This is a genomic window from Arthrobacter sp. 18067, assembly GCF_902706295.1.
Taxonomy (GTDB): Bacteria; Actinomycetota; Actinomycetes; order Actinomycetales; family Micrococcaceae; genus Arthrobacter.
Map to the genome: position 1 here is coordinate 1 of NZ_CACSJJ010000030.1, position 47,071 is coordinate 47,071.

A 47,071-nucleotide genomic window follows, 5' to 3' on the forward strand; every position below is an offset into this window, starting at 1 on the left:
ACAAGCACGCTGTTTCCTTCACCAGCAGTGCCGCCCGCCACTCGTTCAACTGGCCCGTGTTCAGCGCGGCCAAGGTTCGTGGCATCTCCATGACCAGGGCTTTGGCCATCCCCAACAGCCGGGAGCCACGATTCGGGGACTCCCGCCGAGCCAACGCCACCTGGGCACCCACACCCTTACCCCGCTCGGACACGGGCACACCGGCCACGGCCTGCTCTTGCCGTTGCGCCAGATCCAACGCCACAGCGATCCGCGCCTGCAACCCGGTGACGGCGGACTTCAGATTCTCCAACCCGCGGATCTGATCGATCAGCCCTCCGCTGTCGGTGTCGAGGCGGACTGCGCCCAGGAGTGTGATGAGATCAGAAACCCGGGGTCCGGCTCCCCTGGACGGCGGCCTTTGGGTGCGAGCGAGAGCCGTGCCTGACGGCGCCTGAGTGGCTCGAATCTGCTCCATGCCTCAACTCTTCCAGCCGGCACGCAGCACCATCATGCCCCAACTTCCCTATGTGGAAACCCCCCCCCAAGACACGAGGGAGCCCAGCTCGATGAGCGTTGGTTCCGTCGGCAAAGAGCCGAGATGTCGCCCCTCGGCGGCCGAACCCACCCAGTATGCGGGGCGCGGGATTGGTTGAGATGTCGCCCCTCGCAGGCCGTACCCTCGAGCCGGGAGCAGCTCCAGCCACCGCCCACCCCAGACCAGTAATAAATGAATGGCATTCTGCACGCTCCTTGCGCTGAAGCGTGACTCCGGTCATACTAAATGAACGCTATTCATTTAGTGACTGTCGTCTCACGGAGTACTTGCCCCCATGATTGAACTTGCCAGCCTGGAAGCCCCGACTTTCCTGGCCCATACCAAACGGGGAGCCCACACCCCAACGCATCGCGCGGCACCGCACAAGCACAGACCCCCAACCAATGGAGTCTCCGCGTGAGCACTTGGCGCATGCCGTCCGAGACGGCGGCGTCATCGCCTGCAGTTTCAACGACCCCATGGACGAGAAAGCGCTCCGCATTCTCGCCGATGCCTACCCCGGACGCCGCGTGGTCGGTGTTGACGCGCGGGAGCTCTTTGCCCGGGGCGGTGGCATCCACTGCATCACGCAGCAACAGCCTTCGGCCATCTAGAAAGGGCCTCACATGAGCCAGACAATCCGCCGCAGCGGCAGTGACGCTGCAAAGTCGCACGACATCAGCGGCAAGGGACTGAAGACGGGGCAGTTGGGGCTCCTCGCCGTCGTCGTTCTTGGCATTTCAACCATCGCCCCGGCGTACACGCTGACGGGCGCGCTTGGCCCAACGGTCAACGAAGTCGGGCTGCAACTGCCCGTCATCTTCCTGATCGGGTTCATTCCGATGATCCTGGTCTCGCTCGCGTATCGGGAGCTCAATGCAGACTCGCCGGACAGCGGCACCACGTTCACCTGGGTCACCAAAGCATTCGGCCCATGGGTGGGCTGGATGGGTGGCTGGGGCCTGCTCGCGGCCAACATCATTGTGCTGTCCAACCTTGCGGGCGTCGCCGTGGACTTCTTCTACCTGTTCCTGGCGCAGGCCACGGGCTCACCCGAGCTCGCCGACCTCGCTTCGGACAAGCTCCTGAACGTCGCCACCTGCTTCGTCTTCGTGGCACTGGCGGTGTGGATCAGCTATCGCGGACTGCACACCACCAAGATCGTCCAGTACGGCCTGGTGGGCTTCCAGCTGCTGGTCCTGGGACTGTTCGTGGCCATGGCGTTCGCCAACTGGTCCACCTCCGAGACCGCTGTTCCGTTCAGCTGGGACTGGTTCGACGTCACCAAGATCGAAACTTTCGGCCAGATCGCGGCCGGCATCTCCTTGTCGATCTTCGTCTACTGGGGCTGGGACGTGTGCCTGACCGTGAACGAGGAAACCGCCAACGGTAAGAAGACCGCTGGCCTCGCAGGCACGCTGACCGCTGTGATCGTCCTGGGCATCTACCTGCTGGTCACCATCGCCACCATGATGTTCGCCGGCGTGGGAGACACGGGAATCGGCCTGAACAACGCCGACAACCACGCCAACGTCTTCACTGCACTCGCCTCCCCGGTCATGGGTCCCTTCGCGATCCTCATGTCCTTGGCTGTGCTGTCCAGCTCCGCCGCCTCGCTGCAGTCCACGTTCACTTCGCCGTCGCGCAGCCTGCTGGCCATGGCGCACTACGGCGCCCTGCCCGAGCGCTTCAGCCACATGAGCAAGAAGTTCTCGACGCCGGGCTTCGCCACCGTTGCGGCCGGCGTCCTGTCGGCGGGCTTCTACGCAGTGATGCACGTGATCAGTGAGAACGTCCTCAACGACACCATCCTGGCCCTCGGCTTGATGATCTGCTTCTACTACGGGCTGACGGCCATTGCCTGCGTATGGTATTTCCGCAACAGCGTGTTCTCCAGCGCACGGAACTTCTTCCTCCGGCTCGTGTGCCCGTTGCTGGGTGGGGTGGGCTTGTTTGTGGTGTTCCTGCAGACCGCCGTGGACAGCTGGGCTCCGGAGTTCGGCAGCGGCTCGGAGATCTTCGGAGTGGGGCTCGTGTTCGTGCTCGGCATCGGGATCCTGGCGTTGGGTGCCGTGGTCATGCTGATCATGTCCCGCGTCCGGCCCGGGTTCTTCCGTGGCGAGACCATCCGGAAAGACACCCCAGCCTTGGTGGTGCCTGAGTAGGTCCAAGAGCCACGACAACGCTGGAAAGCTGCCAGTTCGCCGGATAGGTCCGGCGAACTGGCAGCTTTCGTATGTTCTGGGCGCTATCCCGCGGCTTCAGTCACCAGCGATGGGCGACGTCCACCACCAGGCGGGACCCGCCGTCGGGCCCGTCCAAGGTGAAGACCCGGAACGGAAGCCGGGCACGTACACCCAAACCGATGCTCGTGGCGCCCTCAAAGCTGCCCGCATAAACCACCTGGCGGAAGGTCTGGTAGCCGGAAACATTGGAGAGCTCCGCTTTGGCTGCGGGCAGGTAGGTGGGCTGGCTGTACTGGTTATACGACGGCGCCGTCACCACCACTTGCAGGTCCGCGTCACCGATCACCGGGATGGGGTAGCCAGTGGCGTCCTGCACCACCACCGGGACATACCGAACCGAATAGCCGGCCACTTTGCCGGTCATGTCAACCACCAAACGGTCGAAACACGGCTGTTGGCCCGTGCGGACGTTGGTGACGTTGGCGGAACTCATGTCGGGATCGGCCTTGGCCAACGAACCCCACGCGATTCCGCAATATGATGCTGCCGAGGCCGGCCCCGGTGCCGCCAGACCGAGCCCGGCAGCTGCCAGGATGGCTGCCAAACCCGCTCCAAGTTTCCTCATTTTTTGTGCCCCCTTCAGGCGAAGTTGATACTTCAACAGTAGGAGCGCGGGAAGGACTTTTGACGGGTTGTGGCCGCTTCGGCGCATAACCGTTAAGGGGGCAAACGGGTGGTAACGGGAGGGTCATCGCCGGCGGTCTTCAGAGGCCTTTTCGGCCGCTTTTGGAGTCTCCGCGCACATGTTCGTGATCGAAGATAACGTGACCCGGGCGTTATTTAGCCCTCGCAGTCCTTGCAGAACTTCAGGCCGTTCTTTTCCAGGGCAATCTGGGACCGGTGGCGGACCAGGAAACAGGAACCACAGGTGAATTCATCGGACTGCTCCGGGACCACAATGACGGTCAGTTCTTCACCGGAAAGATCGGCGCCGGGAAGGTCGATTCCTTCGGCGGTATCGTTTTCCTCGACGTCGATAACTGCGGTCTGCGCACTGATCCCACGGGATGCCTGAAGGGCCTCAAGCGATTCGGCGGGAGACTCTTCTTCTGTCTTGCGCGGGGCGTCGTAATCAGTAGCCATTGAGGGTTCGCTTTCGTTGCTGCACAGTGCCTATACCGGCACCTCAGTGAAGCAGTTTAGGGCATAGTACCCGCGATAAACGAATAGTGTGCCCAACGCGACATTCTGCAGCAATCCAGGCGGCTTCTAAGGCTCTGGATGCACCCTCAAAGCATGCGATTGAATGGCCTGTGCACTGGCTACCGTGACTCCGCTCAGTGCCGGGAGCCAGGTCAAATTGTGGCCTCCCTCGTTCTCCGCTTCATCGCAGTCGAGCACGTAAGCTGCCTCGATCCATGCCGCCAGGGTGGTGCCGATGCGGGTTGCCAGCGAGGCCAGTGATGCGATCATGCCGCAACCGTATCCAGCCCGCATGTGGACGCCGTTTCTGCTGCGTCACAGCCTTGTTAACTTTGGCGCCAGTCAGCCCTGCAGCGCCTGTTCCACGATGTACTCGGCGATGGCCATCGACGACGTAGCCCCCGGCGACGGCGCGTTGCGCACCAAGACCGTGTCCCGGCGTCGTGCGATCACAAAGTCATCCACCAGGGAACCGTCACCGTTCATGGCCTGGGCCCGGACGCCGCGCGTCCCGGGGAGGATGCTGGCGCCCTCCAGCGAGGGAACAAAGCGCATCGCTTCCCGGATGAACTTCTTCTTACTCACGACGGTCCGGAATTCACGGACGGCGGACGGCACATTCTGCCGGGCAAAATTCCAGAACCCCGGGAAAAGCGCGTAATTCAGGACGTCGGGAAAATTCACTTCATTCCAGGCGTAGGACTCACGACCGAACGAGATAAACGCATTCGGTCCGAGCATCATTTCACCGTCGATGCGCTTTGTGAGGTGCACACCCAGGAACGGATGCCTGGGGTCCGGCACAGGGTAGATCAGGCCCTTCACCTGGTGTCGGGCTTCCTGGCCCAAAAGGTAGTACTGCCCGAAGAACGGCACGATCCGCGGAGTGGCCGGCTCGCCGGTGGCCTCGGCGAGACGGTCGGACTGGAGTCCGGCGCAGGCCACAACGAGGTCATAATGTTCCCGTCCGTCCTTGGTATGAACCATGACGCCGCTCGCTTGCTGTTCCAGCTTCGTCACCTCCTGCCCGAGCCGGATGGCTCCGCCCATGGCGCGGACGTCGTCGGCGAGCGCTTCGGTGACGGCCTTATAGTCAACGATCGCGGTTTCCGGAGAGTGCAAAGCAGAAAGTCCGACGGCGTTTGGCTCCACCTCGCGTATTTGGTCACCGCGCAGCATGCGCGCACCCGGCACGCCGTTGGCCGTGGCGCGGGCGAAGATGCTGTCCAACCGCTTTGATTCCTCCGGGGTCTGGGCGATGACCAGCTTGCCGCACGCCTCGTAGGGAAGGTTCTTCATGGCGCAGAATTCCTGCAGCAGCTCCACTCCCCTGCGGCACAACCGTGCCTTCAGCCCCCCGGGCTCGTAGTAGAGGCCGGCGTGGACCACGCCCGAGTTATGGCCGGTCTGGTGAGCCCCGAGTCGGTCTTCCTTCTCATAGACGGTGACCTGGACGCCGTCGAGCTTGGTGGCGAGCTCCCTGGCCACGGCAACGCCGATGATCCCGCCACCCACCACGGCGCAGCGCTTGATGGTCCTCATGTGTGGAGGGTTGGGTCCCATTGGTGAAGGGCTGGACATGGCACTCCTCGTCGTTGGGGGTCGGTCCGCGTCAGTCACAGCATTTCACGTGGCGGTCCGTGGCAGGCACAGGGCACGCAAAAGGGGCGGCACGCAGCGCGCCGCCCCTTCACGTTGGTTCTTGTTTTGCTATGCAGCCTTGGGCTGGTCGAAACGCTGACCGGCCGGGTTGGACGGCAGGAGCGACAGCACGAAAACGACGATCGGAACCACAACGAGCAAGGCCAGCCAGCCGCTGAGGTTGGCATCGTGGAGACGACGAACCAGAAGGGCGATGGAAGGGATGATCGTTGCGAGGCCCCAGATGCCGAGAAGCGCGTAGAAGACGATTGCTCCGCCACCCAGGACTACCGTGCCCGAATCGCTGACGGTTGCACCAGCAGCTCCGACCACTCCGGCGAGGATGTTGAAAACGGAGCTGACGATAACCGAGACAAGAGTCCACCACCAGTACTCGCTGCGGCTCGCGCGGCCAGTGAAGTCGGTGTACTTCTTGAAGAAACGCTTAACGGCGGCGCCGATCGGTGCGCCATAATACGGAGCCCACAGCGGCGGCTCGCCGGCCTCTGCTGCATAGGGCTGGGTCTGTTGCGGTTGTTGCGGATAGCTGGTCATTTGTATTTCCCCCGGGGTAGGTGTGAATCATTGAGATGGGTCGTACTCAGTGATGAGTCGTGCCCATCGTAATGCCCCCGGCGCCAATTAGGCAGTTCGTTGGATGAAATTAACCCCGATTTAGCCCAGTAACGGAATATGTCGCCATAAATTGCGCCGACGCCTTTTCTTTTCCCGACGTTCGTTTCTTCAGGCGACGGCGAAGACGTCGATCTCAACCGAGCCCGGACGGCGACGCCCATTTCCCACCGTGACCACATGGTTTAGCCAGGCCAACTCCGGGGCTGCGGTGGAAAACCGTGGAGTGCAACGGAAGTAGATCAGCGCGGGGTCCACGTCCTCGCCACGGTTGAGCCGGGCGATGTCTTCCGCAGCCCCAAAACGGAGAGCCAGGTTGTGGACATAGACCACGGCTCCTCCATCAAGTTCCACCGCATATCTGGCGTCCAGCTCGGTCAGTTCGGCGCTGCGGAGGACCTGGTAGTCAGCGCCGGCGGGTAACACGCGTCCATTGAATCCCGGGCCGGCTACGGTCCCGCCAATAATCGGAATGATCCGCAGATGCCCCTGAGGCGTTACCCCGGCGTCAATCGGCGGCCCCACCTGGACGTTCAACGTCGCGAGGAACCTCAACGCGGGCGGCTCCGGAAAAGCGGTCACTGCGCGTATTGCTTCCGCAGGTCCATCTTCCGGATTTTCCCGCTGGCCGTCCGCGGCATCTCCTCCACGAACACCACGGACTTGGGAATCTTGTACCTGGCCAGCCGGCTCTCCAGATGCGAGCGAAGCTGCTCCTCCGTGAGAGCGGCCCCCTCGCGCAAAGTGACGATCGCCCGGGGCACTTCACCCCACTTGTCGTCGGCAACTCCGATCACGGCCACGCTCCCCACAGCAGGCAATTCCGCGATGGCTGCCTCCACCTCGGCCGGGTAGATGTTCTCGCCGCCGGAAATGATCATGTCCTTGATGCGGTCCGAGACGAACAGGAAGCCTTCTTCGTCCTGGTGGCCCATGTCCCCTGAACGGAACCAGGAAGAGTCCGCGTAACTGTCGGCGGTGGCCTCCGGCCGGTTCCAGTACTCTTTGATGACGTTGGGGCCGCAGATCTGGATCTCCCCCACCGCGCCGAGAGCAGCAAGACCGCCCGTGGGATCCGCAATCCGAACATCCGTGAAGAAGTGCGGCAAGCCGGCCGAGCCAGCCTTCTCCTTGGACCGGGACTCGGGCAGCATCGTCGCACCGGGCGCCGTTTCGGTCATGCCATAGCAGCTGGTAAATCCAATGCCGCGCGCTTCATAAGCATCCAGAACCCTGCCCGGAACCGCGGAACCGCCGCAGGTGAGCTTATCCAGGGAGCTGAGGTCCGCCGTCGACCAGTCCGGATGATCGCAGAGCATCTGGAAGGTGGTGGGGACTCCGTTGAGTGTGGTGACCCTGTGGTGGCCGACCAGCGCCAGGACACGCCCGGCGTCGAACTTGGGCTCGAGCACCACCGTGGCGCCCTTGAGCAGCATCGGCAGCAGGCCCATGTCCAGGGAGGCCACGTGGAACAACGGTGAAATCATGAGCGCAACATCGTTGCGGTTCAAGTCCATGTCCACCACCGTGTTGAAGCAGTTCCAGGTGATATTGCCATGCGTCAGCAGCGCACCCTTGGGCTTGCCGGTGGTTCCGGAGGTGTAGAGGATCATGGCGCCGTCGTCGAGGGTCACAGCCTCGTCCAGCGGCGTCGCGGCCGCCGCGGTAATCACCTCGCCGTAGTGCTCGACGCCGGATGGCAGCTTAACAGCGGAACCGTCAGTGCCGCCGTCGGTCGCCACCACAAGTCGGTGGGTTACCAGTGTGTCCTTTACGGACGCGAACGCCACACCGTCCAGCGCGTCAGCGTTGATCAGGAGCCGGGCGCCTGAGTCCTCCAGCTGGAACTGCAGCTCCGGGGCGGCGAGCCGCGTGTTGAGCGGAACGAAGATCGCTCCGAGCAGCCCGCAGGCAAAGAAGGTTTCCACGAAGGAGGGGTGGTTTTCGCCGAGGTAGGCCACCCGGTCCCCCTTGGCCACTCCCCGGTCCCTGAGGGCGTTGGCCAAACGATCGGTCCGCTCGGCGAGCTCGGCATAGCTCAGGGCATGGCTGCCGGAAATGAGTGCCGTCTTGGTACCCGACTTGGCGCGGCGGCGGTGCAGCCAGGATCCAACTCCGTTGTTGTCCATGGTGCGGTACTCCTAACTGACCGTGGAAAGGTCATTGTTCTTAGACTCCCGCGTCAGCAGGATGAAGACAATCGACACCAACGACATGACCGACAGGAACACCACCACGGGGACGATGCTCTGGCCGGCGTCCTTGTAGAGGCCAGCGACGATCCCGGGTGTGAAGCCCGCTCCGATCAGGGTGGCCAATTGGTAGCCGACAGCCGCGCCGGTGTAGCGGTTGGTGGTGCCGAACTGCTCGGACACGAACGCGGCGAGGGGTCCGTAAAGGGACGAATGCAGAATGAGCGCCACGGTGAAGGCCAGGAAGATGAGGCCGATGTTGCCGGAGCTGAGCATCCCGAACATCGGGAACAGGTAGAGGATGAAAAGGGCCAAACCGGTGACCATCACCGGACGGCGGCCGAAGCGGTCCGACAGCCTGCCGCCCAGGAGGACGAACAGGATGGAGATGGCCGAGGCACCCGCGAACGCATAGAGCACGCCCTGCTGGGGTGCGCCCTTGGAGACCGCGTAGGTCACGGAGAACGTGGGCAGTACTACCTGCAGGCCAAAGCCGGCGGCGCCGGCGAACATGATCATGATCAGTGCCTTGGGACGCTTCAGCACTTCGAGCAACGGGATCTTGCGCTTGGTACCCTGGGCACTTTCCTTGGCCACGGCCTCGGCGAAGATGGGGCTCTCGGAAACCCTGAGTCGGACGAACATGCCTACGATCAGCAGCACGAAGGACAACAGGAACGGCACGCGCCAACCCCATGCCAGGAACGCGTCCTGTGGCAGGGCTGAGAAGATGCCCATGACTACCGTGCCCAGGACAGCGCCTGTCGGGGCGCCCGCATTCACGAACGACGCCGCGAAACCGCGTCGCTTGGGATCCGAGTGTTCAAGGGCCATCAGTGCGGCCCCTCCCCATTCACCGCCGACGGCGATTCCCTGGCAGACCCGCAGGACCACCAGAATCACTGCACCCCATGGCCCAATAATGTTGGCTCCCGGAATCAGGCCGATCAGGGTGGAGGCGATACCCATCATGGCCATCGAGACAATGAGCATCCCTTTTCGGCCGATGCGGTCACCGAAGTGGCCGAAGATGATGCCGCCCAGAGGCCGGGCAACGTAGCCGGCGGCGAACGTCGCATAGGCGGCGACGACGCCCACCCACTCGTCCGTTCCGGCGAAGAACACTTTCGGGAAGGCGACCGCTGCCGCTGTTGCATAGAGCAGGAAGTCGTAGAACTCGATGGTGCTGCCCAGATAGCTGGACAAGATGACCGTGCGCGCTTCTTTGCGCTTGACGGCCGTGCTCGACGTAGCGAGCGCAGTGTGTCCTGACATGGCTGTTCCTTGGGAGAGGAGGGAGGGTGTGGGGAGGGCTAATTGTTGAAGCGGCCCATTTGCAGAAGCGGCCTACTTGTAGAAGCGGCCTATTTGTAGAAGCGGGCCAGGAATTCGGCGACGACGGCGGGGCGTTCCTGGCCTTCGATTTCGATGGTGGCGTTGACCTTGATCTGGGCGCCGCCCTTGACTTCAGTGACTTCGGCGATGCTGCCGTTCATGCGGACCTTGGAGCCGACCTTGACCGGAGAGGTGAAGCGCACCTTGTCCAGGCCGTAGTTGACCTTGGTGGTGACACCGTCCACGTCGAAGAGTTCGCCCCAGAACGGGATGATCAGTGACAGGGTGAGGAAGCCGTGCGCGATCGGGGCGCCGAAGGGGCCGTCCTTGGCACGTTCGGGGTCGGTGTGGATCCATTGTTGATCGTCTGTGGCATCGGCGAACAGGTTGATCTGCTGCTGGGTGATTTCGCGGTAGTCGGTGGTGCCGAGGTCCTTGCCGGACATGGTGAGCAGGGTGTCGAAATCGACGACGAGATTGGGCATCTTTGCCTCCTGGTGTTGTTGTTTGAAGAGATTTAGCTGGTAAAGGCACTGGCGCCCGTGAGGGCGCGGCCGATGATGAGGGCGTTGATTTCGTGGGTGCCCTCGTAGGAATAGACGGCTTCGGCGTCGGCATGGAAACGCGCGACGTCGGCGGCGAGGGTGATGCCGTTGCCGCCCACCACTTCGCGGGCCAGGGCAACGGTTTCGCGCATCATCAGGGAAGTCTGCATCTTGGCCAAGGCCGAGTCCTGGTCCCGGTAGATCCCCCAGCCTTGCTGCTCGGTCAGCCGGACCACCAGCGACAAACTCGCGGTGATGTTGCCGAGCATGCGGGCCAGCTTCTCCTGGACCAGTTGGAACGATCCCAGGGAGCGGCCGAACTGCTGGCGTTCCTTCACATAGGACAGGGCGGCTTCGAACGCGCCGGCTTGGATGCCGGTGGCGATCCAGGCGACGTCCGAGCGCATCGCCCTCAGCATCGCCGCGACGTCCTTGAAGGAGTTCACGTTGTGCAGGCGCATTCCCTCTGTTACCCGGACATTGTTCAGGGTGATGTGGGCGTTCTGCATCATCCGCAGCGAGGTCTTGCCGTGGATCTTCTCCAAGGACACACCTGCCGCGGTCCGGTCCACGAGGAACGCCTTGACCTGCCCATCGGCGACGTCCCGGGCGAACACACACAGCACGTCCGCCGTCGAGGCGCCCCCGATCCACCGTTTCGCGCCGTCCAGAACCCAGCTGCCGCCGTCGGGGCCGGCACCGCCGTCGGAATCATTCTCAAAGCGGGCGGTGGTGGACAAACCGCCGGCGATGTCCGAACCATGGTCCGGTTCCGTCAGCGAGAAAACGCCCTTGAGGGAGAAATCGATGACCTTGGGCATCCACTCCTTCTGTTGCTCTTCGGAGGCACCCACCCGGATCGCGGTCCGGAACAGACCGGCCTGTGCCGTGTACCAGGTGGCCAGCGACGCGTCCGTGCGGGCGAGTTCGAAGATCCGGAAACCGTGGTAAATCCCGCGGGCCGGGGCCTCGACGGTCAGATCGGCAGGTTCCATCAGGTCAAGATCAATCAACGGCCGGGCAATCTGTTCCGGGAACTCACCCCGTTCCCAGTACTCGGCCAACAACGGCTTGGCCTCGGTGTCAAGGAAGTCGCGCAGCCGGCCAAGGACCCGACGTTCTTCGGTGGTCAGCAGCGCTTCGGCGTCGTACCAGTCCGCAACGGAATACAGTCGGGCACCCAAGCCGGCTTCCGTCGTCGTGGTTGTCAGCATCTCAGCCACCGAGCCCCAACAGCTTGACGGCGTTGTCCTTGAGGATCTTCGGGCGGACCTCGTCCTTCAGCGGAAGGTCCGCGAACGCCCCCAACCACTTCTGCGGCGTGATCAACGGGAAGTCCGTACCGAACAGGACCTTGTCCTGCAACACCGAGTTCGAGGCTTTCACCAAGGATTCCGGGAAGTATTTCGGCGACCACCCGGACAGGTCAATGAAGACGTTGGACTTGTGCGTCGCAATCGAGTTCGCCTCGTCCTGCCACGGCACCGAAGGGTGGGCCATGATGATCTGCAGGCCCGGGAAATCAGCGGCAACCGCATCCAGCAACAACGGATTCGAGAACGCCAGCTTGATCCCATAACCACCCGGAAGTCCGGCGCCCATACCGTTCTGGCCCGTATGGAAAATACACGGCAACCCCAGCTCCTGCAGCGCCTCCCACAGTGGGTAGAACGCCTCATTGGACGGGTCGAAGCCCTGCAGCGACGGGTGGAACTTGAACCCCCGCGCACCAAGCTCAACAGCCTGGTGCTTGGCCCCGGCGATCGCGTCCTCCCCCGTCCGGGGATCCACGCTGCCGAACGGAATCAGCACATCGTTGTTCCGCGCAGCTCCGGCAATCAGCTCAGGGATACTGTTCGGTTCATGCTTGAGCTGGGTGCGCGCATCCACGGTGAAAACGACGGCAGCCATGTTCAGTTCGCGGTACACCTCGGCGATCCTGTCCAGCGACGGTGTCCGGTCCTCGGCCTTGAAGTACTTCGCCGACGCCTCCGTCAGCGCATCCGGGAGAGAACCGTGCCCGCAACTGTCCACTTCGAGGTGGACGTGCATGTCGATCGCATCCAACGCCGAGGCGTCGATGCCCAATTCATAACGGTCGGACATGATCAGCGCGCCTGAACCGACTCAGCCTTAACAGGTTCGGGCTGGAGTTCCTCAGGCAGCGGCAGGAACTCTTCACCGACACTCTGCAACGCATCCGCACCAAACAGCGAGCCTGCGTTTTCCTGCAGAGCCTCGTAGCTCCAGCCGCCCTCGCGGTATTCGGTGCTCGCCGCTTCCGGGTGCGTCCAAACCTGCAGCCGGTCACCACCGGCTCCGATCGCCTGGCCCGTAATCCCCGCAGCCTCATCAGAGGCGAGGAAGGCAATCAGCCCAGCGACGTCGTCGGCCGTTCCAAAGCCAAGATCGTGACGGAAGAAGGACGGCATGGCCTCGCCACGCTCGTCCGCTTCCACCGCCTTCTGGAAGTACGGCACCGTCTTGGTCATCGCCGTCGCCGCCACCGGAATCACCGAGTTCACCGTGACGCCGGCCTTCTTCATCTCCAGCGCCCAGGTCCGTACCATACCCACAATCCCAGCCTTCGCGGCGGCGTAGTTTGTCTGCCCGAAGTTGCCGCGCTGGCCGGTCGGCGAACCAATCGTGATGATCCGGCCCGCGACGTTGTTCTCCTTGAAGTACGCAAACGCCTCCCGGACACAGGTGAATGTGCCTTTCAGATGGACGTTGATGACCAGGTCGAAGTCCTCGTCCGTCATCTTCAACAAGCTCTTATCCCGCAAAATCCCGGCGTTCGTCACCAGAATGTCCAGCCGGCCAAACGTTTCAACAGCACCCGCCACCAAAGCCTTCGCAGCATCAGTGTTGCCCACCGGAACCACCACGGCCGTAGCCCGGCCGCCGTCGGCCTCAATCAGCGCAACAGCCTCCGCAGCAGTCTCAGCGTTCACGTCATTAATCACGACGGCGGCACCCTGGCGGGCGAGCTCCCTCGCATAAGCGAGGCCAAGACCCTGTCCGCTCCCGGTAACGATTGCAACCTTGCCGTTCAAGCTCATGGCGTGCTCCTTCGCATGCAGTAACCGGCTGGCGCCGGTGGGGCCGATCCCACTGCATCGTGAGATCCTTGTCATGATCAATGAGAATACGGATCATTGAAAAAGTCAACGATTGTTTTTCATTACTATTGGAGTTGTCATGGGCCCGCAAAGCACCGAAGTGGAAACCCCGCGCCTGGCCGCAGCAAAAATCGGCAGCGATGTGGGATTGTTGCTGGCCAAACTGCACGCCACGGGTTCGCTGCTGAACAACAAGGCGCTGGCTGATTATGGACTCCGGGAACGGTCATTTTCCGTGCTGACTCTGGCCTGCAGCGGGCTGGAACCCACGCAGCGCGAGCTCGCCGATTTCCTCAGCTTGGACCCAAGCCAGGTGGTCAGCCTCGTGGACGACCTCGAACACCGCGGCCTGGTCAAACGGGCACAGGGGAAGCAGGACCGCCGGGCGAAGATCATTGTCTCTACAGCCGAGGGCCGGCGGATCCACAACAAGGCACGGGCCGCGCTGGAAGTTTGCGAAGAGACCCAGCTCGCAGCACTGACCGACGAAGAAAATGTGCAGCTCAGGGCGCTGCTCAAGAAGGCACTGTGGGGCTAGACTCGCGCCCCCCTCGGTTGATTGTTCGGAAGACGGCTGCGGGGCCGTCAGCCGGGTAGCGGCTCTTGGACGTGCGGGCCAATGCCCGAGCATCGCTCCATCAGGTCCACAAAGACCTGTCTGTTGGTCTCGAACGCCTCAGCGGCGTAATTCAGGATTTCGGATCTTTCCGCAGCGGAGAAGTCGGTAGCGTCCAGTCGTGCGCGATACGCATCCTTGTACGGCTTGATCTTGCCTATTTCCTTGAACGCGTAGAAGTTCAGCCCCTCGGGAGTCAGTCCATAGTGACGCTGCACCAGTGCCGATATGATCTGACCGCCTGAAAGATCGCCCAGGTAGCGCACGTAGTGGTGTGCCATCAGGTAGGTGGCCGACGTCGGTCCCAAAGCGGCCAACTGCGCAGCATATGCCTGGCGCCGGGCGTTACATGCAGCTCCCCGGCATTCAGTTTCCGCTCCCAATCTGCACCAAAGTGGACTGTGGCATCCGCCTCGAGGGAAGGGGCGCGCGCAAGTGCGGGGTCAGCAAAGGCCGCGAGTCTCGCATCACCGTTGGCCTCAAGAGCTGACTCCAAGGCGCCGTAGATCACCAGGTTCTGGATCAGAAGTTGAGCCACTTGGCTTGCGTCGAGCCGTCCGGCCAGCAGTTCGCCGACGAACGCTGCGTCCTCTGCGTGCTGATGGGCGGACGCGGTGTGTGACTTAAGTTCTTCCGAGAACAGCATCATTGAACCTCCAACTTCGTGTTTGATGACACCCTGTCATTCTTGCGGGAGGAGAGTCAATGCCTGAACGCATGTGGACATCTGCACAGTAATTCGGATTGATCGTAGGCAAATGTCCATATCATAGGGTGGGCGGATGTGTCAGGATCAGTGACCATGGACCTTCCGCTCTTCCACGATCCCCTGCAGGGCTCCGTCAGCGTTGACGCCCCAGTGCGTGATCCCAAGATTGGACGCGACGCAGCGTTCCGTCGCGATCCGCAGCTCCGCGCCACTCCCTCCGAAACCAGGCCCGCGGGCCATGGATCAAGGCCCACCCGAAACGCCCGGCAACGCGAAGTAGCCAAGGTGGCCGACGATCTCCGGGCCCTCATGGCACGAACGGCCGCCAAGCACTGACCCGCCGGCTCTACCGGCAATGCCTTTCGAGGTCTACGCGCTGCTCTCTAGGCCAACCGTCCGCGCACAATTTCGCTGACGGTCTTGCCGTCGAACCGCCCGGCAACCTTGGCGGTGACAGGCTTCATGACCGCCCCGATGGAACGCATGGAAAGTTCCTGGCCGTCGGCCTTCAGTGCGTCGATGGCTTCGTCAACGATGGACTCCACTTCTTCACGGGTGAGTGCCTTGGGAAGGTACGCCTCGATGATCTCCGCTTCTGCCACCTCGGCTGCAGCCCGGTCTGATTCGCCGGCCTCGGTGTAGATGCGGGCAGTATCCCGGCGCTTTGCAGCTTCCTTCTGCAACAATGAAGTCACTTGCGTGTCATCGAGTTCCACAGGAGTTTTGCCTGATTTCTCGCGGGTGGTGATCTCGCCCAACACGTTGCGCACAGTGGTCAGCGCGATCTTGTTTCCAGCCTTCATGTGATCGACGACGTCGGCCTTCAGGCGTTCTTTGAGGGTCATGATGCTCCTTGTTCGGGATTCCTACTGCTATCTTCCCAGCTCGCGCACTTAAGAAGTCCTCCCGCCGCACGTTGAGGCTCCGAAGGGCATGGCATCATGGCTCCCTGCTGTTCGGGATGCTGAAAACTGCTTACGACACCGTTCGCGGCTTAAGTCACTGACGCCGGCGGCGGACCCTGCTCGGGTGGTTCCTTTTCGATGGGCCCACTGACCACCACCTGAGCGGGGCTGTGAAGGATGTATCCGTTAAGCCACGAGAACAAGGCGCGGATCTTTTGTTGCAAACCCGACAGCAGGGCCAGATGTACCAACAGCCATGACAGGAAAGCAAAAACGCCCTGCAACTGGATCCGTTTGCGGCCGAGCTCCGCCACGGCGGCACCCCTGCCGACCATCGCCATGTACCCCTTGTCGACGTACCGGAACGGGGTACGGGTCCCACCCTGGAGATCCGCAAGGATGTTTGATGCGGCCCACTTACCTGCCTGTTGAGCCACCGACCCCAGCTGCGGCAACTTCGCACCTGTGGAGTCGGCGATGTTGGCGCAATCCCCGACGACGTACACGCCCTCCACATCCGGAGCGGTCAGGTCCGTATCAACGTCAATGCGGCCCCCTCTCCCCTGAGTCAGCCCAGAGCCGGCAATAAGATCGCCCGCTTTCAAGCCTCCGGCCCACACCACGATCTGTCCAGGTACGGAACTCCCATCGGCCAAGGTCACTCCGTCCTCGCGGACCTCGGTAACACCAACTCCCATGTGAAGTTGGACCCCCACCTTCTTCAAATGCTCTGTTGCATAGTTCTGGGATTTTGAGGAGAACATAGTCAACACGCTGGGAACCATGTCCACGAGGTGCACACGGCAGCGCGCCGCAAGCTCCGGCGAGAAATATTTGCGAACCACGTACTTGACGTTCTCGGCCATTGCCCCGGCGGTTTCAACCCCAGTGGGGCCGCCTCCGACCACTACTACATCCACGGAACCGTCGGGCTTTCTGTCTGCCTGGTCCAGCAACCGGGTAAGGCCTGTGCCGAGCCGGGTGGCGTCGGTGACGGAGTACAGCGGGAAAGCCAGCTCTTCCGCCCCAGGGGTGTTGAAGAAGTTCGGGACGGCCCCGACAGCTATAACCAGGATTTCCGCGCGCATGGTTTGGCCATCAGCAGTTGTGACCGCTCGTTCTCCCGCATTGACGGAGTCCACCTTGGCGGTCAGGACCTTGACCGTCTTGAAACGACGGAACACGGATCGGAGTGGCCTGGCGATCGCGGAGACCCCGATCTGGGACGTGGCCACCTGATAAAGAAGTGGCTGGAACTGGTGGTAGTTGTTTGAGTCGATCAGCAAGACGCGCACGCCCTTGCGGCCAAGTTCTTTGGCTGCTGCAACTCCCGCAAATCCGGCACCGACGATGATGACTTGGTATGAGTCCTCCATGCGAGCAACTTACTTCAACGAAGGGGCCGGGCGACAGGGGGTCCGTGATCGGCGTCGTGCGTTTATTCTTGGGACCGGTGGGTACGCAATGGGTAGTGTGGCGTGGTACTCAGTGCGCTCGTGTTGTTGGCGACTCTGTCCCGGTCGATTTAGACCATGAAGACCGTTGTTGTCCTCGACCTCCTGATTCTGGGGCTCGTAGCACCTGCACACTGGTACGCATCCTTTTCCGCGGGTATGGCATTGGCTGATGCGTTCTTCATTTCCGGTGGGGATCACGCTCCGTGGGGTGGCTTGCTCTATCTGTTCAGCGGGGTGGCACTCCTGGCCCTCGCTTTGGTTTTGTTGATTCCTCGCGGCCGCCGTGTGGTGCCTGCGGCCGTGGCTTAGGCTCAGCCCCGTCCGATGAAGAGGGCCGTTCCTGTACATGCCATCAGTCTCGTATGACCGTTCCTCTTGTCATGGACCAACGACGGCGACGCGTCCGCCCGCTGGAGCGTCGCCGTCGTGCTTTCAGCCTTGGTAGACGGCCCCTAAATGGGGTTCCCGAACTCGCGGATAGTGATTCCGGTGAAGTTGGCCGGGCCGCCATCGGCATAGAGGGAAATCCCTGTGTCGCCGTCTGCGAAATGCACCTGCTGGGAAACCACCGTGTGCCCGGAGTCCACAAACACCTCAACACTTTGGGTATCAACGAAAATGCGCAGGTGAACAGAGCGCGCGTTGGCGTCGATGGGTGCTGCAGCGCGCGTGTACGGTGCCAGCGCGTAGCCGCTTTGGTCCGAGGGGGCGCGGTCGACGTACAGTTCAGCACCGTACTTCCCGATGTTGGTGTGGCGTGATCCATCCGGCGAGCGGCCCACCGATACCCCAACGTTCGCGGCCGTGTCCCACGAGATATCGAGCTCCAACTCATATGCCCGCCCGCCCCATGGCAGCACGAAGCTGCCGTTGACACTGCGATCCGGAAGGGTGGTGGTGGACGTGACGTAGTTGGAAAGGGCCGGCACGGGGGCGCTGAGCAAGGTGTACCAGCCGCCGGATTGGCGCTCAAGCCTGAGCTCACGCGTGATGGAATTCTGCCAGTTGTAGCCGTCGGAAGCGTCAGTGGGTACATCGCGCGCAGCGTACTTCCAATTGTTCATCCATGCAGTGGCAAGGCGTTTCGTCTCAGGCGCTTCAACGGCCGGCCACGTCACGGCGGCGTACCAGTCCCATCCCCAGTCGAGCCACTGTGGTGTGAGGTTGTCCGCAATGAACGCCGTGCCGTTCCATCCACCTGTCCAGTAGGCGAAGGTCATCGGCAGGCCGACGCTGTAGGCGTCCATGCTCGCGCCGAACACCCAATGCCGGGTTCCATCACCGGCGGTCATCTCGAACAGATCCGGACACTCGATTCCGCCCAGCGCGTGGTTTGGATAGTCGAAGTTGGACTTCCATTGCCAGTCCCTCAGGTTAGGCGACGTGTAGAAGGCTGCGTAGCGGGCACGGCCGATGACACAGACCCACTCGTTCCGCGTCGCGTCCCAGTGGATCTTGGGATCACGGAACCATTCAGCGTTCTCTATTTCTGCCGGGGTGGTGGCCGTTCGTCCGTCAGTGTTCACAATGACCGGGTCAGGCAATGCGGTAAAGGTGTAGCCGCCGTCGGTGGACCAGTAAAGATACTGTTCCTGGAATTTCCGGACGCCATCCGTGGGCTGGGTGGCGAGCGCGATCACGGCGCCGGCACCGAAGCCGGCGGTGTTGGCGGTGTCCACCACGGCCGATCCCGACCACACGGGAAAGTCGGGTTGCAGGGGCATCACCACGCCGTGATGGGTGAAGGACACGCCGTCACTGGTGGTCGCGTGGTCCCATCCGCCCGGTCCGTTGTTCTGGCCGGAGTGCAGGTAATAGAGCTGGTACGCGCCATTGGTATGAACGGGACGCTGCGGATCACAAAGCCAGCCCGATGGCGGAGTCATGTGGTAGACCGCACGCTGGGATGCCTGGGCGTGCGCTGCTACGGGGACGGCACTGGTCATCAACAGTGCCAGGGCACCAACTCCTGCGCCTTGCAGGGCTGTGCGTCGAGAGATGTCATGCGTCATTGATTCGTTCCTCTCAGGGTTTGGCAGGCACGACGGCGCGCCAAACGTCATTTCGGCGGTAGTGGACGCGCGTGGTGCAGCCGGGGGTACGGGCAGCCTGATGCTGCACGTCATTGGGAGAGCTGGATCGGTACTGATCGCCTGGTCCGTACGGTTCAGCATCGAGCGGTCCGGTGAGTCATCGGCTACGCAGGACATTAGTGGCAGGCGGTGCGCCGGTCAAGCGTTTTAGCACGTCAATTTTGGCGGAAAATGAATTTTGCTAAAACGCTTGAACACTCCTGGTTTTCGCGCTAACTTACGAGTGATCAAACGCTTTAGCAGAATGGACATCAGCGCAGATGAAACGCTCAGTCTTCTTCCAACCCTCCGACGGATGGGTTGGGGACCTTATCCCCTTCGAGAAGGACGGAGAGTTCTGGCTCTTCTACCTTCACGAAGACCGCTCGGACCCAAAGCCCGGAACCTCATGGAACCTCGTCACCACCAAGGACCTCACTCAGTTTGAGAACCATGGCGTCTCCCTGCACCACGGCAGCGAAACCGACCTGGACTTCAATGCATACACCGGCAGTGTCGTCGCGGACGGATCCGGCATCCACCACCTTTTCTACACGGGCCAGAACCCCCGGAACCTCGGGACCGACGGCGCGCCGCTCCAGTTGGTCATGCACGCAACGAGCACCGATGGCATGCGGACCTGGCAGAAGCACCCGGAACTGACTTTCGGCGCTCCGGACGGCTACGAGTCCGGTGACTGGCGGGATCCCTTCGTGTTTCGGGATGACAGCAAGAACCAGTGGCGGATGCTGTTGGCAGCGCGGCATTCCACCGGTCCGGAACGCCGCCGCGGCGTCATCGCCCAGTGTGTGTCCAGTGATCTGATGACCTGGCAGTACACCGAGCCCTTCTGGGATCCACGCCGCTACATCACCCATGAATGCCCGGACGTTTTCGCCTGGGGTGACTGGTGGTACATGGTGTACTCCGAGTTCTCGGAATCGTTCACCACCCGCTATCGAATGGCCAAGAGCCCTGATGGGCCATGGATCGTGCCGGATCTGGACAGCATCGACGGGCGCGCCTTCTACGCGTCAAAGTCCGCCGAGCGGGACGGGCGACGATTCTTCTTCGGATGGATCGCCACCAAGGAAGGTAACCGCGATCAAGGGCCGTGGCAGTGGGCGGGCACCATGTCTGTGCTGGAAGCCCGCCAAAACCCCAACGGGACACTCGCTTTCTCCTTCGCGGATGAGCTGGTGGAGAGCTTCTGGGACGACGTTCCGGTATCCCTGACCAGCGCGTTGCCGGCCCGGCTGGCCGTGCCGGACGGGTACACCGCCCTGATCTCCGAGGAGGAACTGCCGCCTCAGTTCTACGCCAAGGCGGTGCTGGACATCGCGGCCAACACCACCGAGTGCGGGCTGCTGCTCCGTTCAAGCCACGACGGCGACCATTCTTACGTCCTGCGTCTGGAACCCAAGCGCGGCAGGCTCGTCTTCGACCGCTGGCCGCGCGCCATCACCGGCGATGCGCAGTGGCACGTCTCCGGTGACGTGCCGTTCGACGTCGAACTGGAACGGCCCTGCGACCTCACCCCGGGCGCGCACACCCTTGAAGTCATCGTCGACGGCGACACGTGCGTCGCCGTCGTCGACCGCCAGGTGGCGCTCAGCGCCAGGATTTACGACCTCACTGCCGGACGGATCGGCGTCTTCGCCGGCGAAGGAAGCGTCACTGTCACCGACCTCGAGATACGTCAACGCACCGACAACTGAACATCCCCCAACCCCAACCTCTGTTCCAATCAAGGGAGATTGCCGCAATGAAGAAACTACTCCGTGCTGCCGCCCTCGCAGCCGTCGCAGCCCTGGCTTTGACAGCCTGCGGCGGCGGAGGAAGCACCAGCGACCCCGCCAACGTCAGCCCCACCGGGGAAATCAAACCCCGCGAAATATCGTGGCTCCTCTCCAGGCCCGCCGACGGAGCCGTCATCAACATCATGAAGAAGCTCGCAGACGACTACGCCAAGGACCACCCGGGCTTCGCACTGAACCTCATCACCACCCCGGACCGTCCCTCCTACATCCAGAAACTCGAAACCCTGGCCGCGGCCAACAAACTCCCCGAGCTGTTTGACACGGATGCCACCCCCTTCGCCCAGCAGTTGGCGAAGCAAGGCAAGATGGTGGATGCCGACAAGCTGCTGAAGTCGCTGGACCTCTATGACGACTACCGGCCCGGCGCCCTGGACTACCAACGCTTCGACGACGGTTCGCTGTTCATGATCCCGTTCCAGTTCGAGCTGGAATTCATCTGGTACAACAAGGCCCTGCTGGAAAAGGCCGGCGTGTCTGTACCTGAGTCCCTGGACGACGTCCCCGCGATGTGCACCGCCTTGCGCAGCGCCGGAATTTCGCCGATCGCCATCGACGGGCAGGACCAGTGGCCGCTGGAACGCTACGTCGCGTACCAGCCGTTCCGGGCCGCTGGGCCCGACTTCGTCCAGAAACTGAAGAAGGGCGAGGCTGCGTTCAGCGATCCTGCGGGCCAAAAGACTGTTCAGTGGATGGCTGAACTCGGTAAGGCCAAGTGCTTCCAGGATGGTTTCTCTGCGCAAGGCTACTCGGACGCGCAGAACCAGTTCACCTCCGGCCAGGCCGCGATGTACAACATCGGCACGTGGGAGCTGCCCAGCCTCGCCACAGACAAGCTCAACGCCGATGTCCGGGACGACATCGACTTCTTCACCCTTCCCACGACGTCGGGTTCCGTCACGGCGGCCAACGAGTTCGTCTCACCCTCCGGCATCGGCATGGCAGTGAACTCCAAGACGTACGATCCGCTGGTCAGCGACTTCCTGAAGTTTGCTTTGGAGAAGTATCCGGCAGAATACGCGGCCACCGGAGCGCTCTCTCCCACCACCAATGTGCAGACGACCGTCCCCGCGAACGCCACCCCGCTGTATAAGAAGGCCCTCGAAACGGCCAACACGCTCGGGGAAAAGCAAGCCATGCCGTGGGACACCCAGCTGGATCCCACCACCAACGGCCGCCTGCAACAAGAGCTCGTCCTCCTGGTCCAAGGCAACATCACGCCCGAACAGTTCACCAAGACCATGGACGACGCCATCAAGCAGAACGCGCCCAAGTTCTTCAAGTAAACCGAAGCGGCGGGGGTCCGCCAGGACCCCCGCCCGAAAGGCCCACCATGCTTCCCAACAGGTCAAGGACCTCAGTCCTGGTCTTCCTGCTCCCGCCCCTGCTGCTTTACTGCGCAGCTGTCCTCTTCCCGATTCTTCAATCCCTGTTCCTGAGCTTCTTCTCCTGGAACGGCATCAGCGACATGGAGTTCGTAGGTCTTGCCAACTACGTCCGAATGCTGACGGCTGATGACATCTTCTGGCGCTCCTTCTTCAACGCCCTCATCTACCTGGCCATTTGCTTGGTCCTGCAACTCGGCGGTGCACTGGTTGTCGCCAGCCTGCTCACTTCCCTGCGCCGGGGACGTGAACTGATCAAGACCCTGTATTTGCTGCCCGCCGTGATCTCCACCGTCGCCATTGCGTTCCTCTTTCTCCGCATCTACTCCATTGACCCGGTCGGGCTCCTGAACCAACTGCTCCACTGGGTGGGGCTGGGTTCCTTTGAGCGGGCCTGGTTGTCCGACGTCAACACCGTCCTGGCCGCAGTATCCGCCCCGGAAGGATGGCGGTTCACGGGGCTCTACATGCTCATCATTTACGCGGCACTGATCGCAGTGCCCAAGGAACTCGAAGAAGCCGCGGTCCTGGACGGCGCTTCGAAGTGGACACTCTTCACCAAAATCCGCTTCCCCTACATACGACCCGTCTGGATTACCACCACCATCATGGCCACCACGTACGGCTTGCGAGGATTCGACATCCCCTACCTCATGACCAACGGCGGCCCGGGACAATCCTCCGAGCTGCTCACTACCTATATGTACAAGACAGCCTTCACCAGCACGGACTTTGGCTACGCAAGCACCATCTCCGTCTTCATCGTGATCGAGTGCCTCGTCGCCGTCGGCCTTATCTTGTTCATGCTCAAGCGGAAGGCAGATTAATGATCACCCAGACAGCACCGGCTACTCCGCGCGCATCGGCTCCGTCTTCCCCGGTTCATCAGCGACGGCGGCGGAAGCCAAGTTTGTACCGAACGCTCTCGCGGGTCCTGATCATGCTCATCGTGATCGTCCAGGTCTACCCGCTCGCCTGGCTGTTCGTGACGAGCCTGCGGACAGAACACGACTTTGCCACGGGCGATCCGTTCGCGCTTCCCAGCTCCTTGACCTGGGAGAACTACGCCAGAGCCTTCGAAACCGGTGACCTGGGACGGAACATCCTGAACAGTTTCATCGTCACCATGGGCGCCAACATCCTCATTGTCTTGTTCGGCATGATGGCCGCCTACGCCATCCAGGTCCTTGGCTTCCGCCTCAGCAAATTGGTCCGCGGCCTCTTCCTGATCGGGATCATTGTTCCCGTCCAGATCGCCTTGGTCCCCCTGTTCATCGACTACTCCGCCGTAAACCTGCTGGACACCTACCAGTCGATGATCATTCCGCTGGCCGGTTTCGCCCTGCCGATGTCCATCTACCTTTTTTCGTCCTTCTTTGAATACATTCCGCGGGAAACCTACGAGGCAGCATCACTGGATGGGGCTGGCCCGTACAGGATCTTTGGCCTGATCACGCTGCCGCTGTCCCTCAACACCGTGGTCACCGTGGTGTTGGTGAACAGCATCTTCATCTGGAATGACTTCATCTTCGCCAATACTTTCGTTCTTTCCGAAGACCTCAAGACCATCCCGCTGGGCCTGCAGAACTACATCGGTGCCATGGGCAAGGTCGATTGGACGGCAACTTTCGCCGCCGTCTGCGTGACCATCACACCGCTGTTGCTGGTGTTCCTGGTCCTTAACAAGGCCATGATCCAAGGCCTTGAGAGCGGAGCGAACAAGGGATGACGGCCATGGCAGACGGATATACTCCTGATGGAGGACAGATGATTTCGCAGGAGAGAGAGTCAGGCAACGCGGCCACACCGGGCGTTCCTGTCAAAAGAACCCACGTCCATCCCGTGACCCTCCGCGAAGTCGCTGAACTGGCGGGCGTCTCCACCGCCACGGTCTCCCTGGTGATCAACAAGAAGAAAAACGCCCGCATTGCCGACGAAACCCGTCAACGCGTCACCGAGGCGATCACCCAACTGGGATACCGTCCCAATGCCATGGCCAAAACGTTGGTGAGCGGCACGTCCAAATTCATAGGACTGGTTGCCGACGGCGTAGCCACTACGCCGTTCGCCGGCCAAATCATCCATGGGGCCCAGGACGAAGCATGGAAACATGGCTACGCGCTGCTGATCGCGAACACCGAGGGGAACCGAGAGCTCGAAAAAGACGCGATTGCCATGATGTTGGAATACAAAGTACGCGGCATCCTGTACTCCACCTGGTTCCACCGCCCCACCGACATCCCGGAAACCCTTCGGGAATCGGACTTTGTCCTGGTCAACTGTTTCTCCCCGGAGGCCGGAGCTGCCAGGGCCGTGGTCCCGGACGAAACACAGGGCGGGCAGTCTGCCACGGAAATCCTCCTCCGCGGCGGCCACCGTCGTATCGCCTTCATTAATGCCACCACCCCGGCACCGGCCCGGGACGGCCGACTCCAGGGATACAAGGACGCACTCGAAGCCGCGGGAATTCCTTTCGATCCCGCGCTCGTGCTGGAAGCCTACCCGGATCAGGAAGGCGGCTACGGCGCCACCGGCCAGCTGCTCAAGCTCGAGGTTGGTGCGGTGTACTGCTACAACGACCGCATGGCCATGGGACTTTACGATGGCCTGCGGGAAAACGGGCTCTCCATTCCGGACGACATTGCCGTGGTGGGTTTCGATAACCAGGAAGTTATTGCCGCCCATCTCCGGCCGCCGCTGTCCACTGTGTCACTGCCTCATTACGAACTGGGCGCCGCGGGCGTGCGCATGCTCTTAGGCCTCGACGCCGCGCCCCTTGAGTCAGCCGTGAAGATCGCATGCCCGCCGGTTGAGCGCGCGTCCGTGGCAGTGCACTCACCGGCTTAGCGTCCCGTTGCCCGGCTGCCTGACCGGCAGAAGCCACCCCATACCCCCCCCCTACCCAGTCCGCCATCATGCGGGATACAGGGCTCCGCCCTCATGTCCGGATGGTCGACGGACCGAGGACCACATGATGCCCTTCAAGTCCAACACCTTCTCCTATGACCGCACCCAGGCAGCTGAGGTGATGGTGGTCGGCGAATCGCTCGTAGACATCGTCGTCTCCGCTTCAGGCAGCGTCGAGCACCCGGGAGGTTCACCCGCGAACGTCGCCTACGGACTGGGGCGGCAGGCACCCGGAGGGAGATCCCGCCTGTCGTGACGGAGGTAGCCGACACCATTGGCGCCGGCGACTCGTACATGGCTGCCCTGATTTACGGACTGCTGATGCGTGAAATGGACGGTTTCACCCCGTCCGTAATCGAGTCGCTTGGCGGCATGGCATCGAAAGCAGCGGCCATCACGGTGCGCCGGCCAGGCGCCCAACCCCCGACGTTGGAGGAGCTGCACGGATAACTGCTCATTGCCCGCAAGCTCCCATGGGAATAGCGTTGTGGGTGGAAGCCCAGTGGTCCCCCATCACTGGGCTTCCCTTGTTAACCTGGTTAATCTGCCAACCCTTGGGGAAGGACAATGCTTTTGATCGGCTCCTTGGAAACAACCGGGTCCACTGACGAGCTGACCGGAATCGTGGGCGTGGCAGCGCAGGTTATCGAAGCCCTCGGCGAATGGGGTGTGGGCTTGCTGACGCTGCTGGAGACAATCTTTCCCCCAATTCCCAGCGAGGTCATCCTCCCCCTGGCCGGATTCCTTACCCAGCAAGGCAGCATCAGCCTGTTCCTGGTATTCCTCACCAGCACCCTTGGGGCGTACGCAGGAGCACTGTTGTTGTATTGGCTGGGATACAAAGTAGGGCTGGAACGGTCCATCAACTTGTTGTCGAAACTTCCGCTGGTTGATCGCGGGGATTTCGAGAAAGCCGCAGAATGGTTCGAACGTCACGGCAAGTCCGCGATCTTCTTCGGTAGGCTTTTGCCCGGCGTACGCAGCCTCATTTCCCTCCCGGCGGGCGCCGAACGCATGAACCTGATGACCTTCAGCATCTTCACGATTGCCGGGACCGGGGTGTGGAACGCCCTGCTCATTGGCCTGGGCGCGTTGCTTGGCAAGCAATACCACCTTGTAGACCAGTACTCACGATTCCTGAATTACGCCGTGTACTCGGGTGTGGCCGCTTTCGTGGCATGGCTCATTGTCCGCAAGGTTCGACGAGGCAAGGAAAGCGCCAAGTAGGGCAGAACCGCCCTAATTGATAATTTCACCGCGCTCGTCGGCCAGGAGTGTTGCCAAGCGTTCCTTCCACGCCTGCAGCGCCTCGGGCGCCAGCCGTGTCCAGTCGGTGACTTCGCCAATGACCCTGAGTGGTGCGCTGCTGCGATATGACCGGGTGGGATTGCCGGGAAACTTCTTGTCGGTTACGTTCGGGTCGTTTTCGAAGGGCCCGGTCGGCTCGACGGCGTAGACGCGCGGCTCAGCGTCGCCGGCGGCGAGTTCGGCAGCGAGTCCCGCACCATCTCGAAGAGCCGTGAAATAGATGTGGTTCATCACGACTTCGGGACGGTAGTTAGACCTGAACCCTGCGCCCAGGAGATCACCTTCCCGAAGATTGGCCTTCGTTCCGTGAAAGAACGGTCCTTCGTCCAGCGGTTGGTTCACAGCTACAGCCTCTTCCGCACGGCCGAACGGTCGATGTGAAGTTCGTCGAAGAGTGCCGATACGGGGTCATGTTCTCCGCGCTCCAGGAGCGCTTCGAGGAGGTTGGCGGCGGTGATCTGTCGGGACTTTTGATCCACGGCATGCTTGAGCATACTGGCCATGGCCTCTTTGGCCCCCGAACTGAACGGTGGCTTCCTCCCCTTGGTTGGCATGGTGGCACGCTTGAGGTCCTTGGTTTCGAGTCCGATGGCCTTCAGGGCAGTGGCGTCCAGCCGCGAAGCTGCCGTTTGGGCGTCCTCCAGAGTGACCCCCAGGACCGCCGCCGGGCCCGGTTCATGAAGTGCACCCAGAAGGAGGTGCTCCGTTCCCATTCGTTTGTCGCCCCGGCTTCGGGCCTCTTCCATGGCGCACCCAACGATCCTTCGGGTGTCATGGGCAAATTGTTCAAACATGGCTCAACTCATTCCCGGTATTTAGCGTGTATCGATTGTCGTGAAACGCCCAAGGCGTCACCGATCTGCTCCCACGTCCAACCCTGTTCGCGGGCCGCCCCGACGTGGACTGCTTCGACCTGTTCGGCCAGGCGGTGAAGAGCTCCCACCGCGCGTAAGCCGATAGCGGGGCTCGTCGAACGAATCTGCTCGGAGAGTTCATCAGCGTTCATACCTGTCAGGCTAGACTGACACAGCTTCATTTGTCAACGCAGGCTGACAAACCCTTGTGGCACCGTCTCAGGGCTGACTAGGCTGAGCACCATGTCAGCGACCTACACGTTCGACGTATTTTCCAGTCTCGACGGCTTTGGTGCCGCGAGCGGCAATTGGACCGGCTACTGGGGCAAGCAGGGGCCCGAACTGCTTGAGCGCCGCCTCGCCCAGTACAGCCAGGACCAACGGATGGTCTTCGGAGCCACCACATACCGGGCATTCGTCGAGATGCTTTCCTCCAGCAGTGAGGAGTCGGAAGTCCGGGATCCATGGGTCACCCGGATGATCAACCTCCCGGCCACGGTGGTGTCCACCACCCTTCAAGGGCCTCTGGACTGGGCGGACGCGACCCTCGTGAGCGGCGACGCAGTGGACGTCATAGCCAGGCTCAAGGAGGAATCTGACGTGCCGTTGCGCTCCCACGGAAGCCTCGCAATGAACCGGGCACTGATGGCCGCCGGCCTGGTTGACCGGGTTCAGGTCACCATCTTCCCCGTGATCACTGGCCAAACCGGAATGGGCTCGATCTTCCGTGGTGCACTGGACTTCGACCTCGAACTGATCGAGAACCTGACACTTGACGGCCGCACCCAGGAGCTGATCTACCGGCCAACCCTGCACCGCTGACGCAAGTCCCGCACACTCATTGAGATTCTCAGCGATGACAGAATCGCTAAGGACGCCACGACAAAGTCTTGCCTCGCGGATGACACGCTCTCACCCCCTGGGATCTGCTCCAAGTGCCCTGAGGCGGGATGCCCTTTGTCAGTTCAGGCGCTGGGTGAGGTGAATTTCAACGGCGTCACCGTCGTCCTTCCCGATGGCTTTGCGGACAGGAGCAGCCACCGGGAGTTTATGCGTACCGTCTCCCAGCGCCATGAAGGCCCCGGTGAATGGGTGTCCGTCTACGGTGCCGGCCACTTTGACCAGTCCACGCGTTCCAAAGATCTTCGCTGAATCGGGGAGCTGGACACAGGTCCAAGTGTCACCTGATCGGACTTTGCCGAGCCGGGCAACGAAGGTGATGTCCAGTGGTTGTGGTTCTGCCATCTTCTCTTCTCATCCTTATTGGGGTCAGTGCAATGCTCCGTGACGCGTTGCCAACGAACGGCTGCGCGCTCATCGCTAGGATAAGACGAAACTGAAATCAGGGAGGCTTGGTGTTGTGGGGGAACAACCCGCCTACAAACCATGTACCTACCCGCAGGTATCCGACTCCGTCGCCTGCGCAAACCGATCCGCCATCACGCACAACGAGAAATGAATATGGAACTTCTTGACGCACACACTGTTGTGATCTCTGCCGTGCTCCTGGTGCACATCACAGGGGTGATGATCGTGGCCGCCTCAATCGCTGGCCTGGTGATCTCACTTTTCATCGTCGTCCTCGCTGTGCATGCTGTCCGAACCATGTGGGAACTTACGCAAAACTGGCGTGGCAGAGGACGATTCATCGGATATTTCAGCAGGTTTCTCCGTTCCTTGAATTCAGCGGCCCTTGCGACACGTCCCCTGATAGCTGCGGTACGACAGAGGGTCAGCCAGCGACTCTTCGACGGAAGAACCGAGTGACGTGTTTGAGGAGAGTCAGAACCAGGATTTTGCCAGTGCGGGAGTCTTGAGACTTTCCTGAGGGACTGTTGACTGAACACCGGATGGGTTCTTGATCTTGCCCCGGCACAGTAGTTCTTGTCAGCCAGAGAGGCTGAAAGGAACGGCCGGCCGGTCTCACGGTGGCCTCCCGAAAGGACACTGATTCCCATGGCCATCACCCTCAAGACCACCTCCGGCAAGATCCTCGCCTCCGTCGCACTGCTCGGCACCGCAGCCGCCGTCGCCGGGATGGGAACCTACGGCGCGTTCACCTCCTCGACCTCCGCCTCCCAGGCCGTCACCGCAGGAACCGTCACCATCGCCTTGGGCACCGGAGCCAACAACACCCTCAACGTCCCCGTCGCGGGCCTGCTGCCCGGTGACAAAGTCGAAAAGCTCGTCACCCTGGCCAACACCGGCAATTCCGACCTGAACAACGTCACCCTCACCACCTCCGCCGGCGCCACCGGATCCCTGCTCACCACGGACGTGACGAACGGCCTGCAGCTGACCATCGAAAACTGCTCCGTGGCCTGGACTGGCTCCGCCGCCCCCTACAACTGCGCCGGAACCAAAACCACCGTCCTCGCGTCCGGCCCGGTCATCGCAGCGAACAAGGTCCTGAACAACCTGACCTCCCTGACCTCGACCAAAACCGACAACCTCAAGGTCACCACCACGCTGCCCGGCACCGCGAACAACGACTTCCAAGGCGCCACCTCCACCATCGGATTCTCCTTCACCGGCACCCAACGCACCGAAACCACCAAGTAACACCCCAAGACCCCGCAAGGGGTTACACGATAGGCCCCGGGGGCCGGCCTGTTTGCCCTTCAGGCCGGTCCTCGGCCATGTCCCGAGCAAGTCGTGAGGCCATCCCGCACCCAGCCGTGGGCTGTGGTGGATTCTTTCGTTCTTGAGCGGACCTTGAGTGTTCACCAACGTCTTTCCTGAGGCTGGGTGGGCACACTGGAAAGCGGAACAACCACACCACCGGGACGGAACGCGCAATGCAGGGCAAGGGAATCATCTGGCAGGTACCGGCCATCATCATGGCCGCCATGCTCCTGCTGATGGGCGTCCAGATTTCACCAGCCCACGCAAAGTTCAACGACACCGAAACGGGTTCCATGGCTGTCTCCGCCGCCCGGATCCCCGCGCCGGCGGCCAATACCGTCGCCGTCACCAAGTCCTGCGATTCCTTCCTGTGGTTCGGTCAGGCAAAGATCAGCGTTGGCACCTTCGCCGCCGTCCCCTATGCGAACTATCACGAGCTGAAGGTCATCGACCCCGACGGCGTTGTGCAGTTCACCGGCGACCTGAGCAAAACCGCCGGGAAGTCCTACAGCTCCGGGGTCCAGAACGTGAGCAACTTGTCCGGGACGTGGACCTACCAGATCCGCGGTTACTAAAAGGTCCCCAACTCCACGAACTCCTGGGTCGGCCAACCCCTCACGGGCACCCTGGTCTGTCCCTGACAGCAGCCCACAACCGGACGATGCGTGGATGCCCTGCATCTCAGACACGAAAAACCCCTCCGTTCCGGGCGAAATCGCCGGAATGGAGGGGTTCGTGGAGCCCCCTGTCGGATTCGAACCGACGACCCCCGCTTTACAAGAGCGGTGCTCTGGCCAACTGAGCTAAGGAGGCGCGCTCCGGCTACCCGGAGCTAAGCGCGAAAGAGCGCTAGATAAGGTTAGCCCAGACCATCCCCGTCAACGAAATTCGCCTGGACAACAGCGGCCGGCCACCCGAGAACAAAGGGTGACCGGCCGCCGTCGTAAGTTCCTTGGCAGTTAGCCCTTGGCGGTGATCGCAGTCTGGATCTCAGCGTTCAGGTCGGTACTGCCATCCCACTGCTTGCCGTCGATGAACACCGTAGGCGTGCCCGTGATGCCGATGGCCGCAGCTTCCTGCGTGGCAACCTTCACCCAGGGGCGGAATTGCTTGCTGTCGACACAAGAGTCAATGTTGGCCGCACCCACTTCGGTCGCCATTTTCTTCAGGTCGTTGTCGGAGATGCCGGCGCTGCCTTCCGCGGGCTGGCGCTCAAAGAGCAGGTTGAAGAAGTCCGCGTACTTTTCCGGAGAAGTGTTCACTACGCAGGCAGCAGCGTTGGCTGCACGCGAGGAGTAGTTGGTGGTGGATTGCTGGTCCAGGAAGCCCAGCGGCCGGTATTCGAGGGAAATTTTTCCTTCGTTCCGGAGGTTGGTCAGCGACTCCCCGTAGGTCGTCTCGAAGCGCTTGCACACCGGGCAGATGAAGTCGATGTAGGCAATAACCTTGACCGGCTTGCCGGCTTCGGCTTCCCCACCCGGGACCGTTACGGTCGCGGGCTTCGTGGCCGCAGGGGCGGGAACGTCGGCCACATTGACGGTGGCGGGCTCGGACTTAACAACTTCGCTGTTGGCCAACAGCGTGACGCCACCGTGCACGTTGCCGTTTGCCGGCGTCGGTCCCTGGTCGGCGATGGGTGCGTTGTTCTGCGCCTGGCCTATAACGACGAATGCCACCACCGCGATGATGACGACAACGGCAACCACAATGCCCCAGCCGACCAGAAGCTTGCTGCGCTTGTCCTTTTTCAGCTGGGCTTCGCGGATTTCGCGCGCTCTTTCCCGTGCCTGGGCGGTGCGTTCGGCCTTGGACAGGCGTGGTTCGTTTGCGGGGCTCATCAGTTCCTCGGGGTACTCGACGTCATAGTGCATAGCTAGGGCAACGGGGTCAGTTTACGGGAGCAAACTTGAAGATCTGCCGCAGACCTTCCTGCCCGGTTGTTGAACGATCAAGTGCCGGGGAAGATTCCGCTAGTAGGCTGGGAGTTGAGTCACAGCAAACCCAGGGAGCGTTAATGCAGGATTTGGCAAGCGAGAAACTCAAGACCGAAGACGGCGTCAGGGCTTCTCCCGTCAAGAAGCCCACGGCAACCAAGTTCGACTTCATGGTGGTCTCCAACAGGTTGCCCGTTGACCGCATCAGCGATGACAACGAAGAAAGCGGGTGGCGCCGCTCCCCCGGCGGCCTGGTCACGGCACTCGCGCCCATGATGACAAAGTCCGACGGCGCGTGGGTGGGTTGGCATGGTGCCCCGGATGAGACGGTGCGCCCCTTCAGCCATGAAGGCATGGACCTCGTCCCGGTCCAGTTGAGCAGCCACGACGTGGAGCTCTACTACGAAGGCTTCTCCAACGCGACCATCTGGCCGCTGTACCACGACGTCATTGCCCCGCCGGAATTCCACCGCACATGGTGGGACTCGTACCGCCAGGTCAACAAGAAGTTCGCCGACGCCGTCGCGCGCCATGCCGCGGACGGCGCCACGGTCTGGGTGCAGGACTACCAACTCCAACTTGTTCCGCGGATGCTCCGCGAGGTCCGGCCGGACCTGAAGATCGGCTTCTTCAACCACATCCCCTTCCCACCACCGGAAATCTTCGCGCAGCTTCCATGGCGCCGGGAAATCATCGACGGCCTGCTTGGAGCGGACCTTTTGGGCTTCCAGCGTCCCAGCGATGCAGGCAACTTCATGCGCTCCGCACGCCGCTTCCTGGGCGCCAGCGTCAAGCAACAGCAGGTTCACGTGAAGGGCCCTGACGGCGAAGTCACGCACATCGCCAGGGCACAGGCCTTCCCGATCTCCATCGACGTTGACCAGATCCGTGAGCTCGCGGGCAGGCCGGACATCATTGAGCGGGCCCAGCAGATCCGCAAGGACCTCGGCAACCCCACCACCATCCTGCTGGGCGTTGACCGGCTGGATTACACCAAGGGAATCGGCCACCGCCTCAAGGCCTTCGAGGAACTCCTGCGCGAAGGCAGCATCAAGGTTGAAGACGCCACCCTCATCCAGGTGGCGAGCCCCAGCCGGGAACGCGTTGAGCAGTATCGGCTGCTGCGCGAAGAGATCGAAGGAACCGTTGGCCATATCAACGGCACCTACGACACCATCCAGAACACGGCCGTCCGCTACCTCCACCACAGCTATCCGGTGGAGGAAATGGTGGCTTTGTACCTCGCCGCGGACGTCATGCTGGTGACAGCGCTTCGTGACGGCATGAACCTGGTGGCCAAGGAATACGTCACGGCCAGGTCAAACGACGACGGCGCGTTGGTGCTCAGCGAGTTCGCCGGCGCTGCCGACCAACTCAAGCAGGCCTTCCTGATTAACCCGCACGACATCGACGGCCTCAAATCAGCCATCCTCCGCGCAGTAACCCTTCCACCCAAGGAAGCCCGCCGCCGCATGAAGCTGATGCGCAAGCAGATCCTGGACCACGACGTCGATCACTGGTCGGCTGAGTTCCTTGCCGCCCTGGAAGAAAAGGTAGTGCGCGATGACACCTGAGAAACTGTCCCTCCCGCCGGAACTGTTGGAAGCAGTCCGTCGCATATCAGGCACTGAGCATCTCCTGGTGGCCCTCGATTTTGACGGCACGCTCTCCCCCATCGTGGACCGCGCTGAGGACGCCCGGCCACTGCCCAGGTCAGCTGCGGCTTTGGAGGCACTCGCCGAACTTCCGCGTACGACGACGGCACTCATCTCAGGTCGCGCACTGGACAGCCTGCGGCTGGTCGCCTCACCTCCGGCCAACACGCTGCTGATCGGCAGCCACGGGGCTGAAGTGTGGCTCGGCGAGGGATCCCTGGGCCTGGAGCTGGACGACGAGCAACGCACCAAGCTGGCCGCGGTCCGCGAGGTCTTGGCGGAAATCGTGAATATCGCTCCGGGGACGTTGCTCGAAGACAAGCCCGCCGGCGTCGTCCTCCACACGAGAATGGCCGACGACGACGTTGCGGAAGACGCCGTCGAGGCAGCGATGCGGGTGCTGCGCGAGCACCCTGGTGTGTACCTTAAAACCGGCAAACGGGTGCTGGAAACGTCAGTGGTCCACGCATCCAAGGGCGAGGCCGTGGAATTTCTGCGCCAGGCAACCGGCGCTACGGCCATCCTGTTCGCTGGTGACGACGTCACCGATGAGGACGCTTTGGGCCGGCTGTTGGGCGATGACGTGGGCATCAAAGTTGGCCTGGACTTCACCCAGGCCCACTACCGCGTGGAAGCGCCGGTGCACGTGGCGGAGTTGCTGGAAGCGTTGCTGGGAGAGCGTCGGCAGGTCACCGCCCAGGCATAGCGTGTGAGCAGCACGACATGTGACGTTCGTAACATTTAGGTAGTTAGTCAAAAAGTCTGACATACTCTTGGATGTGATGTGACGCACAGCACCGTGCGACGTCACACGATCCTCCCCGGCCATTGGCCGGGGAGTTCAACTGAAGAAAATGAACCATTCACAACGGATCGTCCGGCACGTACCTGCCGGTGAAGGGATTGATAACTGTGGCTACAGTTACTTTTGATAACGCTACGCGTCTGTACCCGGGCACAGATAAGCCCGCCGTCGATAAGCTCAACATCGACATCGCCGATGGCGAATTCCTGGTCCTCGTTGGACCCTCCGGTTGCGGTAAGTCCACCTCGCTGCGCATGCTCGCAGGCCTTGAGGACGTCAACGCCGGCCGCATTCTGATCGGTGACCGCGACGTCACTGACGTTCCGCCGAAGGACCGCGACATCGCAATGGTCTTCCAGAACTACGCCCTGTACCCGCACATGACCGTTGCGGACAACATGGGCTTCGCGCTGAAGATTGCCGGCGTTTCCAAGGAAGAGCGCGCCGAGCGTGTCCGCGAAGCCGCCAAGCTTCTTGACCTTGAGGCTTATCTTGACCGCAAGCCGAAGGCACTCTCCGGTGGCCAGCGCCAGCGTGTTGCCATGGGCCGCGCAATCGTCCGTAACCCGCAGGTCTTCCTCATGGATGAGCCGCTGTCCAACCTTGACGCCAAGCTCCGCGTCCAGACCCGTACGCAGATCGCATCCCTGACCCGCCGTCTCGGCGTCACCACGGTTTACGTGACGCACGACCAGGTCGAGGCAATGACCATGGGTGACCGCGTAGCAGTGCTGAAGGACGGCCTTCTCCAGCAGGTTGACACCCCGCGCAACCTGTACGACCGCCCGCAGAACGTCTTCGTTGCAGGCTTCATCGGCTCCCCGGCCATGAACCTCCTGGAACTCCCCGTCGTCGACGGCGGCGTCCAGTTCGGCGGAACGGTTTACCCCGTGCCGCGCGACGTCCTCGAAGAAGCTCACGGCCAGACCGTCACCGTCGGCTCGCGTCCGGAAGACCTCGAGACCGTCGGCAACGGCGAAGGCCTCCAGGTTGAGGTTGACGTTGTCGAAGAACTCGGCGCCGACGCTTACGTCTACGGCCACACCATCCTCGATGGCAAGAGCCACGACATCGTTGCACGCGTCGACGGTCGTCGCCCCCCGATGAAGGGCGAGTCCATCTTCGTTCGTCCGCAGTCCGGCCACGTGCACCTGTTCGACACGAAGACCGGCCTCCGCCTGGGCGACTAGTCCCTACCGGCAGTCAATAACTCCGCATGAAAGCGGCCCGACCCCTCCAGGTCGGGCCGCTCTCGCGTTAACCTTTCTCCCAGAAAGAACGGCATGAACACGACGGACAACCTGATCCCCCGCCCCTCCCACGTCGCACTCCTGGATGGCCCGGCCTTCACGCTTGGTTCCACAGCACGGATCACCGCAAGTGACTCAGCGGTGGCAGTGGCTCAACAACTCGCCTCGCTCCTGCGCCGCGGTACCGGTTACGAGTTACCCATAGTTGAGGACACCCGCCCCGGTGACATCTCGCTCGAGTTGACGGACACGTTCGACGGCGGCCCGGAAGCTTACGTGCTTACCGCCGGCGAAGATGAGGTAAGGCTCACGGCATCCACCGGCGCGGGACTCTTCAACGGCGTGCAGACGCTCCGCCAGCTTTTCCCCGCGGCTGTTGAGGGCGCAGATCGAAGCGACAATACCTGGGTGATTCCCGCCGTCGAGATTGCCGACGCCCCGCGGTTCGCGTACCGCGGCCTCATGCTGGACGTTGCCCGCAGCTTCTTCACGGTGGAGGAGGTCAAGGCGCAGATCGACGTCATGACCCAGTTCAAGCTGAACGCCTTGCACCTGCACCTCACGGACGACCAAGCGTGGCGCATCGAAATCCACGAGCCGGAACACAACCCGTCGGGGTTGCCCTACGCCCAGCTGACCGCCTTGGGCGGACAGGGCGCGGTGGAGGTTCCCACTGCGGTGCCGGCCCGCGGGCGCCAAGGGTTCTACACGCAGCAGGACTTCAGGGATATCCAGGCCTACGCCGCCACCAAGAACGTGCTGGTGATACCGGAGATCGACCTCCCAGGCCACGTCAACGCCGCCCTTGCCTCGATTCCGCAGCTCAACCCGGACGGCGCAGCCAAACCGATGAGCACCACCGCAGAGGTGGGCTGGTCAACCCTCACCGCCGACCTGCCCGCCACCTACGAGTTCGTCCGCGAAGTCCTCGGCCAACTCGCCGCCATCACTGTGGGTCCGTACCTCCATATCGGCGGGGACGAAGCGAAGGTCACCGAACACGACGACTACGTGGCCATGGTGCAGCAGTTCGTTCAAATCGGCGCTGACACCGGAAAAACCGTGGTGGGCTGGAACGAATTTGCTGCCGTCGAGCTTCCGGAAGGTGCCGTCATCCAGTACTGGCACGGCGATTTCGCCCCGGTAGTCCAGCAGGCCGAACAGAGCGGCGCAACGGTGATCATGTCTCCCGCCGCCAACACCTACCTGGACCAGAAGTATGCCTCGGACAGCCCCATCGGCCTTGAATGGGTGGAGGGTGGCCCCTTTACCTGGTCTGAGTACTACAACTGGGATCCTGCCCAGGGCGGGCTCAAGGACCAGCAGATCCTGGGTGTCGAAGGGCCACTGTGGACTGAAACCGTCCGCGACAATGAGCAGGCACAGTGGCTCCTCTACCCACGGGCTGTTTCCCTGGCAGAAGTCGCCTGGTCCGGCCAGGAGGTCCGCAACGCCGGTGACTTCCGACGTCGGTTGGGCGCCATGGGTGAGCGGCTCGCCAAGCAGGGTGTCGTCTTCCAGGAGGCGCCCGACGTCGAATGGTCGGCGAACTCAACGTGGCCGTTCCCGGAAACGGCCACGTCCTCCGACTCCAAGTACGGAACAATTGAGGCATGAGCGAGCAAAACGAAGCCCAGTGGCACGACGAACCTACCGACTACGGGCAGATCGGCAAGCTCCCCCGCACTGAAGCCGCGAGCGCGCAGGACACCGCGCCGCCTGCCAGCGTCATCGGTTCCCTGAACATTACGGCGGCTGCGGCAGATCCGGAGTTGCTGGACCTGCCGTGGCACATCGCTTTGGAGGACTGGCCGGCTGAGAACCTTGCCGCGCTCCCCCGGGGTATTTCCCGCCACATCGTTCGCTTCGCGCACCTCGGCGGTTCGGTCATCGCCATTAAGGAAACGTCCGAGCACGTGGCCCGCCACGAATACCACATGCTCCGGAAGCTGGCGCGGTTGGACGTTCCCTGCGTGGAGCCGGTGGCTGTGATCACCGGACGCACCACCGCAGACGGGCGCCCGTTGAACCCCGTGTTGGTGACGCGGCACCTGAAGTTCTCCATGCCATACCGTGCGTTGTTCTCGCAGATGTTGCGCAAGGACACGCTGACGCGCCTGATCGACGCCCAGGCGCTGTTGCTGGTGCGCCTGCACCTTGTGGGCTTCTACTGGGGTGACGTTTCACTGTCCAACACGTTGTTCCGCCGTGATGCCGGCGCCTTCGCCGCCTATTTGGTGGACGCCGAAACGGGCGAGCTCTACCCGGACCTCTCCATGGGCCAGCGTGAATACGACCTCGAAATCGCCCGGGTGAACATCGCGGGCGAACTGATGGACCTGCTGGACGGCGGGCTCATCGAAGAGAAGGTGGATCCCGTAGCCACCAGTGAGCTGATCATGGACAGCTACCGTCGGCTCTGGACTGAGCTGACCGAGAAGGAATCCTTCGAACTCGGCGAAAGGTGGCGCGTGGCCGCCCGCATCCGTCGCCTCAACGAGCTGGGCTTCGATGTGGAGGAATACGCCATCAAGACCACGGCTGACGGCTCAACCATCCAGCTCCAGCCGAAGGTCGTCGACGCCGGTCACCACCAGCGCCGCTTGCTGCGCCTCACCGGACTGGACGCCCAGGAGAACCAGGCCCGCCGGCTCCTCAACGACATGGACCAGTTCCGGGCCGACAACAACCCGGACCTGGACGAGGAAATCAGCGCCCACATCTGGGTCAGCCAGATCTTTGAACCCATCGTGCGGTCCATTCCGCGTCATCTGGCCGGGAAACTGGAACCGGCAGAAGTGGTGCACGAGGTCCTGGAGCACCGCTGGTACATGAGCCAGAAGCAGGACAGGTACGTCCCCTTGGCGGAGACTGTGCAGTCCTACCTGGACACCGTGCTCCAGCACCGCCGTGACGAGGCCGCCATCATGCTGAACCCGGACACGGAGCTGCTCAAGATCCTTGAGGTCGAGGTAGAGGAATCCGGCCGGTACGACGACGAGGAAGAGTACCCGGACGCGGACGACTGACGCGATGTAACGAACTCGACGTCGGCACTCAGGTGAGTGCCGACGTCGAGCCTTTTAACCTATGGTTCCAGAGTTTCGGCCTACGGTTCCAGAGTTTCGGCGAGGCCTGACAGGACCGGTTCGCGGCCCAGTTCGATGTGCGAATAAGCAAGCGAGTACGCCAGATCCGGGCGGCCCTTCAGGATCGCGTTGCACAACTCGGTGTGTTCGTCGCGCTGGAGTTCATTGCTGCGATTATGGGCAAGCCCGAAGATCCACCGCATCCGGCCAAACAGTGGCTTCACGGATTCAATCAGCAGCCTGTTGCCGGAGAGTCGGACGATCTCGGCGTGCAGTTCGGCGCTGATCACCGCCACATCGTCGGTCCGGTCCTCGTCGATAGCCTTCTTGGAAGCGTCCATGAGCTCCTCCAGCCGGCCGCCGTCGCTGCCCTCCGCCACACGCGTGGCAGCCATCCTGGCAGCGAAGGTTTCCAGGCAGAGGCGAATGTCGAATAGCTCATTGACGTCGGTGAGCGTCAGTTGCCGGACCACCGCACCTCGGCGCGGGAAAGTCTCCACAAAGCCGTCCTGTTCCAGGCGCTGGATGGCCTCGCGCACTGGGATACGGGAGACGTTGTAGATCTCCGAGAGTTCGCGTTCACGCAACCGCATCCCCTGGGCGTACTTCCCCGTGACGATGCCCTCCAGCACCAACTGGTAGACGTTTTCCGCACGGGCCTCTTCATCGCGGCCATTTCCCGTTTCCGGCATCGCCTCAGCCACTGTCAAACTTCCCTTCATGCCAGCGTCCGCTCCCTGTGCCGGACGGCGCCGATCAGCGTTCCAACCGAGCATACACGGGAGGAAAGAGCTCGTCGGCGGGGCGGTTCCGGGCATCCCGGACCGTATAGGCGCTACGCATCTTTTCGAACAGTTCCTGGCCCTTCAGACGCCAGTGATCCAGGTCCACTCCGGCTATCACGCCATCAGCCATGATGGTCCGTCCGGCTACTACGGACAGCACGGCCTGGCGGGCTGTGCCGTTCAGGAGGAGGGTCCGCAGCGGGTCGTCGTGGACGCCGTCCCGGATGTCTGCCAAGGAGAAGGCCACCATGTCGGCCTGTGCCCCCGGTTCAAGGCGACCCAGGTCAGGCCGCCTCAAAGCATGGGCTCCGCCCAAAGTGGCGGCGTCGATGTACCCGGCGACGTCACCGGCGTCGTTGGTGCCTGCAAGGATCTTGGCGAGCTGCACGCCGGCGTCGATGCCGCGGATGAGGTCCGGTGGGAACGAGTCCGTGCCCAGCGAGATGTTGATGCCGGCTTCCTTGTACGCGTTGAAGGAGTCCAGCGTGCTGCCGTACCGCATGGATGTCAGGGGGCAGTGGATGATGCTGGCACCACTGTCCGCCAGCCTTGCCAGATCTCCGCGGTCTTCGCCATGCACCGCAGGATTCCTGTCCGTGTAGGTGGCATGCGGGATCAGGAGGCGTTCGTTGAGCAATCCCACTTGGTCCAGGAGCTCCAAGGGCGTCACTCCGTGCCAGTCCAGGATGAGTTCGCGTTCCACCAAGCCCTGCAGGGAGTGGAGGCGCACCAGCACGTTGCGCTCGCTCGCCGCTGCTGCGGTGGCTTTGAGCAACTCGATGTCCAGCGTCTCGATCCGGCACGGGAGCAGCACTGCGTTGACCAGCGGATCGCGGAGTTCGTTCGCATGGTCAATGAAGCGCAAGGCATCCGCCAGCCCGTCGCGGCCGCGATCGTCGTCGAACATTACCGATCGTTCGCCGGTGTCCAACACGACGTTCACGCCGGAACGGTAGGCGGGACCTAAGAAGGCCCTCAGGCCCAAACGGCTGCTGGTCTCCGCCATCCCCACCAGTTCCTCGAGGGGCTCGGCCCATTCGGAATGCACTTCGGATGCGATGGGCATGTAAGTGGTGATGCCGTGCAGGACCAATTGGATCAGGGCGTATTCGCGGATCTGCTGGCGTTCTTCGGCGGTGAAGACATCCGCGCGGTTCCGGAAGTAGTCCTCGGACCACTGGTGGCCCTTTGCCTGCTCCGCGCCGGCCCAGCTGTCCAGGATGAGGTGGTCAATGTCAGTGAGCGCGTCCAGGTCGATCAGGCCGGGCATGAGCAGCGCGTCACCCAGCCGGCGTTCTTCGTCCACAGGGCCCGTGTAGTCGTGGCCGACGTACTCAATAGTGTGGCCGCTGTAGACCACGCAGGCGTTCTCCAGCAGGACATGGCGTCCGTTGTGATGGCCCAGCACGTAGCGGGCGGTGACCTTGGTGGGCACGGGCGACTCCTGTTTCCTGTCCTGCAGCGGACATTGCGGTAACTACTCTCTGGTATTCCAAACACTACATTATTTGTGATTTACATCGCATGAATCGTGCTCTAGTCTATTTTGGTATACAAGAACTCCGGAGCCAGCTCCTTGGACCATGAATCGAGCAGAACCGTTGACCCAGTTACAGTCCATCGAACCGAATACCGGCAGCCCGCCGCTTCCCCCGGCAACGTCGCCGGAAGGTAAAGCAGCCGTTCCTGCCGAGGCGCGCTCACTGCTCGCCACCGCGTGGATGAGGATCCGGCGCAGCAAGATCGCGCTTCTCAGCCTGTGCGTGGTGGTGGCGATCATGTTGTTCGCCATCCTGGCTCCCGTGTTGAGTGCCATGTCGGGCAACGATCCCTTTACCTCCAATACCAGCCCGGAAGTGCTGGATGACTTCCAGACCCCCGGGCTACCGCTCCCCGGCTACATGTATCCGTCGGCCCAACACTGGCTGGGTGTCGAACCGGGCCTGGGCCGCGACCTCTTCGCGAGGCTCGCCTACGGTGGCCAGGTCTCCCTCACCATCGCTTTGTTATCCACCGCTGTTTCCGTAGTCCTCGGAACGGTGCTGGGCGCGGCGGCCGGCTACTTCGGTGGGAAGACCGACGCCATCATCAGCCGCATCATGGACCTGTTCCTTGCGTTTCCGCACCTGCTGCTGGTGCTCTCGCTGACGCCCATCCTGCAGTCGCGGCTCAGGGACACCCCGCTCGGCGAAGGCAGCTTCCTGCCCATGGCCTCGCTGGTCATCATCCTGGGGTTCTTCGGCTGGGCCTACCTCGCCCGCATAGTCCGCGGCCAGGTGCTGAGCCTCCGCGAACGCGAATTCGTCGAAGCCGCCCGGTCCTTCGGCGCCTCGCACCTGAGCATTCTCTTCCGCCAGATCATCCCCAACGTCATGGGAGTTGTCCTGGTGTACGCCACCATGCTGATCCCCACGAACATCTCGGCCGAGGCCGCGCTGTCCTTCCTGGGCGTGGGCGTCAAGGACCCCACACCGTCGTGGGGCCAGATGCTCAACGCCGCCCAGTCCGGCAACTGGTACCTCAGCGATCCGTGGTTCCTCGCGGTCCCCGGCGTCATGCTCATCATCACCGTCCTGGCCTTCAACCTCCTCGGCGACGCCGTCCGGGACGCCTTGGACCCCAAAGCTTCGCGCCACTAACACTCATCCCCCCGCATCGCCTTTCACCCCTCACAAGGAGCATCATGAAAACCCCTGCAAGAGCTCTGGCACTTTCCGTGCTGATTGCCATGGCCGCTACCGGCTGTGGCGCCGGCCAAAGCCAGCCCAGCAGTTCCAAGCCCGCCGGTTCGGTCACGGAATTGGCCCCCAACGTGGTCAAGTCCGGCTTCAACGGCAAGGGCGGAAACATCAACGTCCTCATGTCTTCCGACTTCCAAACCCTGGATCCAGGAAACAGCAACTATGTCCAGACGGCCAACGTCGGTCAGCTGTACTACCGCACATTGACCATGGCCAAGGAAACGGCAGGCCAGCCGCCGACTGTCGTCCCGGACCTCGCCACCGATACCGGCAAGGTCTCCGATGACGGCCTCAGCTGGACCTTCACCCTCAAGGAAGGCGTGAAGTACGAGGACGGAACGCCCATCACCTCGGCGGACATCAAATACGGCGTGGAGCGCACCTTCGCGCAGGATGTCTTCACGCAGGCGCCGCAAGAGCTGAATGCAGCGCTCGACGCCGGCGGGTACAAGGGGCCGTACAAGGATCCTTCCGCTGTGCTCAACGCTGTCGAAACCCCCGATGAACGCACCGTGGTCTTCCACCTGAAGAAGCCGTTCGCCGAGTTCCCCGCACTGGCATCGCGCTCCAACACAGCCCCTGTCCCGAAGGCCAAGGACACCAAGCTCGACTACACCAACCACCCCGTCTCCTCGGGGCCGTACATGGTGGAGTCCTACAACCGCGGCAAATCCCTCAAGCTGGTCCGCAACCCGCACTGGGATCCCGCCACGGATCCCAACCGCTCCGCCCTTCCGGACACGTTCAGCTTCTCCCTGTCCACATCCCAGGCCACCATCAGCCAGCAGTTGCTGGCCGACTCGGACCCCAACGCCATCACGCTGGATTCCAACGGCGCCCTGCAGACCTCTGACTCCGCCAAGCTGGCCGACGCCCAGGTCAAGGACCGCGTTGCCTCCGGTCTCCTGGGCTGCAATGACGTCCTGAGCCTGAACACCCAGAAGATCACGGATCCGGACGTCCGCAAGGCCATCGCCCTTGCCCTGGATCGCCAGTCGATCCTGGTGCAGTACGGTGGACGCCGCTTCGGCGAAATCACGCAGAGCCCGCTGAACTCCAAGATGCGCGGCTACGTGGAGACCGAACTGGAACTGGATCCCACCGGCAAGCCAAAGCTGGAGGAAGCCAAGAAGCTGCTGGAGGGCAAGGACTACCCCAAGAGCCTCACGTACGGCTACGCCAACAACCGGGATGCTTTCAAGAACACCGGCACCGTGGTTCAGCAGAACCTGAAGGCCCTGGGCATCGAGGTGGAGCTGGTTGCGATTCCCGCACCGAATTACTACTCCATCCTGGCCAGCGAGCAACTCCCGGACATGGGCCGCTCCGGCTGGTGTGGTGGCGCCGATCCTGCGTCCATCCGTACCTCCGCTGATCCCCTGCTCGGCCCGAACAACGACGGCACCAGCTACGGCTTCTCCAACACGTCCCGCTACTTCGATCCCGTAGTGTCCAAGGCCATGTTTGAGCTCCGCAATACGGATGGCACGTCCGAGGAACTGGGCAAGAAGTGGTCCGAGGCCTTCGGCTCAGCGTTGAAGACCTACCCGATCGTCCCGCTCATCCGCAGCCACACCAACAGCGTGGTGGGCTCCAATGTCCGCAATGCCCAGGTGGGCTACTTCTTCGGCGGCATCGACCTCTCGATCGTCGGCGTCGAGCAGTAATCGGGCCCCGAAAACAATCGAGCATAGTCCAGAAGGAGAAGCGGGCCGCCTGCATCAGCGGGCGGCCCGCAACCACCACCTATGATGACTTTCATTCTTCGCCGGACCGGATCGCTGGTATTGCTTCTAGCAGCGGTCAGTTTCATCACCTTCACCCTCTTTCAGCTTGGCCCGTCGGACCCTGCCGCTGCTGCCTGCGGACAGGAATGCACGCCCGAACGCGTTGCCGAAGCCCGCGTCGCGTTGGGCATGGACCAGCCCTTCCTTGTCCAGTACTTCGATTACATCCGCGGGCTCTTCTCATCGCGGATGATCGGCGCGCCTGGAGCACAGACCCTGTGCGAATGGCCGTGCCTGGGCAAGTCCTTCCAAACCAATGAGAACGTTGCGGACATCATCGGCCGCTCGCTCCCCTACACGTTCTCCATGGCCATCGGCGCGCTGGTGCTGTGGACCATCACCGGCGTCGGGCTCGGCCTCATGGCCGCCCTGCGGAAGGGATCGCCTGTCGATAAGTTCATTGTCGGCGCCGCTTCCGTAGGCGTTTCACTGCCGATCCCGGTCACTGGCCTGTTCCTGTTGTTGTTGTTCGTCAACCAGCTGCACCTTTTGCCTTTCACTACCAACGAGATCAATAGCCCGTTCGGCCCGCAGGGTCCGGGAGCATGGGTGGCCAACTACCTGTTGCCCTGGATCGCGCTGGCGGTCCTCTTCAGCGCCTCCTACATCCGGGTCACCCGCACCAACATGATCGAGACATTCGGCGAGGACTTCATCCGCACGGCCCGCGCCAAGGGCCTCGCACCACGGACTGTCACCTTCAAGCACGGCGTTCGGGCGGGCATCACCCCAGTGGTCACGATGCTCGGCATGGACATCGGCCTCCTGCTGGGAGGCGCAGTCCTCACCGAACAGATCTTCTCCGTCCCCGGTTTGGGCTTCACCGCAGTGCACGCCGCCATTTCCGGCGACCTCCCTGTCACCATGGCCATCACCATGCTGGCCGCGTTCTTCGTCATCGTCGCCAACGTGGTGGTGGACCTCGCCTATGCCGCCATCGATCCCCGAGTGAGGCTCCAATGACCCACGTGCACATCGCTACCCAGCCGGCGGGCGCCCCCGCAAGCGCTACGGCCACCGCCCCTTTCCTCGAGGTCCGCGACCTCACCGTGAAATTCCCTACGGACGACGGCGTTGTCTCCGCAGTGAACGGCATGGACTTCGCCCTCGAACGTGGCCAGACCCTGGGCATCGTGGGCGAATCCGGTTCCGGAAAGTCCGTCACCAGCCAGGCACTCATGGGCCTGCTCAAGGGCACTTCAGCACAGGTTAGCGGCCAGGCGATGTTCCAGGGCAAGGACCTGGTCACGCTGCCCGAGTCCGCCATGCGCCAGCTCCGCGGCCGCAACATCGGCATGATCTTCCAAGACCCGCTCTCCGCCCTGCACCCCTTCTACACTGTGGGACACCAAATTGCCGAGGCCTACCTGGTCCACAACAAGGCGAGCAAGAAGCAGGCCCGGGCGGCCGCCGTCGACATGCTGGGAAGGGTGGGAATCCCCAGCCCGGAGCAGCGCTACGACGAGTACCCACACCATTTCTCCGGCGGCATGCGCCAGCGTGCCATGATCGCGATGGCGCTGATTTGCGAGCCCGAGCTGTTGATCGCCGACGAGCCCACCACCGCCCTGGACGTAACGGTCCAGGCCCAGATCCTGGACCTTATGTCCGAGCTCCAGGAGGAAAGCAACTCGGCGCTCATCCTCATCACGCACGATCTCGGGGTGGTTGCCGAGGTCTGCGACAACGTGCTGGTCATGTACGGCGGCCAATGCGTCGAGTCCGGGCCGGTGGACGAGATCTTCTACGACACCCAGCACCCTTACACCCTGGGCCTGCTCAATTCGATGCCCACGCTCAACAGCTCCTCAAGCCGGCTGAACCCCATACCCGGCCAACCACCGTCGCTCCTTGACCTGCCCAAGGGCTGCATCTTCAGCGCACGGTGCCAATACGCCGAACTCGCCGGCGACGGCGTCTGCGCCAGCCAACGGCCCGAACTGAGGGTCGAGGACGGGCACGGCAAGCGCTGCCATTTGAGTGGCCCGCAGATCATCACCATCCGGAATTCGCGTTAGGACCCGCCATGGACAATCAGCCAATTCTCCAGGTGGAGAACCTGCAGAAGCATTTCCCGCTGAAGGGCGGCCTCCTTCCAGGAGCCGCCAAGCGATCGGTCAAAGCGGTCGACGGCGTGTCGTTCAGTCTTGCCCGCGGCCAGACGTTGGGTCTCGTGGGTGAGTCCGGATGCGGTAAGTCGACCACCGGACGCATGGTGGCACGGCTCATGGACCCGACGGGCGGACGGATCATGATCGACGGCGTCGACATCAGCCAGCTGCGTGGCAAGGATCTGTACAACTTCCGGCGCAAGGTCCAGATGATCTTCCAGGATCCCTTTGCCTCGCTGAATCCCCGCCAAACCGTGGGCACGGCCATCGCGGCTCCCATGGTGGCGCAGAAGATCAACCCGCCGGGTGGACTCAAGACCCGGGTCAAGGAACTGCTGGACCAGGTGGGGCTCAAACCGGAGCACTACAACCGTTTCCCCCATGAGTTCTCCGGAGGCCAGCGTCAACGCGTGGGTATTGCCCGGGCCATTTCCCTCAACCCGTCAGTGATCGTGTGCGACGAACCAGTGTCCGCCTTGGACGTCTCCGTGCAGGCCCAGGTGGTGAACCTGTTGCAGCAGATCCAGCGCGACACCGGCGTTTCCTACATCTTCATTGCCCACGACCTCTCCGTGGTCCGGCACATTTCCCACGAGGTTGCTGTGATGTACCTGGGCAAGATCGTGGAACAGGGACCCCGGGACGCGTTGTTCAGCGATCCGGGGCATCCCTACACCAAGGCGCTGCTCTCAGCAGTGCCGCTGCCTGATCCCCGGGCCGCACGCGAACAGGTGAAGATCCGGCTTCGCGGCGATCTGCCGTCTCCGGCCAATCCTCCCAGCGGCTGCGTCTTCCGAACCCGTTGCCCATTGATCGGCACGCTTCCGGAAGAACAGCGCCAACGCTGCATCGACCAGATTCCCACACCGGCCGCGCCCGCCGCCC

Annotated in this window: 50 protein-coding genes, 1 tRNA gene and 2 pseudogenes; 27 read left to right on the plus strand and 26 right to left on the minus strand. The window is 62.3% G+C overall.

All coding sequences use genetic code 11. From position 1 onward, the window contains the following. A pseudogene (locus GVL04_RS22275) lies at nt 1-457 on the minus strand (HNH endonuclease); the annotation flags it as partial. Between the two features lie 365 nt (nt 458-822). Between GVL04_RS22275 and GVL04_RS24860 the strand changes: the two are divergent. Both GVL04_RS24860 and GVL04_RS22285 read left to right on the plus strand, forming a co-directional pair. Continuing rightward, a complete protein-coding gene (locus tag GVL04_RS24860; protein ID WP_268825401.1) occupies nt 823-1,131 on the plus strand; it encodes an agmatine deiminase family protein in 309 nt (102 codons plus the stop codon). A 12-nt stretch (nt 1,132-1,143) separates the two neighbouring features. Further along, nucleotides 1,144-2,682 carry an APC family permease gene (locus GVL04_RS22285; protein WP_159708624.1) on the plus strand — a complete coding sequence of 513 codons (1,539 nt, stop codon included), beginning with the start codon at nt 1,144-1,146 and terminating at the stop codon, nt 2,680-2,682. 100 nt (nt 2,683-2,782) lie between these two features. Here the strand turns inward: GVL04_RS22285 and GVL04_RS22290 are convergent, their stop codons facing one another. The 12 genes from GVL04_RS22290 to GVL04_RS22345 form a co-directional block, all read right to left on the minus strand. Further along, on the minus strand, nt 2,783-3,328 hold the full coding sequence (locus GVL04_RS22290) for a hypothetical protein (protein WP_159708626.1): 546 nt from the start codon (nt 3,326-3,328) through the stop codon (nt 2,783-2,785). 215 nt (nt 3,329-3,543) lie between these two features. Beyond that, nucleotides 3,544-3,846: a DUF4193 domain-containing protein gene (locus tag GVL04_RS22295; RefSeq protein WP_159708628.1), complete on the minus strand. Its 303-nt coding sequence runs from the start codon at nt 3,844-3,846 to the stop codon at nt 3,544-3,546. A 126-nt stretch (nt 3,847-3,972) separates the two neighbouring features. Beyond that, nucleotides 3,973-4,176, minus strand: a complete 204-nt coding sequence (locus tag GVL04_RS22300) for a hypothetical protein (RefSeq protein WP_159708630.1) — start codon at nt 4,174-4,176, stop codon at nt 3,973-3,975. Between the two features lie 72 nt (nt 4,177-4,248). Then, nucleotides 4,249-5,487 carry an L-2-hydroxyglutarate oxidase gene (lhgO, locus tag GVL04_RS22305; protein WP_235036399.1) on the minus strand — a complete coding sequence of 413 codons (1,239 nt, stop codon included), beginning with the start codon at nt 5,485-5,487 and terminating at the stop codon, nt 4,249-4,251. 129 nt (nt 5,488-5,616) lie between these two features. Next, nucleotides 5,617-6,102, minus strand: coding sequence for a DUF805 domain-containing protein (locus tag GVL04_RS22310; RefSeq protein ID WP_159708632.1), 486 nt, complete (start codon nt 6,100-6,102; stop codon nt 5,617-5,619). Between the two features lie 189 nt (nt 6,103-6,291). Continuing rightward, entirely contained in the window at nt 6,292-6,762 is a 471-nt protein-coding gene (locus GVL04_RS22315; protein ID WP_159708634.1) for a DUF3237 domain-containing protein, read from the minus strand. Beyond that, complete coding sequence (locus GVL04_RS22320; protein WP_159708636.1) at nt 6,759-8,309, minus strand: long-chain fatty acid--CoA ligase; 1,551 nt, start codon at nt 8,307-8,309, stop codon at nt 6,759-6,761. Before GVL04_RS22320 ends, GVL04_RS22315 begins: the two co-directional genes overlap by 4 nt. Nucleotides 8,310-8,321: 12 nt before the next feature. After that, entirely contained in the window at nt 8,322-9,647 is a 1,326-nt protein-coding gene (locus GVL04_RS22325) for an MFS transporter (RefSeq protein ID WP_159708638.1), read from the minus strand. Between the two features lie 89 nt (nt 9,648-9,736). Next, nucleotides 9,737-10,192, minus strand: a complete 456-nt coding sequence (locus tag GVL04_RS22330) for a MaoC family dehydratase (RefSeq protein ID WP_159708640.1) — start codon at nt 10,190-10,192, stop codon at nt 9,737-9,739. A 32-nt stretch (nt 10,193-10,224) separates the two neighbouring features. After that, nucleotides 10,225-11,466 (minus strand): acyl-CoA dehydrogenase family protein, encoded by a 1,242-nt coding sequence (locus GVL04_RS22335; protein WP_159708642.1) that lies wholly within the window; start codon nt 11,464-11,466, stop codon nt 10,225-10,227. Between the two features lies 1 nt (nt 11,467). After that, nucleotides 11,468-12,358: an amidohydrolase family protein gene (locus tag GVL04_RS22340; protein ID WP_159708644.1), complete on the minus strand. Its 891-nt coding sequence runs from the start codon at nt 12,356-12,358 to the stop codon at nt 11,468-11,470. Nucleotides 12,359-12,360: 2 nt separating this feature from the next. Further along, on the minus strand, nt 12,361-13,314 hold the full coding sequence (locus GVL04_RS22345) for an SDR family NAD(P)-dependent oxidoreductase (RefSeq protein ID WP_159708646.1): 954 nt from the start codon (nt 13,312-13,314) through the stop codon (nt 12,361-12,363). A 139-nt stretch (nt 13,315-13,453) separates the two neighbouring features. Here GVL04_RS22345 and GVL04_RS22350 point away from each other — a divergent pair, with 139 nt between their 5' ends. Next, entirely contained in the window at nt 13,454-13,912 is a 459-nt protein-coding gene (locus GVL04_RS22350) for a MarR family winged helix-turn-helix transcriptional regulator (protein WP_159708648.1), read from the plus strand. 47 nt (nt 13,913-13,959) lie between these two features. Here GVL04_RS22350 and GVL04_RS24865 read toward each other — a convergent pair whose 3' ends face one another. After that, complete coding sequence (locus tag GVL04_RS24865; RefSeq protein ID WP_327785624.1) at nt 13,960-14,373, minus strand: biliverdin-producing heme oxygenase; 414 nt, start codon at nt 14,371-14,373, stop codon at nt 13,960-13,962. Continuing rightward, nucleotides 14,271-14,639: a biliverdin-producing heme oxygenase gene (locus GVL04_RS24870; RefSeq protein WP_159708652.1), complete on the minus strand. Its 369-nt coding sequence runs from the start codon at nt 14,637-14,639 to the stop codon at nt 14,271-14,273. Before GVL04_RS24870 ends, GVL04_RS24865 begins: the two co-directional genes overlap by 103 nt. A gap of 153 nt (nt 14,640-14,792) precedes the next feature. Here GVL04_RS24870 and GVL04_RS22365 point away from each other — a divergent pair, with 153 nt between their 5' ends. After that, nucleotides 14,793-15,035 carry a hypothetical protein gene (locus GVL04_RS22365; protein WP_159708654.1) on the plus strand — a complete coding sequence of 81 codons (243 nt, stop codon included), beginning with the start codon at nt 14,793-14,795 and terminating at the stop codon, nt 15,033-15,035. A 47-nt stretch (nt 15,036-15,082) separates the two neighbouring features. On the opposite strand, the gene GVL04_RS22370 is transcribed toward GVL04_RS22365, so the two are convergent. Continuing rightward, complete coding sequence (locus GVL04_RS22370) at nt 15,083-15,544, minus strand: GatB/YqeY domain-containing protein (protein ID WP_159708656.1); 462 nt, start codon at nt 15,542-15,544, stop codon at nt 15,083-15,085. Between the two features lie 149 nt (nt 15,545-15,693). Then, the gene (locus GVL04_RS22375; protein ID WP_159708658.1) at nt 15,694-16,980 is read right to left on the minus strand and encodes an NAD(P)/FAD-dependent oxidoreductase; all 1,287 of its coding nucleotides are present in this window, start codon (nt 16,978-16,980) and stop codon (nt 15,694-15,696) included. 156 nt (nt 16,981-17,136) lie between these two features. Here GVL04_RS22375 and GVL04_RS22380 point away from each other — a divergent pair, with 156 nt between their 5' ends. Beyond that, the gene (locus GVL04_RS22380; RefSeq protein WP_235036400.1) at nt 17,137-17,370 is read left to right on the plus strand and encodes a hypothetical protein; all 234 of its coding nucleotides are present in this window, start codon (nt 17,137-17,139) and stop codon (nt 17,368-17,370) included. Between the two features lie 143 nt (nt 17,371-17,513). On the opposite strand, the gene GVL04_RS22385 is transcribed toward GVL04_RS22380, so the two are convergent. After that, a complete protein-coding gene (locus GVL04_RS22385; RefSeq protein WP_159708660.1) occupies nt 17,514-19,073 on the minus strand; it encodes a glycoside hydrolase family 32 protein in 1,560 nt (519 codons plus the stop codon). A gap of 341 nt (nt 19,074-19,414) precedes the next feature. Here GVL04_RS22385 and GVL04_RS22390 point away from each other — a divergent pair, with 341 nt between their 5' ends. The 8 genes and pseudogenes from GVL04_RS22390 to GVL04_RS22420 all read left to right on the plus strand — a co-directional run bounded on the left by GVL04_RS22390 (nt 19,415) and on the right by GVL04_RS22420 (nt 26,469). Then, the gene (locus tag GVL04_RS22390; protein ID WP_159708662.1) at nt 19,415-20,851 is read left to right on the plus strand and encodes a GH32 C-terminal domain-containing protein; all 1,437 of its coding nucleotides are present in this window, start codon (nt 19,415-19,417) and stop codon (nt 20,849-20,851) included. 47 nt (nt 20,852-20,898) lie between these two features. Further along, nucleotides 20,899-22,236: an ABC transporter substrate-binding protein gene (locus GVL04_RS22395; protein ID WP_159708664.1), complete on the plus strand. Its 1,338-nt coding sequence runs from the start codon at nt 20,899-20,901 to the stop codon at nt 22,234-22,236. A gap of 47 nt (nt 22,237-22,283) precedes the next feature. After that, nucleotides 22,284-23,162 (plus strand): carbohydrate ABC transporter permease, encoded by an 879-nt coding sequence (locus GVL04_RS22400; protein ID WP_159708666.1) that lies wholly within the window; start codon nt 22,284-22,286, stop codon nt 23,160-23,162. Beyond that, nucleotides 23,162-24,064, plus strand: a complete 903-nt coding sequence (locus tag GVL04_RS22405) for a carbohydrate ABC transporter permease (protein WP_159708668.1) — start codon at nt 23,162-23,164, stop codon at nt 24,062-24,064. Before GVL04_RS22400 ends, GVL04_RS22405 begins: the two co-directional genes overlap by 1 nt. A gap of 38 nt (nt 24,065-24,102) precedes the next feature. Next, on the plus strand, nt 24,103-25,182 hold the full coding sequence (locus GVL04_RS22410; protein ID WP_200846934.1) for a LacI family DNA-binding transcriptional regulator: 1,080 nt from the start codon (nt 24,103-24,105) through the stop codon (nt 25,180-25,182). A gap of 124 nt (nt 25,183-25,306) precedes the next feature. Continuing rightward, a complete protein-coding gene (locus tag GVL04_RS24760) occupies nt 25,307-25,498 on the plus strand; it encodes a hypothetical protein (protein WP_235036401.1) in 192 nt (63 codons plus the stop codon). Beyond that, nucleotides 25,483-25,692: pseudogene (locus GVL04_RS22415) on the plus strand (PfkB family carbohydrate kinase); the annotation flags it as partial. The gene GVL04_RS24760 and the pseudogene GVL04_RS22415, both read left to right, overlap by 16 nt. 117 nt (nt 25,693-25,809) lie before the next feature. Beyond that, the gene (locus GVL04_RS22420; protein ID WP_159708670.1) at nt 25,810-26,469 is read left to right on the plus strand and encodes a DedA family protein; all 660 of its coding nucleotides are present in this window, start codon (nt 25,810-25,812) and stop codon (nt 26,467-26,469) included. A 12-nt stretch (nt 26,470-26,481) separates the two neighbouring features. Here GVL04_RS22420 and arr read toward each other — a convergent pair whose 3' ends face one another. Genes arr through GVL04_RS22435 form a run of 3 tightly spaced genes read right to left on the minus strand, consistent with a single transcriptional unit; the run spans nt 26,482 to nt 27,556 of the window. Further along, nucleotides 26,482-26,892, minus strand: coding sequence for an NAD(+)--rifampin ADP-ribosyltransferase (gene arr / locus GVL04_RS22425; RefSeq protein ID WP_159708672.1), 411 nt, complete (start codon nt 26,890-26,892; stop codon nt 26,482-26,484). Between the two features lie 2 nt (nt 26,893-26,894). Then, nucleotides 26,895-27,344 (minus strand): Clp protease N-terminal domain-containing protein, encoded by a 450-nt coding sequence (locus tag GVL04_RS22430; RefSeq protein WP_159708674.1) that lies wholly within the window; start codon nt 27,342-27,344, stop codon nt 26,895-26,897. Between the two features lie 8 nt (nt 27,345-27,352). Further along, nucleotides 27,353-27,556 (minus strand): hypothetical protein, encoded by a 204-nt coding sequence (locus tag GVL04_RS22435; protein WP_159708676.1) that lies wholly within the window; start codon nt 27,554-27,556, stop codon nt 27,353-27,355. A 91-nt stretch (nt 27,557-27,647) separates the two neighbouring features. Here GVL04_RS22435 and GVL04_RS22440 point away from each other — a divergent pair, with 91 nt between their 5' ends. Next, nucleotides 27,648-28,226: a dihydrofolate reductase family protein gene (locus GVL04_RS22440; protein WP_159708678.1), complete on the plus strand. Its 579-nt coding sequence runs from the start codon at nt 27,648-27,650 to the stop codon at nt 28,224-28,226. A 138-nt stretch (nt 28,227-28,364) separates the two neighbouring features. On the opposite strand, the gene GVL04_RS22445 is transcribed toward GVL04_RS22440, so the two are convergent. After that, nucleotides 28,365-28,649 (minus strand): DUF1905 domain-containing protein, encoded by a 285-nt coding sequence (locus GVL04_RS22445; protein WP_200846935.1) that lies wholly within the window; start codon nt 28,647-28,649, stop codon nt 28,365-28,367. A gap of 216 nt (nt 28,650-28,865) precedes the next feature. Between GVL04_RS22445 and GVL04_RS22450 the strand changes: the two genes are divergently transcribed. From GVL04_RS22450 to GVL04_RS22460, 3 genes are all read left to right on the plus strand, one after another. Continuing rightward, nucleotides 28,866-29,171 carry a hypothetical protein gene (locus tag GVL04_RS22450; RefSeq protein ID WP_159708680.1) on the plus strand — a complete coding sequence of 102 codons (306 nt, stop codon included), beginning with the start codon at nt 28,866-28,868 and terminating at the stop codon, nt 29,169-29,171. A gap of 189 nt (nt 29,172-29,360) precedes the next feature. Further along, nucleotides 29,361-29,966 carry a TasA family protein gene (locus GVL04_RS22455; protein WP_159708682.1) on the plus strand — a complete coding sequence of 202 codons (606 nt, stop codon included), beginning with the start codon at nt 29,361-29,363 and terminating at the stop codon, nt 29,964-29,966. A gap of 236 nt (nt 29,967-30,202) precedes the next feature. Then, on the plus strand, nt 30,203-30,604 hold the full coding sequence (locus GVL04_RS22460) for a hypothetical protein (RefSeq protein WP_159708684.1): 402 nt from the start codon (nt 30,203-30,205) through the stop codon (nt 30,602-30,604). Between the two features lie 161 nt (nt 30,605-30,765). Here the strand turns inward: GVL04_RS22460 and GVL04_RS22465 are convergent. Both GVL04_RS22465 and GVL04_RS22470 read right to left on the minus strand, forming a co-directional pair. Then, a tRNA-Thr gene (locus GVL04_RS22465) sits at nt 30,766-30,842 on the minus strand. A gap of 146 nt (nt 30,843-30,988) precedes the next feature. Continuing rightward, nucleotides 30,989-31,867 carry a thioredoxin domain-containing protein gene (locus GVL04_RS22470; protein ID WP_200846936.1) on the minus strand — a complete coding sequence of 293 codons (879 nt, stop codon included), beginning with the start codon at nt 31,865-31,867 and terminating at the stop codon, nt 30,989-30,991. A 176-nt stretch (nt 31,868-32,043) separates the two neighbouring features. Here GVL04_RS22470 and GVL04_RS22475 point away from each other — a divergent pair, with 176 nt between their 5' ends. The 5 genes from GVL04_RS22475 (at nt 32,044) to GVL04_RS22495 (ending at nt 38,702) form a co-directional block, all read left to right on the plus strand. Further along, the gene (locus GVL04_RS22475; RefSeq protein WP_159708688.1) at nt 32,044-33,537 is read left to right on the plus strand and encodes a trehalose-6-phosphate synthase; all 1,494 of its coding nucleotides are present in this window, start codon (nt 32,044-32,046) and stop codon (nt 33,535-33,537) included. Beyond that, nucleotides 33,527-34,324 (plus strand): trehalose-phosphatase, encoded by a 798-nt coding sequence (otsB, locus tag GVL04_RS22480; RefSeq protein WP_159708690.1) that lies wholly within the window; start codon nt 33,527-33,529, stop codon nt 34,322-34,324. Before GVL04_RS22475 ends, otsB begins: the two co-directional genes overlap by 11 nt. A gap of 206 nt (nt 34,325-34,530) precedes the next feature. Next, a complete protein-coding gene (locus GVL04_RS22485) occupies nt 34,531-35,613 on the plus strand; it encodes an ABC transporter ATP-binding protein (protein WP_062070492.1) in 1,083 nt (360 codons plus the stop codon). Nucleotides 35,614-35,706: 93 nt separating this feature from the next. Further along, on the plus strand, nt 35,707-37,290 hold the full coding sequence (locus GVL04_RS22490; RefSeq protein WP_159708692.1) for a beta-N-acetylhexosaminidase: 1,584 nt from the start codon (nt 35,707-35,709) through the stop codon (nt 37,288-37,290). After that, nucleotides 37,287-38,702 (plus strand): DUF4032 domain-containing protein, encoded by a 1,416-nt coding sequence (locus GVL04_RS22495; protein ID WP_159708694.1) that lies wholly within the window; start codon nt 37,287-37,289, stop codon nt 38,700-38,702. The genes GVL04_RS22490 and GVL04_RS22495 overlap by 4 nt, the downstream gene beginning before the upstream one ends. A gap of 80 nt (nt 38,703-38,782) precedes the next feature. On the opposite strand, the gene GVL04_RS22500 is transcribed toward GVL04_RS22495, so the two are convergent. Then, a complete protein-coding gene (locus GVL04_RS22500) occupies nt 38,783-39,484 on the minus strand; it encodes a GntR family transcriptional regulator (RefSeq protein WP_235036402.1) in 702 nt (233 codons plus the stop codon). A 34-nt stretch (nt 39,485-39,518) separates the two neighbouring features. Beyond that, complete coding sequence (locus GVL04_RS22505; protein WP_159708698.1) at nt 39,519-40,982, minus strand: chlorohydrolase family protein; 1,464 nt, start codon at nt 40,980-40,982, stop codon at nt 39,519-39,521. A 166-nt stretch (nt 40,983-41,148) separates the two neighbouring features. Here GVL04_RS22505 and GVL04_RS22510 point away from each other — a divergent pair, with 166 nt between their 5' ends. The 5 genes from GVL04_RS22510 to GVL04_RS22530 all read left to right on the plus strand — a co-directional run. Continuing rightward, entirely contained in the window at nt 41,149-42,186 is a 1,038-nt protein-coding gene (locus tag GVL04_RS22510) for an ABC transporter permease (protein WP_235036403.1), read from the plus strand. 44 nt (nt 42,187-42,230) lie between these two features. Beyond that, complete coding sequence (locus tag GVL04_RS22515) at nt 42,231-43,955, plus strand: ABC transporter substrate-binding protein (RefSeq protein WP_159708700.1); 1,725 nt, start codon at nt 42,231-42,233, stop codon at nt 43,953-43,955. Between the two features lie 81 nt (nt 43,956-44,036). Then, nucleotides 44,037-45,038 carry an ABC transporter permease gene (locus GVL04_RS22520; RefSeq protein ID WP_159708702.1) on the plus strand — a complete coding sequence of 334 codons (1,002 nt, stop codon included), beginning with the start codon at nt 44,037-44,039 and terminating at the stop codon, nt 45,036-45,038. Next, a complete protein-coding gene (locus tag GVL04_RS22525; protein WP_159708704.1) occupies nt 45,035-46,093 on the plus strand; it encodes an ABC transporter ATP-binding protein in 1,059 nt (352 codons plus the stop codon). The genes GVL04_RS22520 and GVL04_RS22525 overlap by 4 nt, the downstream gene beginning before the upstream one ends. A gap of 8 nt (nt 46,094-46,101) precedes the next feature. Continuing rightward, nucleotides 46,102-47,071, plus strand: a 970-nt coding sequence (locus tag GVL04_RS22530; RefSeq protein ID WP_159708706.1) for an ABC transporter ATP-binding protein, incomplete at its 3' end; no start/stop codon positions are given.

What these genes read in the sequence shown, in the direction of transcription:
- GVL04_RS22285 (WP_159708624.1), top strand. Translation starts at nt 1,144, where the DNA reads ATGAGCCAGACAATCCGCCGCAGCGGCAGTGACGCTGCAAAGTCGCAC.
- GVL04_RS22290 (WP_159708626.1), bottom strand. Translation starts at nt 3,328, where the DNA reads ATGAGGAAACTTGGAGCGGGTTTGGCAGCCATCCTGGCAGCTGCCGGG.
- GVL04_RS22295 (WP_159708628.1), bottom strand. Translation starts at nt 3,846, where the DNA reads ATGGCTACTGATTACGACGCCCCGCGCAAGACAGAAGAAGAGTCTCCC.
- GVL04_RS22300 (WP_159708630.1), bottom strand. Translation starts at nt 4,176, where the DNA reads ATGATCGCATCACTGGCCTCGCTGGCAACCCGCATCGGCACCACCCTG.
- lhgO (WP_235036399.1), bottom strand. Translation starts at nt 5,487, where the DNA reads ATGTCCAGCCCTTCACCAATGGGACCCAACCCTCCACACATGAGGACC.
- GVL04_RS22310 (WP_159708632.1), bottom strand. Translation starts at nt 6,102, where the DNA reads ATGACCAGCTATCCGCAACAACCGCAACAGACCCAGCCCTATGCAGCA.
- GVL04_RS22320 (WP_159708636.1), bottom strand. Translation starts at nt 8,309, where the DNA reads ATGGACAACAACGGAGTTGGATCCTGGCTGCACCGCCGCCGCGCCAAG.
- GVL04_RS22325 (WP_159708638.1), bottom strand. Translation starts at nt 9,647, where the DNA reads ATGTCAGGACACACTGCGCTCGCTACGTCGAGCACGGCCGTCAAGCGC.
- GVL04_RS22330 (WP_159708640.1), bottom strand. Translation starts at nt 10,192, where the DNA reads ATGCCCAATCTCGTCGTCGATTTCGACACCCTGCTCACCATGTCCGGC.
- GVL04_RS22335 (WP_159708642.1), bottom strand. Translation starts at nt 11,466, where the DNA reads ATGCTGACAACCACGACGACGGAAGCCGGCTTGGGTGCCCGACTGTAT.
- GVL04_RS22340 (WP_159708644.1), bottom strand. Translation starts at nt 12,358, where the DNA reads ATGTCCGACCGTTATGAATTGGGCATCGACGCCTCGGCGTTGGATGCG.
- GVL04_RS22345 (WP_159708646.1), bottom strand. Translation starts at nt 13,314, where the DNA reads ATGAGCTTGAACGGCAAGGTTGCAATCGTTACCGGGAGCGGACAGGGT.
- GVL04_RS22350 (WP_159708648.1), top strand. Translation starts at nt 13,454, where the DNA reads ATGGGCCCGCAAAGCACCGAAGTGGAAACCCCGCGCCTGGCCGCAGCA.
- GVL04_RS24870 (WP_159708652.1), bottom strand. Translation starts at nt 14,639, where the DNA reads ATGATGCTGTTCTCGGAAGAACTTAAGTCACACACCGCGTCCGCCCAT.
- GVL04_RS22365 (WP_159708654.1), top strand. Translation starts at nt 14,793, where the DNA reads ATGGACCTTCCGCTCTTCCACGATCCCCTGCAGGGCTCCGTCAGCGTT.
- GVL04_RS22370 (WP_159708656.1), bottom strand. Translation starts at nt 15,544, where the DNA reads ATGACCCTCAAAGAACGCCTGAAGGCCGACGTCGTCGATCACATGAAG.
- GVL04_RS22375 (WP_159708658.1), bottom strand. Translation starts at nt 16,980, where the DNA reads ATGGAGGACTCATACCAAGTCATCATCGTCGGTGCCGGATTTGCGGGA.
- GVL04_RS22380 (WP_235036400.1), top strand. Translation starts at nt 17,137, where the DNA reads ATGAAGACCGTTGTTGTCCTCGACCTCCTGATTCTGGGGCTCGTAGCA.
- GVL04_RS22385 (WP_159708660.1), bottom strand. Translation starts at nt 19,073, where the DNA reads ATGACGCATGACATCTCTCGACGCACAGCCCTGCAAGGCGCAGGAGTT.
- GVL04_RS22390 (WP_159708662.1), top strand. Translation starts at nt 19,415, where the DNA reads ATGAAACGCTCAGTCTTCTTCCAACCCTCCGACGGATGGGTTGGGGAC.
- GVL04_RS22395 (WP_159708664.1), top strand. Translation starts at nt 20,899, where the DNA reads ATGAAGAAACTACTCCGTGCTGCCGCCCTCGCAGCCGTCGCAGCCCTG.
- GVL04_RS22400 (WP_159708666.1), top strand. Translation starts at nt 22,284, where the DNA reads ATGCTTCCCAACAGGTCAAGGACCTCAGTCCTGGTCTTCCTGCTCCCG.
- GVL04_RS22405 (WP_159708668.1), top strand. Translation starts at nt 23,162, where the DNA reads ATGATCACCCAGACAGCACCGGCTACTCCGCGCGCATCGGCTCCGTCT.
- GVL04_RS22410 (WP_200846934.1), top strand. Translation starts at nt 24,103, where the DNA reads ATGATTTCGCAGGAGAGAGAGTCAGGCAACGCGGCCACACCGGGCGTT.
- GVL04_RS24760 (WP_235036401.1), top strand. Translation starts at nt 25,307, where the DNA reads ATGATGCCCTTCAAGTCCAACACCTTCTCCTATGACCGCACCCAGGCA.
- GVL04_RS22420 (WP_159708670.1), top strand. Translation starts at nt 25,810, where the DNA reads ATGCTTTTGATCGGCTCCTTGGAAACAACCGGGTCCACTGACGAGCTG.
- GVL04_RS22430 (WP_159708674.1), bottom strand. Translation starts at nt 27,344, where the DNA reads ATGTTTGAACAATTTGCCCATGACACCCGAAGGATCGTTGGGTGCGCC.
- GVL04_RS22435 (WP_159708676.1), bottom strand. Translation starts at nt 27,556, where the DNA reads ATGAACGCTGATGAACTCTCCGAGCAGATTCGTTCGACGAGCCCCGCT.
- GVL04_RS22440 (WP_159708678.1), top strand. Translation starts at nt 27,648, where the DNA reads ATGTCAGCGACCTACACGTTCGACGTATTTTCCAGTCTCGACGGCTTT.
- GVL04_RS22445 (WP_200846935.1), bottom strand. Translation starts at nt 28,649, where the DNA reads ATGGCAGAACCACAACCACTGGACATCACCTTCGTTGCCCGGCTCGGC.
- GVL04_RS22450 (WP_159708680.1), top strand. Translation starts at nt 28,866, where the DNA reads ATGGAACTTCTTGACGCACACACTGTTGTGATCTCTGCCGTGCTCCTG.
- GVL04_RS22455 (WP_159708682.1), top strand. Translation starts at nt 29,361, where the DNA reads ATGGCCATCACCCTCAAGACCACCTCCGGCAAGATCCTCGCCTCCGTC.
- GVL04_RS22460 (WP_159708684.1), top strand. Translation starts at nt 30,203, where the DNA reads ATGCAGGGCAAGGGAATCATCTGGCAGGTACCGGCCATCATCATGGCC.
- GVL04_RS22470 (WP_200846936.1), bottom strand. Translation starts at nt 31,867, where the DNA reads ATGAGCCCCGCAAACGAACCACGCCTGTCCAAGGCCGAACGCACCGCC.
- GVL04_RS22475 (WP_159708688.1), top strand. Translation starts at nt 32,044, where the DNA reads ATGCAGGATTTGGCAAGCGAGAAACTCAAGACCGAAGACGGCGTCAGG.
- otsB (WP_159708690.1), top strand. Translation starts at nt 33,527, where the DNA reads ATGACACCTGAGAAACTGTCCCTCCCGCCGGAACTGTTGGAAGCAGTC.
- GVL04_RS22490 (WP_159708692.1), top strand. Translation starts at nt 35,707, where the DNA reads ATGAACACGACGGACAACCTGATCCCCCGCCCCTCCCACGTCGCACTC.
- GVL04_RS22495 (WP_159708694.1), top strand. Translation starts at nt 37,287, where the DNA reads ATGAGCGAGCAAAACGAAGCCCAGTGGCACGACGAACCTACCGACTAC.
- GVL04_RS22500 (WP_235036402.1), bottom strand. Translation starts at nt 39,484, where the DNA reads ATGAAGGGAAGTTTGACAGTGGCTGAGGCGATGCCGGAAACGGGAAAT.
- GVL04_RS22515 (WP_159708700.1), top strand. Translation starts at nt 42,231, where the DNA reads ATGAAAACCCCTGCAAGAGCTCTGGCACTTTCCGTGCTGATTGCCATG.
- GVL04_RS22520 (WP_159708702.1), top strand. Translation starts at nt 44,037, where the DNA reads ATGATGACTTTCATTCTTCGCCGGACCGGATCGCTGGTATTGCTTCTA.
- GVL04_RS22525 (WP_159708704.1), top strand. Translation starts at nt 45,035, where the DNA reads ATGACCCACGTGCACATCGCTACCCAGCCGGCGGGCGCCCCCGCAAGC.